Origin of the sequence: Blautia hansenii DSM 20583 (assembly GCF_002222595.2) — a bacterium.
Taxonomy (GTDB): domain Bacteria; phylum Bacillota; class Clostridia; order Lachnospirales; family Lachnospiraceae; genus Blautia; species Blautia hansenii.
On the sequence record NZ_CP022413.2, the window covers coordinates 3,020,686 to 3,065,949 of the forward strand.

38 protein-coding genes and 1 tRNA gene (1 of these 39 only partly in view) are annotated in these 45,264 nt (G+C 36.6%); 4 read left to right on the plus strand and 35 right to left on the minus strand.

Annotation, left to right across the window (positions count from 1 at the left end; genetic code table 11):
• Window positions 1-740: the 5' portion of an ABC transporter substrate-binding protein gene (locus CGC63_RS15035; RefSeq protein WP_003021909.1), read on the minus strand. It extends 583 nt beyond the left edge of the window; 740 of the gene's 1,323 nt are visible here — the first part of the coding sequence; it begins with the start codon at window positions 738-740; its stop codon lies beyond the left edge, outside the window.
• A 281-nt stretch (window positions 741-1,021) separates the two neighbouring features.
• Here CGC63_RS15035 and CGC63_RS15040 point away from each other — a divergent pair, with 281 nt between their 5' ends.
• On the plus strand, window positions 1,022-2,047 hold the full coding sequence (locus tag CGC63_RS15040) for a LacI family DNA-binding transcriptional regulator (protein ID WP_003021907.1): 1,026 nt from the start codon (window positions 1,022-1,024) through the stop codon (window positions 2,045-2,047).
• A 90-nt stretch (window positions 2,048-2,137) separates the two neighbouring features.
• Here the strand turns inward: CGC63_RS15040 and CGC63_RS15045 are convergent, their stop codons facing one another.
• The 10 genes from CGC63_RS15045 to CGC63_RS15090 form a co-directional block, all read right to left on the minus strand.
• Complete coding sequence (locus CGC63_RS15045; RefSeq protein WP_003021905.1) at window positions 2,138-2,800, minus strand: pilin N-terminal domain-containing protein; 663 nt, start codon at window positions 2,798-2,800, stop codon at window positions 2,138-2,140.
• On the minus strand, window positions 2,790-3,632 hold the full coding sequence (locus tag CGC63_RS15050; protein ID WP_003021903.1) for a class C sortase: 843 nt from the start codon (window positions 3,630-3,632) through the stop codon (window positions 2,790-2,792). The genes CGC63_RS15045 and CGC63_RS15050 overlap by 11 nt, the downstream gene beginning before the upstream one ends.
• A complete protein-coding gene (locus tag CGC63_RS15055; RefSeq protein WP_003021901.1) occupies window positions 3,632-5,077 on the minus strand; it encodes a SpaH/EbpB family LPXTG-anchored major pilin in 1,446 nt (481 codons plus the stop codon). The genes CGC63_RS15050 and CGC63_RS15055 overlap by 1 nt, the downstream gene beginning before the upstream one ends.
• A gap of 29 nt (window positions 5,078-5,106) precedes the next feature.
• The gene (locus tag CGC63_RS15060) at window positions 5,107-13,080 is read right to left on the minus strand and encodes a Cna B-type domain-containing protein (protein ID WP_154965478.1); all 7,974 of its coding nucleotides are present in this window, start codon (window positions 13,078-13,080) and stop codon (window positions 5,107-5,109) included.
• A gap of 19 nt (window positions 13,081-13,099) precedes the next feature.
• Entirely contained in the window at window positions 13,100-14,566 is a 1,467-nt protein-coding gene (locus tag CGC63_RS15065) for an Rrf2 family transcriptional regulator (RefSeq protein ID WP_003021898.1), read from the minus strand.
• 286 nt (window positions 14,567-14,852) lie between these two features.
• Window positions 14,853-15,149: a VOC family protein gene (locus CGC63_RS15070; protein ID WP_003021896.1), complete on the minus strand. Its 297-nt coding sequence runs from the start codon at window positions 15,147-15,149 to the stop codon at window positions 14,853-14,855.
• Complete coding sequence (locus tag CGC63_RS15075) at window positions 15,146-15,538, minus strand: hypothetical protein (protein WP_003021893.1); 393 nt, start codon at window positions 15,536-15,538, stop codon at window positions 15,146-15,148. The genes CGC63_RS15070 and CGC63_RS15075 overlap by 4 nt, the downstream gene beginning before the upstream one ends.
• Window positions 15,539-15,638: 100 nt before the next feature.
• A complete protein-coding gene (locus tag CGC63_RS15080) occupies window positions 15,639-16,463 on the minus strand; it encodes a transposase (protein ID WP_207634956.1) in 825 nt (274 codons plus the stop codon).
• Entirely contained in the window at window positions 16,423-17,274 is an 852-nt protein-coding gene (locus tag CGC63_RS15085) for an ISL3 family transposase (RefSeq protein WP_003021889.1), read from the minus strand. Before CGC63_RS15085 ends, CGC63_RS15080 begins: the two co-directional genes overlap by 41 nt.
• 46 nt (window positions 17,275-17,320) lie before the next feature.
• Complete coding sequence (locus CGC63_RS15090) at window positions 17,321-17,509, minus strand: hypothetical protein (RefSeq protein WP_003021888.1); 189 nt, start codon at window positions 17,507-17,509, stop codon at window positions 17,321-17,323.
• A gap of 409 nt (window positions 17,510-17,918) precedes the next feature.
• On the opposite strand from CGC63_RS15090, the gene CGC63_RS15095 reads away from it, so the two are divergent.
• Both CGC63_RS15095 and CGC63_RS15100 read left to right on the plus strand, forming a co-directional pair.
• Window positions 17,919-18,188, plus strand: a complete 270-nt coding sequence (locus CGC63_RS15095; RefSeq protein ID WP_003021886.1) for a plasmid mobilization protein — start codon at window positions 17,919-17,921, stop codon at window positions 18,186-18,188.
• A 7-nt stretch (window positions 18,189-18,195) separates the two neighbouring features.
• Window positions 18,196-18,705 (plus strand): hypothetical protein, encoded by a 510-nt coding sequence (locus CGC63_RS15100; RefSeq protein WP_009247009.1) that lies wholly within the window; start codon window positions 18,196-18,198, stop codon window positions 18,703-18,705.
• Between the two features lie 60 nt (window positions 18,706-18,765).
• On the opposite strand, the gene CGC63_RS15105 is transcribed toward CGC63_RS15100, so the two are convergent.
• The 12 genes from CGC63_RS15105 to CGC63_RS15160 form a co-directional block, all read right to left on the minus strand.
• On the minus strand, window positions 18,766-22,095 hold the full coding sequence (locus tag CGC63_RS15105; protein WP_009247010.1) for a carboxypeptidase regulatory-like domain-containing protein: 3,330 nt from the start codon (window positions 22,093-22,095) through the stop codon (window positions 18,766-18,768).
• 943 nt (window positions 22,096-23,038) lie between these two features.
• The gene (locus CGC63_RS15115; protein WP_003021878.1) at window positions 23,039-24,013 is read right to left on the minus strand and encodes a hypothetical protein; all 975 of its coding nucleotides are present in this window, start codon (window positions 24,011-24,013) and stop codon (window positions 23,039-23,041) included.
• Between the two features lie 15 nt (window positions 24,014-24,028).
• Complete coding sequence (locus CGC63_RS15120) at window positions 24,029-24,466, minus strand: DUF4869 domain-containing protein (RefSeq protein WP_040351183.1); 438 nt, start codon at window positions 24,464-24,466, stop codon at window positions 24,029-24,031.
• Between the two features lie 56 nt (window positions 24,467-24,522).
• On the minus strand, window positions 24,523-25,917 hold the full coding sequence (locus CGC63_RS15125; RefSeq protein ID WP_040351182.1) for an AAA family ATPase: 1,395 nt from the start codon (window positions 25,915-25,917) through the stop codon (window positions 24,523-24,525).
• 142 nt (window positions 25,918-26,059) lie between these two features.
• Entirely contained in the window at window positions 26,060-26,203 is a 144-nt protein-coding gene (locus CGC63_RS15500; RefSeq protein ID WP_003021872.1) for a hypothetical protein, read from the minus strand.
• Window positions 26,204-26,209: 6 nt separating this feature from the next.
• The gene (locus tag CGC63_RS15130) at window positions 26,210-26,506 is read right to left on the minus strand and encodes a hypothetical protein (protein ID WP_003021870.1); all 297 of its coding nucleotides are present in this window, start codon (window positions 26,504-26,506) and stop codon (window positions 26,210-26,212) included.
• A gap of 143 nt (window positions 26,507-26,649) precedes the next feature.
• Window positions 26,650-26,721 (minus strand) — tRNA-Arg (locus CGC63_RS15135).
• Between the two features lie 83 nt (window positions 26,722-26,804).
• Complete coding sequence (locus tag CGC63_RS15140; protein WP_003021867.1) at window positions 26,805-27,686, minus strand: DUF3881 family protein; 882 nt, start codon at window positions 27,684-27,686, stop codon at window positions 26,805-26,807.
• Window positions 27,687-27,700: 14 nt separating this feature from the next.
• A complete protein-coding gene (gene serS, locus CGC63_RS15145; RefSeq protein ID WP_003021865.1) occupies window positions 27,701-28,987 on the minus strand; it encodes a serine--tRNA ligase in 1,287 nt (428 codons plus the stop codon).
• Between the two features lie 26 nt (window positions 28,988-29,013).
• Window positions 29,014-29,538 (minus strand): DUF4446 family protein, encoded by a 525-nt coding sequence (locus CGC63_RS15150; RefSeq protein WP_003021863.1) that lies wholly within the window; start codon window positions 29,536-29,538, stop codon window positions 29,014-29,016.
• An 18-nt stretch (window positions 29,539-29,556) separates the two neighbouring features.
• Window positions 29,557-30,471, minus strand: a complete 915-nt coding sequence (locus CGC63_RS15155) for a ParB/RepB/Spo0J family partition protein (RefSeq protein WP_003021861.1) — start codon at window positions 30,469-30,471, stop codon at window positions 29,557-29,559.
• Entirely contained in the window at window positions 30,468-31,238 is a 771-nt protein-coding gene (locus tag CGC63_RS15160; protein WP_003021859.1) for a ParA family protein, read from the minus strand. The genes CGC63_RS15155 and CGC63_RS15160 overlap by 4 nt, the downstream gene beginning before the upstream one ends.
• A gap of 259 nt (window positions 31,239-31,497) precedes the next feature.
• On the opposite strand from CGC63_RS15160, the gene CGC63_RS15165 reads away from it, so the two are divergent.
• Window positions 31,498-32,451 carry an alpha/beta fold hydrolase gene (locus CGC63_RS15165; RefSeq protein WP_003021856.1) on the plus strand — a complete coding sequence of 318 codons (954 nt, stop codon included), beginning with the start codon at window positions 31,498-31,500 and terminating at the stop codon, window positions 32,449-32,451.
• A 115-nt stretch (window positions 32,452-32,566) separates the two neighbouring features.
• On the opposite strand, the gene CGC63_RS15170 is transcribed toward CGC63_RS15165, so the two are convergent.
• The 12 genes from CGC63_RS15170 to rpmH form a co-directional block, all read right to left on the minus strand.
• Window positions 32,567-34,009, minus strand: coding sequence for a DUF4340 domain-containing protein (locus tag CGC63_RS15170; RefSeq protein WP_003021854.1), 1,443 nt, complete (start codon window positions 34,007-34,009; stop codon window positions 32,567-32,569).
• 1 nt (window position 34,010) lies between these two features.
• Window positions 34,011-35,471, minus strand: a complete 1,461-nt coding sequence (locus CGC63_RS15175) for a GldG family protein (RefSeq protein WP_003021851.1) — start codon at window positions 35,469-35,471, stop codon at window positions 34,011-34,013.
• A 9-nt stretch (window positions 35,472-35,480) separates the two neighbouring features.
• Window positions 35,481-36,344, minus strand: coding sequence for an ABC transporter permease subunit (locus CGC63_RS15180; protein WP_003021849.1), 864 nt, complete (start codon window positions 36,342-36,344; stop codon window positions 35,481-35,483).
• Between the two features lie 2 nt (window positions 36,345-36,346).
• The gene (locus tag CGC63_RS15185; RefSeq protein WP_003021846.1) at window positions 36,347-37,318 is read right to left on the minus strand and encodes an ABC transporter ATP-binding protein; all 972 of its coding nucleotides are present in this window, start codon (window positions 37,316-37,318) and stop codon (window positions 36,347-36,349) included.
• A gap of 166 nt (window positions 37,319-37,484) precedes the next feature.
• Window positions 37,485-38,207 (minus strand): 16S rRNA (guanine(527)-N(7))-methyltransferase RsmG, encoded by a 723-nt coding sequence (gene rsmG, locus CGC63_RS15190; RefSeq protein ID WP_003021843.1) that lies wholly within the window; start codon window positions 38,205-38,207, stop codon window positions 37,485-37,487.
• 14 nt (window positions 38,208-38,221) lie between these two features.
• Window positions 38,222-40,105 (minus strand): tRNA uridine-5-carboxymethylaminomethyl(34) synthesis enzyme MnmG, encoded by a 1,884-nt coding sequence (gene mnmG, locus CGC63_RS15195; RefSeq protein ID WP_003021840.1) that lies wholly within the window; start codon window positions 40,103-40,105, stop codon window positions 38,222-38,224.
• 65 nt (window positions 40,106-40,170) lie between these two features.
• Window positions 40,171-41,544 carry a tRNA uridine-5-carboxymethylaminomethyl(34) synthesis GTPase MnmE gene (gene mnmE / locus CGC63_RS15200; protein WP_003021837.1) on the minus strand — a complete coding sequence of 458 codons (1,374 nt, stop codon included), beginning with the start codon at window positions 41,542-41,544 and terminating at the stop codon, window positions 40,171-40,173.
• Between the two features lie 112 nt (window positions 41,545-41,656).
• Complete coding sequence (gene jag, locus CGC63_RS15205) at window positions 41,657-42,457, minus strand: RNA-binding cell elongation regulator Jag/EloR (RefSeq protein WP_003021834.1); 801 nt, start codon at window positions 42,455-42,457, stop codon at window positions 41,657-41,659.
• A gap of 19 nt (window positions 42,458-42,476) precedes the next feature.
• On the minus strand, window positions 42,477-43,745 hold the full coding sequence (locus CGC63_RS15210; protein WP_326929166.1) for a YidC/Oxa1 family membrane protein insertase: 1,269 nt from the start codon (window positions 43,743-43,745) through the stop codon (window positions 42,477-42,479).
• Between the two features lie 45 nt (window positions 43,746-43,790).
• Entirely contained in the window at window positions 43,791-44,000 is a 210-nt protein-coding gene (yidD, locus tag CGC63_RS15215; protein WP_039925190.1) for a membrane protein insertion efficiency factor YidD, read from the minus strand.
• Window positions 43,972-44,343, minus strand: coding sequence for a ribonuclease P protein component (rnpA, locus tag CGC63_RS15220; protein WP_003021826.1), 372 nt, complete (start codon window positions 44,341-44,343; stop codon window positions 43,972-43,974). Before rnpA ends, yidD begins: the two co-directional genes overlap by 29 nt.
• Before the next feature lie 48 nt (window positions 44,344-44,391).
• On the minus strand, window positions 44,392-44,526 hold the full coding sequence (gene rpmH / locus CGC63_RS15225; RefSeq protein WP_003021823.1) for a 50S ribosomal protein L34: 135 nt from the start codon (window positions 44,524-44,526) through the stop codon (window positions 44,392-44,394).
• Between the last annotated feature and the right edge of the window lie 738 nt (window positions 44,527-45,264).

The window sequence follows — 45,264 nt, forward strand, 5'->3', positions numbered from 1 at the left end:
TCTTCTGAATTAAAATATCCTTCTACTGTAAGCCCATCTTCGCTGACAAGATTTCCACCATTTGCCCAAATAAACGGTGCATAATAGTAAATACTTGTCTCCCCTACAGGAAACGTCATATCAAGTGGGTATCCTTTTTTCTCTTTCATAATTGGTTTTAATTTTTCCAAAATATCCATAAATTCCGTTGTCGTCCACGGATGATCTGCATCCGGAACCTCAATTCCAGCCTCTTTCAAAATATCTTTATTATAATAAAGACCTACGCTGGATTCCATCACTCCCAAAGCATAGAGTTTCTCATCATAAGTTCCTTGATCAATGATAGATTCCAAATATTTCCCACGTTCCTCTTCTGTCAACGGCGCCAATGGCTGAATGATATTATTCTTTGCATAAGCTGCTACATTAGGCCCATCCAGCGTCAGCACATCTGGTAAATCTCCGGAAAGCACGGAAGAATTAATCTTATCTGAATAACCTCCTCCACTGTCATTTCTTGGGATAAATTCAATATCTGCAAAATACTTTCCATTGTATTTCTCATTAAAGCTTTCTACAGACTCTCTGTATACCTTCCCCTCCGGTGTGTCCTCAATACTATGTACCCAGATTGACAGATACTCTTCTCCTTCTTCATATCCTTTCACATCTCCTGGATGAACTTCTTTTTTCTGACATCCTGTCAGACCTCCGACTGCAAGCAGTCCAGCCAGAAGCAGATACTTTATTCGCCTCATAGTCTCCTCCTTTTCGCTTCTGTTACCTTCTATATTCCACTTTTATAACCGGTAAAGTAACCGGTTACTTTATAGTTTCATACTAGCAAACTTCCATACATTCGTCAAGAAATATTCTCTTTCTTATTTCATTTTCAGAATAATTCACAATTCTACTCTTTCATTTTTATTACATTATTACAAAACCGGTTACTTAACCGTTTCTTTTACCGGTTATCCTTGTTTCAATTTTTCTTTTTTGCTATACTATTTATAAGATTCTCAAAGGAGGGAATTTTTAAATGAATAAAAAAAATATAACTTTTAGCGATATTGCCGAATACACACATTTTTCAAAAACCACAATATCCCGCTATTTTAACAATCCTGATTCTTTGACATTAGAAAATCAACAGATTATTGCAGATGCTTTGGAAGCTCTTGACTATAAAGAAAATAAAGTGGCACGCATTCTCGCCAACGGAAAAACAGAATTTATAGGCATCATTATACCTAACTTATATATGCATTATTATTCTGCCATTCTTGATCAAATCCTTTCCACTTATGAAAAATATGGCTACAAATTTCTTGTATTTACCGTAAAAGATAATGAAGAAACAGAAAGAAAATACATTCAAGAACTGCTTGCCTATAAAATTGAAGGCATGATTATCCTAAGTCACAATCTTACCTCAAAAGAACTGGCTTCCTACAACATTCCAATCGTAGCGATTGAGCGTGAAGACAAACATATTTGCAGTGTGAACACAGACAACTATATGGGAGGCGTGCAAGCAACAAGCCTTCTGGCAAAATCCGGCGCAGAGATACTAATCCATATTAATGCCGATCTTTCTCCTGAAGTTCCTTCTTATGAACGAATTCATGGATTTTTAAACACTTGTGCAGAACAAAATCTTCCCTATGAATTAATTCTTACTGATACCGGTCATAGCTATGAAGAAAGTATCGATGTTTTTTATCGTCTTCTGGACGAAATTGATCAGAAATATAAAGACAAAGTTAAAGGACTTTTCCTTCCAAATGATACCTTTGCCAATATTATTCTAAATCGTCTCTTCCAGCGATACGGAAAATTGCCAGATGATTATAAAATCGTAGGATTTGATGATTCTCCGATTTCCAGAGAGTCTGTCATTCCTACAAGTACTGTCGGTCAACAGATTGATAAAATCGCAGATACTGCTCTACAAATTTTATCAGAACGAATTAAAGAAAATCATAAACGTAAGCCACGTACATTTCTCGAACCTGTACATAAAGTTATCACACCAATTCTTTTAAAACGGGAAACAACAAAATAACTTCTTATTTTTATTTTTTATGCTTTTTCATATAATACAAAAAGAGCTTATTCAAGATGTGTATTTTTTCACATCTGAATAAGCTTTTTTTTATTTATGTTCGGAAAAATTTTTATACCTAAAACAAGATACTGAAATAACGAAAATACACACCAGTATTATCAGAATATACTTTTCCATCTGTAATTCATCACTCGTTTGAACCTTCCCCGGTGGTTTTTCATTAATAATCGGCAACTTTTCATTCTCAAATTTAGGGTTAATCAACACATGCAGATTTTTTTCGTTTCCGTCATAGGATGGAATATGCACAAGCATCGGACTGCTCCGATAGACATTCCGATCCACAACAGCGTCCTTTGACTGCCATATTACATATAGCCCCTCTTCCAAATCTTCAAATGTTGCTATCCCTTTTGGACTTGTTACAATTTTTGTTCCTTCAATATTTTTTCTTTTTATAAATGTCTGATATGAACGAGCCAAAGTCTGAAGCTCCTGTGCATCGTTCCAGTTCGGCATAACCTGATATTCAGAATACGCTTCAAGGAAGGTTTCCACTCCTTCTGTAATCTTCGTAAGCTGATAAAGCTCAAAGGATACATCCTTAAGAAGATATTTCTCTGAATTTCCCTTCTCAATATATGCATTGAGTTGAATGCTTCCTTTCAAATTGTCAGCAGCCATTACCGGATGAATACTTAATATAATCAGCAGGAAGCTCATACATAAAATCCATATTTTATTTTTCATGCTTTCTCATCAACCTCCTAATGATTATTTTTAAAATCCATATAAAAAACAATACAAAAATTCCAACAATTACTGCTTTTGTATAAGTAGATAACACTACTTTATCTTGAACTCTTTCTTCCAGCTCAACTGCTTCTGAATAAGGTATTCGCTTACCTCTCACCAGCAAACGATGGGTATTCACTGCGTAGGGAGTACAGGTTACTAATGTAACATAATCCATTCCCTCTACAATTTTTAAATCTTCTGTCTGGTGTGGTTCTACCGTCAGAATTTGGTCTACCTGATAAGCCATAACCTCATTGACGACTTTTATATAGAAAATATTTCCAACAACCAACTTGTCCAATTCTGTAAATAATTTTGCCGATGGCAGACCACGATGTCCTGTAATAACAGCATGCGTATCAGATCCCCCTACGGGGAAGGACGTATTCGCTACATGTCCCGCCCCAACCTGAAGGACCGCTTCAGAAACACCGTGATACACCGGCATATGAACTCCTAATTTAGGGATTTCCAAATATGCCATCATTCCATTGCCATCAAGGTTTAGGATTCGTTCATACTCTTTATTTTTCTCTTGATCCGCTTCCGAAAAAGGATCAAACACTTCTGCCGCCCCGGACATTCTTGCATTATAAGCATTTGCTTCTGCAATCAGTCGTTGTTCTTCCTCTTCTGTAATTCCCTGTACAGTCTTATCATAATTTGTAATTGCAATAGTGCTATTTCTTTGATTGACCATATCGCTGACAGCAGGATATAAAATAATCCCAAAACCAATCAAGTATCCAATAAATCGTATGGCTTTCCTGAAAATTTCTTTCATTATTTTGTTCTTTTAGTTTTTCTAGATGTAAGGATTAAAAATCCTACAACACATACACCGGCAGCTACGAAAATAATTGTACCCATACCACCTGTTGATGGAAGCTGAATACCGGAGTTGTTTTCAACTGTTACCTCATTACCTTTCACAGTAATAGTTTCGCCTTCGTTATTACTCTCTGCTTTGATTGTAATTGTAGTATCTCCCCCTTTATTGTAACCGTCTGGGGCTTTTGTCTCTTTTAATGTATACTTGCCGTCTTTTAAACCTTTGATAACAATTTTACCATTTTCAGGTGATACTACTTTTGTTATTGTATTCTGATCAGTTGTATCTGCAACGCGATATACATTATTTCCATCAACAGCATTTTCTTGCACTAATTTAATTGCACTTCCCTGAGCAGGTGAGCCTTCATAAAGTTCAAATTCTGCACCGGCAAGAGAAGTCTGATTATCTTTTCCATCAACCTTTGTGATTGTTAATGTATGAGTGTATACTTTTACTTTATCTGGTTGTGATGAACCCATTTGATTAGGATCATTACCATATTCTACATGAGCTTCATTTGTTGCATTTTTCACTGTCACAGCATCTTTATTTACTTCTGCCTGATATTCAAATACAATATTGGAACCAGCTTGTCCATTATATTTCTCGAAACCATTAATTTCAACTACTAAATCAGTTGTTTCTGCTTTAGTACCTGGTTCGACTTTAACTGTATAGTCGCTATCTTTCGTTAAAGCTGCCTCACCAATTTTCACACTTTTAAAGTCATTGACATTCATTGTCAATCCTTTAGATAATGTATCCTTTAATCTAAATACGTAGTTTTTCTTACCTGTCATATCGGGAACCTGTGAAGTAACCTTAAATGTTACTTTCGTTCCAACCTGAGCAGATGCCCAATCCTTATCTTCTACTTTTTTCTCTGTAGTCGGGTCTTTTCCTTTTAAATTAACCGTTTTTTCTTCTCCTCCGCTTACAGTTACAAGGTTTGGAGAAAAAGCAGTTCCACTTGGAACAATGATATAATATCCATCTTCTAAGTTAGAAAATGTAGCCTTTCCGGATGTTATTGCAGCGGTATAATCTTCCGGTGTACTATTAGTAGCTATGTAATTTTTTAATTCCTCTGTAATTGTTGCCTGACTAGCCTTTACATACTCATATGCAGCATCATCAGTTGTATAACCTTTGCCATTAAAGAATTCTTTAAAGTTAGTCGTCATTGTATAACCATATTTTTCTCCACTTTTTGTTACATCAAATACTCTATATGCCTCGAATGTAACGCCGCTCACATCATAAGCACCTGTGTTTACATGAACGGTATTGGTTCCCTGCGCTGCAAATGCTACGGTATTCAACCCTAAAATCATAGCGAACATCATAAACATTGCAATCATTTTCTTCATTTTGTTTTTCATTTTGTTCTTCATTTTTTCTCTCTCCTTTGTTTATTTTGTGATTACTGACTTTTTACTTTCCCATTTTTCCGTTTTGTCAAGTACAAGAATAAGAAAAGAAGACATCCGCATGCCAGAAAAATGCCTACTCCCATTCCTCCCGTATCCGGCAAAATTGAAAAATGTGAATTTGTAATAGTAAATGTATAATTATCGCCTGAAGCAGTAATCTTTGTAGTGTATTCTGGAATTTCCGTTTCTGTCACATAATATGTATAATAACAGATTGTACCCTTGTCATTCATTTTATACGCAGGCAGATTTGGTATCTTTTTCTGCCAGGTATCATCTGTAAGTGAACCTGTAATAGGAAAACTAGCATACCCAGGTACTATTTCACTGTACTCTTGTCCATTCTCCATCCACTTTCTATGTAATGTTACCGTAATTTGCTCTGGTCGAAGCTTATCCTGATCATTTGAATCTGCCCATACCTTATTAATAACAATCTGTACCATTTCGTTACAAGGATCTTGTGTATCCGAAGGTTCCGGTGTCATAGACGAGCCTGTATTTTCCGTTGTGTCTACATCTTCCATAAGAACAGCTTTGGCAGGTGAGATATATGCATTCAACTCAACTTGTTGTGTACCACCAGTCATATCTGCATCTTGTAATGTTCCTAATTTTTCCACTGTCATAATATGTTCCATGGTATATGTGTTCCATAGATTATCACTTGTAAACCCAATATTCAATTTTTTATTTCCAGATGTAATTTCTGTTAATGATATATTTGGGTCACGATAAATTCGGAATAAATTCTTATTTCCTTCTACACTTTGTATTGTATTAAAGTCATATTGAGAATCTAACTTGCTCTCTCCGGTAAACGGACCAACTTTTCCTCCAGTTCCTCGAACAACGTCACAATAATAGGTATTATTGTCTAATAAAAGCCCTTCTATATTACGGCCGATAAAGCCTCCGCTGTATCCATCTTCACTTGTTCCGTCTGTGTCATTTCCAGCATGACCACCATAAACATCATACCCCTGTTCCACACCGGAAACAGAACTGTCTTGGATTTTCGTACGGTTTGCTTTAATTAAGGTAAGTCGAATATTCTGTTCATTCTTTTCGCCCTTTATAATTCCCTCTTCATTACAAGGTAATTTCACAGTAGAGTCCCCAATGGTTATAATGGCAACATCTGTTTCTTGCTGATTTTCTGATGACTTTTTAGAAAGCTCTACGGAAATTTTAAGTCCTAACAAGTTTACGTGTGCCACTTTTCCATCACATAACGCTTGCACTTTTATAATACCAAGATTGATATTCAATAAACCAGAAGATGGTAAGTTCTCCGGTGCTAAGTACAATGCTTTTACCAGTGGATTAAGTACAAGTGTTAAAATTTCATTTAAAAGTGTAGACTCCAGTTGAATATCTCCTAAGTACGCAAAGTTTGTTTTTCCTGCAAAACCTCCGGCAATTCCATTGCTTTTTACCAACTTCAGTCTTTTATACTGTTCTTGTGCATTTCCTGCATGACAATCTACAATCCTTGCAAGGTCGCCATATCCTACAAAGCCTCCGGCAATTTCATCTTTTCCGCCACTTGTAGCAACTGTAAATCCCTGATTAAATCCATTTACGCTGCATCGGTGAATATTCGAACCAAACACATTTAGTACTCCAAGAGAACCTCCCAGCAGCTGGGAGAAGGCATTTCCTAACGCATCTACTTTTTCAATAGAGAGCACGCCACTCTTTCCCGAATACCCGATAAAACCTCCGGCATGGTTAATTGCATTTACATTGGAAAGGTTTGTAACATGACTATCTTTTACAGAGCCATCTAGCAATGCTCCGCCAAAGCCTCCAGCATTACCACTATACGTTAAGGTAACACCTTGTCCTGTTTCCACTTCTGTATGTGCGGCAACACTTAACCCTGCATCTGTACTCCCCTCTACTTTACTATCATAAACATAAGTACGGAAGGAGTCCAAAACATCGATTTTTCCTAAATTAATCAGGTTTAAAATGGTGTTTGTCGGTCCGTTTCCAGATACTTCTGCAACTGCCGCTACATCAGCAAGACCAAAGAATCCACCGGCATATTCTCCTCCGATTACAGAGCGAATTCCATTTGCTTTTGCACCTGCTGAGGACACATCTTTTTTACCGATTACAGCTCCCGATAAGCTTCCGGCAAATCCTCCTACTGCTTTTGCATAGGACGTATTTACAGCTTTTTGTGAATTCTGATGTGCGCCATTTACAATAACTCCCCATGGATCCCATGCTGTTACCTCTGCACATTGAATTGTCGATACCGTTGCATTCAAAATCTTTGCAAGGTCGGCTGGCGCTTCTAACAACTTTCCTAAAATTTGATTTAGAAGCCCTTGATTTGTAGCGGTATCAATGGTTGTAAGACTTCCCGGGTCTACCTTTCCGGCATATCCTCCGACATAAGATGTTCCATCTACCCGTCGGAGTTTTGTAATGCTACATTTTTCAGTATCACTTCCCCAAATCTGTCCTCCGACCATTTTTCCCACATATCCTCCGGCAATACCCACCGGATTTTTTTCATCTACGCCATCTGCTTTAATTCTGGCTCCGGATTGATATCCCTCTGTATGTGAATTTTTAATCACAGGAACAAATGTCTGCAATATCGGAATGCTTCCGGCTACATCAAATTTTCCTAGTGTAATATTTCCTGTACTTGCCACAGTTCCTGTAAGCATTTCTCCTACAAAGCCACCTGCACTGCGAAAGGCATCTGCTTCTTTTAAATCCATGGCAAAGGCATCGGTAATTGTACCGCCTTCCATTCTGCCCACATATCCTCCGGCAGAACTTCCTTGGATCATTTTTTCTGCGATTGTGTTTCTACCTGCACACACATCATATCCATAGGCATATTGTTGAATATACTGATCTAAGGTCACTTGATCGGTAACAGGTCCCAAACTTTGAAGCTTATCTCCGTAAGCTCCATATTTACCTACAAATTCAACCCACTTATTCCATGTATCTGTATCCAGATTACGCAATGGACCATATACGGCTGTTTTTTCTTCCGTTGGATAAACAGCCTGTACTGCTGCAAGTGGATTGTCCAGTTTTATAATCCCCATTAATAAGTGTAAACTTCCTGTATCTGCAACATTTGCACATTGCATCAGACCTGTATAACCACCGGCATACTCTACGCCATACACAGAACGTAATCGGTGGACTGCACATCGTCTTGTCTCTCCGGTATAATCTTTCCCTTTCCACTTATCAGTATTTTCTCCCCAGATTTGTCCGCCATAATTATGACCAATGTAACCACCGGCTAATCCTCTGATAATACCATCCTTACTCTTTGAATCTGCTCGAACAGCTCCGCCACAAGGCACACAGGTTGTTTCACTGTTTTTAATGGATGGTACAAAGGTACGCAGCGCTCCCAATAAATTCTCTACACGAATTAAACCATTGAGAATTTCTGCCTTATCCAGAACATTTGCCACACTTCCTGGCTGAATTGTTCCGGCATATCCACCGGCGCTTTCTCTTCCAACTACATAAGCGAATAAATTGGCATTGCTTTCCTGTATATGCCCGCCGGATATTTCACCGGCAAAGCCTCCGGCTTTGCCCACAAGCCTTGTATCATCTGTGGCTAATACACTAAATCCTCCGGGACTGCCATTTACATCTGAATGTTCAATAGTAGATACAACAACAGATAGCACATCTAAAACGTTTGCAAGGGAGATTTGACTGCCAAGGATTTTCAATCCGCTTCCTACAGAAGCAGCGTTTCCAATATCCATTTTCCCAATATATCCACCTGCATATCTTGGAGCTGTTACAGCATAAGTACTTTTTTTCTCATCCCAATACGTTGGTGCATTCTCTGCTTCAAGATTTTCCGGTGCTTCTACTTGAGTATATTTCAAATAAGAAACATCGCTTGTACTAATCTGTGCTCCACTTCCATATCCGATAAAGCCACCGGCACTACCGGAATTCATATCAACATCTTTTATTTTTGTAGCTTCCACTACAAATCCTTCTTCTGATTTTACACCTGCATAGGAGACATAAGGTACATACCCTTGTACTAAATCAAGAAGATCCTTCACACTGATACTTACACTTGTCAACCCTCCGAGAATGGATAGACCTCCTTCTGAACCAGCTAGCGCGCCTGAAGTGACAATACCTCCGAAACCCCCGGCATAGCGCCCTCCCTTTACATAGTCCAGATTATAAACTGCATAATAGTTTCCTTCTCCCCGCTCTTGATTATCCACTGTACCGCTTTGCATATCAGCTACAAAACCACCAGCCACATCTGCTTCAACACCTGACAGATCTGCTCCGCCCATATATTGAACAGTACAATTTTTATAAGATGGAATTAAATATCCCACCGCAGTAAGAAGTTGTCCTGCCTCTATAAGTTCTAATACATTTGTGTCATCTGATACCTCTGCAAGACCTCCTGTACGAGATGTACCGATAAATCCTCCGGCATAGCCATCCTCTGCATTTGCTTTCACCAGTTTTAAATTTATTGTATGACTATTCTTAATTTTCGTACTATTACTTTTCCCAATAAATCCACCGGCAATAAATTCTTTCACTTGACCCGGGGCATTCTTACCTGTTGCTTCTACTATAAGACCGGTTTGTGTTCCATTCACATTTACATTTACATCGTTAATTTGTACTTCCACACCCTGTCCTAAAGAAAGAAGACCTTTAAGTTCTAACACTTTTATACCCAGCAGCTTCAATTCTAAGCCGCCTGTTCCTGCCAAATCTCCGGGACCTGCACAGCCCACAAAACCGCCCGCACGATTTTCTGCTGTTACAGATGCCACGTTGTTTATTCTACTGTTTTGAACAAGTCCTCCTACCGCTTCTCCAATACCGCCACCGGCATAGTTTCCACCTGCTGAAACGGTAAATCCTGATGCTATACCTGTCACATCTATTCCATCTATCGTAAATCCCAGATAACCTCCAAGTCCAACCGCCGCATTTAAAAGACCACCTACACTGGCAGTTCCTAAAAATCCAGCCATTCCACCTGAAAAATTCTTACCTGCCGAAACACTTTTAAGTCCTGTGATAACTCCCCTCTGCTCTGTTGGATATTGAGGATTCTCACTATGCTTCCAAAAAGCAAGCTTATTTAGATATTCCGGACTTGATTTTCCAAGATAAACACCATCTCCATTTCCAATCATTCCTCCGGCATAGTTTTCACCTGCTGAAACAGCTAATTCCGTCGCTTGAATTTGACATCCAAGTATGGCAGATGGATGAATACCAACAAGAGATAATAACATACTGGCTTTTTCAGGATCACTAGATAACAAGCCTACCAAAAGCTTATTCACAACTTCCAGCAAACCATTAGCTTTATCTCCTGTTCCCAGTTCCGATGTCCAGCCTACCGTTGCTCTTCCGGTAAATCCACCGGCATTACTCTTTGTTGCAGTAACTGTAATTGGATTATTTGAAGCAATGGTGTCATTAATTGCATAGCTATTTGCCTGTGCTCCTATAAATCCACCGACATAATCCTCTCCATTAACATCGTAATCACAATTTTTAATATGAGAGTTAATAATAAGCGATTGTGGCTGTAATACTCGGATTAATTCTATACCAATGGTAGACAATGTTCCTTTGATTTCTGCATCTCTGGAAAGTCCTGCAAATCCACCCCCATAGCTTTTTGCTAAAATCTGATAGCTGCTATCCTCTACATCGGAGTCCAGAATTCTGGTACCTACCTGACTTCCAATAAATCCTCCATGGAAATCCGTTGTTCCGCTTCCAACATTCCCTGTCAAGCCATGAACTGTACAGGAAGAGATAACAGGATTATAATATCCGGTAGGAATTAAACTTCCCACAGCTAATCCATTTTCTAAGAGGATTGTAATCAAATCTCCTGCGCCAAGACCTGGAATAACATTTAATAAGGATGCTAAAAGCTTCTCAATTTCCCCTAAAAGCTTTGATAGTCCGTCATATTCTGTAACACCTTCTGCATAACCAACAAATCCCCCACTATAATTGGTAATAGAATTCACACTTACCGTTCCTGTCACTTCACAATTGGAAACTTCTACATCCCCAACAATTCTGCCTGCAAATGCACCTGTGGCAAATGTAGTCGGATCTGTGGAGCGTGCATCTAATAGTCCGGTCAACGCATCTTGTAAACTGATTTTTACTGTTCCAAAGGTTAAGAGTCCCAACACGCCTTCTACTAAACCCTCAAGTAATCCTCCAACAACCCAGCCTAAGCTCTCTACTAATGCACTGACAATTGTCTCATTATCCGTTGTTTTATTCGCTTGATTGTCTACGGTAACATTTTCCAAGGTAATATCAGAAACTTTTACTGTTCCAGAACTCACACCTAAATTCTCAGCATTTACTTCATTTGTAATCGTTCCAAAAAATCCGATTCCTGTATACTTATTGGTTTCTATAGGAGTCTTCTGTTCAATGTTAATATTGGATATTTTTGCCTTGGCATAAGTAGAATTGCCTTTATGCCCTTCAAGGTTAAGATCTCCCACAATAGAACCTGCCATCATAAGCGGTGTCCAGTTATCATCCATGTCATTGGAATAAGTTCCGGTTTTTGATAAATCAATATTACGGAAAATAATATAATCCGCATCATCTGAATACTTGTACTGATTATATTTCTTACTGATTGTATCCAAATCTACAAATTCGCCTTTATTCACTCCGATAGACGGTGTGGTAGTATCTTCATTTAGAAGCCCGACAATTTCCTTCTCTCCTCCGAAAAGTGCATCTGCCAAACCTCCTAATAAGTCACCTACTATATCTAATACCCCGTCTAAAAGCCCCTTTGGATTTTCTAAGTCTGCATCCATCAATGTTCTATCTATTGCTTCTTTTTTATTCATCTTGGTAATATATTGAAAATCTGTTTTCTCAAAATCACTCTTCGTATAGGGTATGCCCGCCTCATAAAAATTATTAAGATTGAAATCTGCATCGCCCGGATAATATGGAATGATTTTAGTATCTCCTAAAGGAATTCCTATTACCCTTTTCGGCTCCGCTTTTAAAAACAGCATCGGTGTTACTTGTTTATTGGAGCCAATGGCTCTTAATTGTAATTCATTTCCAATCAAGATATAAGTCTTCTGTGTTGATGGATCCGTATAAAGTACTTGTCCGATATGATTACGTCCAGCAAGTTGTTCATCTGATGTATTTTCTGTTTTTTCTACAAGTGTCGAAGCTAAAAGTTCCGGTGTATCTGTTGTAAAACTGGAAGCAATCACATAGTTATGGTTATCTCCATAGGTAAGTTTGCTTCCGTCTTTTGCAAATACAACCTTTCCCATTCCCACTCTCTCAGCCGTAGCGTCATCAGTCATCACAACTTCATCTGCCGAAGTTTCCGAATTTTTTAATTCCAGCTGATAACGATTATACAAATAAATCGTATCGGAATCTTGGTCGTATACCGTTGTATCTGTTCTTGCAGTCTCAGAAACAATCGTTCCGGTAAATGCAGAAGGAAAAATCCATGGTTTTGTCTGATCAACCGGAATATCATTCATAAGACAATAATGTTGATTTAGTCCATAAGTAATCTCTTGCCCATCTACTGTTACGATTTCTCCTGTTCCCAAATTTCCATCTTTATCTCCGGTATATACCTTTTCCTGTGTTCCAATCTTTAACAACTGCTCATAATTGTAGATACAGACCTTTCCATCTTTATAGAAAGGCATCATATCTTGGAGATTTTCGGGCATCGCCGAGTCTTTCGTTTCTTCAATCGTTTCCTCTGTAATTGATGTTTTTTCTGATACTACAGAATTCGGTTTCTCTGATATCTCTCCTTTGTTTGCATAAACTCCAACCGATTGTACAGGTAATTGAAATATCATACATATACATAAAATACCTGCAATTAATCTACGCAAATTCCGTTTCTCTTTCTTTTTCATTTTCCTCATCCGTTCTCATTTAATCTACTTCATCCGGTTCCCAATCGGACTGCATAGCAGCCGCTAAAAAACTATGTAACAATGTTTCTGAAAAACTCCCGCATTTACCGGATAAAATCATTTGAATTGCTTTTTCCTTTCCAGTACTAACATGCATATTTTTGCTATTTATCAATTCCTCATATACATCTACAAGTCCCACAACCTGTGCACATAGCGGTATTTCTTCACCTTTCAGTCCGTAGGGATAACCTGAACCATCATATCTCTCATGATGATATAAGCAAATATCGCGACTATATTGCTGAATGTGTTCTAATTTTTTATCTTTTGGAAAACGAGCAACAATCTCTGCACCTAATTCCGGATGTGTTTTTAGCAACTTTTCTTCTTCCGCTGTTAATTCATCCAATCTTAAAAACATTTCCTTAGGAAGACGAATTTTTCCAACATTGTGTATAGGTGCTAAATGAGCTACATTTTTTATCTCCACTTCTGTAATTTCAAGCTCTGGATATAATTCTGCCAATTTTTGGTAAATTTTTTCTGTATAATGAATGGTCTCCAAACGACTGTTGCTATATTCCAAATTGCGCTCATTTAAAATTCTGCTGAGTAATTCAATAGCAAACCAATAATTCTCTTCAATACTTTTTGATTTACTTTCCAGTTCCTCTTCAACAGAAGACATGTGCCGTGCTGCTAAGATAGAATTCTGCAATACAAAGATTGCTACATTATCATCAATATTAAAATATTGATGAAGTTCCATCCAGACATAATCCTTTTCCGTATCTCTTACTCTCTGACGAAATCTTGTTTGCTTTTCCCAATATCCATTGATTAAATCTTCCTCAATCCGTCCAATATCTGTCAGTTCTGTAATTCTCTCTTTATCATCTTCTTGCACATACTCTTCAATATACTTCTTTATGAATTCTCTAAAATCTCCTTCTTTTGGAATATAATCTCGAACAAATGCATCATAAGCATAAACACGCTTATATTTTCCTGTTTCTGCGTCAATTTCTAAAGTAACATAAGTATTCCCAAAAGGATGTTTTGCAGCCTTACCAATCAATTCCGCAATAGTAACTTCTTCTAGTTTTCTCTCCAAATCCATCTGAAATTGTTCAAAAACCGCCCGCACCTTGCAAGTTTCTCTATTGTGACAATAATTAGGAACACAACATTCTCCTTCCTGTTTTTCTTCTAGACACTTGTTAATTTTCATTGTAGATTCCATAGTGTCAAGAATATCCCACAAAGTAATCGTTTCCGGTTTCTTCAAAAGGAAATATCCACCTTGTACACCTTCCACAGATCCAACTATATTTGCAATTTTTAGTTTTTTTATAATTTTAGGTATATAATTATTTGGAATATTTGCCGAAGTTGCGATTGTCGCAGTCGAACATGGTTCTTCTTTATATGCCAAAAAACACACTAAGCGTATAGAATAATCAGTCGTACTTGTTAATTGCATTATTTAATCTTTTCCCTTTCTTATTAACTATGACTTTAAAGGTTATATTTATGTTTAAAAAAATAATTTCTAACTGATACCATCATACCCCCCCGAATATTTTTGTCAATAGTATTTCCTATTTTCCCTCATATTTTATGCTGATTTTGACCATTCCAAAACTTGTACTTCGATGGTTATATTTCTTTTTCTATCATTTGTAAGAAACCTAAATCAAAAAAGAAGCTGCATTTTATGACTACAAAATCATAAAACACAACCTCTTTTAATATAAATATATTTTCTACTATACCTCTGCTTTTCTCTTTGGCAATAAGCGATTATCCTCAGCCAATCTCAAAAATGGTGCGTATGCAACTTCCCATGGATATCCATCCGGATCAAGAAAATATCCTGAATATCCGTCCATTCCTCCCCAGTCTTTCCACTGCGGTTTCTGCCATACAGTACCACCAGCCTCTTCTGCCATGGCAAATAATTCGTTTACTTCTTCTTCTGTCGCACCATTAATTGCCAGTGTAAATCCACAATAAATCGGGCAGTCAATTCCACACTCTCTTAAATACTGTACACAATCCTTCAATGTTGGATATTTTTCATATTGTCAATTCTCTGAAATATTTCATTTAGTTGCGAATTTTGAAGGTTTTCGGTGCAAAACGGAAAACCAGAATACTCGCTACAATACCATATAGAACAAAGAACACCATCGTCAGGATACCAAAAATCAGAATCGGCATACGTTGCTGTCATTACGATACGATAAGTCCCGCTTTTTATCTCTGTTCCGGCATTATATGGTTGAAGCAGATAATAAATAGTCAGATAATGCACCGAAAAGAACATACTCATACAAAGTATGGATACAATTAATATCACATAATTAACCGGATGATTAGTTCCTCCGCTTGTATAAAGTGTCAGCGCCAGACCGCTGCCAATAACAACAGCCGGAACCGCATTTATTTTCATGATTTCCCTCAGCCGGATCTGAAACAATTTCAACACAAAATGTGGCTGCTTAAAGAAAGAATATGTGAGCAGACTGTGGGTTCATCCGCAATTATCCGTATCATTCAACCTTGACATACATTAGTTTTGCTGCTAAAAGTGCTTTGCTACATCTCCCATACATAGTACGTTTTACCATTTTCAATTTACTATTTGTTCCCTCAACAAAACCATTTGAAAGTTCACTGGCAACAGAATTTTCCACAGCTTCTATATCCTTTTCTAATCCATTTGCAAACCGGAATATCTCTTTTAAATCAGAGTTTTTGTACCGTTCGATAAACAAATACAATAGAGGCATACTTTTCTTTTCGTATATTTCACGGAATTCTCGAACACAATGCATCAACTCTCTGAGTTTGGGATATTTCTGTAAAATATATGCCTTATGGTTTTCGCTAAGTTCCACCCCCATCCAAAGATAACGGAATATGCTGTTTCGTGAAAGGTGGTCATATTTTTGTAATGCCTTTTTGTTTTGGATTGCTTCAGGTGAAGAACTTTTATAAATTGCAACATCAATTTGGAATCGTTCTATGATTTTATTCATATAGTCATATGCTGCAGATTGACCGCCTTTATATCCTTTTTCAATAACATTGCGATATACATCTTTTCGACTGATGCCAGAAGTTAAAGCTTTGACAATATAATCATAAAACTGATCCATTCTGCTACGAAAATCTTTTTTACAAAGTGCTTCATATTCTCCATTGAGATATTTTGTTACGGTATTTCTGCTGCAATGTAATACTTTAGAAATTTGGCGTTTACTGTATCCAGCAGAATTATATTCCTTTATCGCAGTGTACAGTTGTACCCTTTTTTGATTATATTCGTTAAGGTTATCCACATTGTATGGCATTTTTTTTACTATCGTTTTCAACTGATGGTTCTGCAATACTGTTAGAATCCGATGGAATTCTGATATCAACGGGCAATACAGAACTTATAGTATTTCTTATGGCCTCTAATAAATTTTGATGAAGATGAAATCTGTCAGCAATCTGCATAGCATCGGGCAATATTTCCTTTATGGCTGTTGAATAAGCACTTGCCCGGTCTCGTGTCACCGCTTTTACATGTTTATTGTTACTTAACCATTCTTTTAGTGTTTTACCATCACGTCCATCTAAAATTGCCACTGGTTTATGTGTTGCCTCATCTACAATAATTGTCCCATAAGTATGCCGTTTCTTAAATGCAAAATCATCCACTCCAATAATGCTTCCACATGGAACTTCCGGTTGTGCTACATATCGTTTCGTTAACAATCGGATAATGCTGTCACCACTGGTTTTCAGATTCATAGAACGGCAGATACGGGCACTACCTTCACAGCTTGTTTCCAATGCCAAAGTACATATAAAATCTTCACAACGCTCTGTCATACGGCTGTAATAATTCAAAAAACCATCTACATTCTCAACAAAGGTTGTAACATCACAGGAAGAATTGTCGCACTGATACTCGTAAGCATTTACGATTAAATACGTGGTTCTACCTAAGATCGGAAGATCTTGAAGTTTTCTTTTATAAGTACCATGTTTATGTTCTGAAGCCACTCCACACTTGGGACATGTACAATTTTTTGATTGCACAGAAACATGGATATAAATTTCTTTTTCGTTTTGAGTTACTTCTGTGATGCCTATTTCTTCCGGGTAAAATTTTTGTAATTCAAGAGTATCTTTCATCTGTTTCAATTCCTTCCATAAGGACAAAATTCCTAAGACAATTTTATCATTTTAGCACTTTTGTTTCAATTCCATTTACGGATAATTGCGGAAGAACCCTGAATTTCTGGAAAGCATGCACTATTGCATTGGAATACTCACGAGGCTCAGGGTACTCTGGATTATTGACAAGAAATCTTTCAATTGCACGAATAACATCTTCTCTGGTAATAACAACCCAATTAAATTTTGCCAAAACAATCCCTCCTCACCTTATTATTGAATACGTAATCACTCCATTCAATTATACCAAGGAATTCATTTTTCTTCCACTTCTTAGTTTTTCGATTTCTATGTTCCTATATTGTATAAGGATTTCTCTCTTTCCGTATATATAAGGGGATATTATTTCTAAAGCAAGATACGCCTATGGATTCCCAAAACTCCATTTCATGGATTTTAGATCATCCTTTTCGGCATACTTGATAGGGATTCCGTTCCCCATACCCTCGGAAAATCATCAGTCTTGCAATAATACTTGCATCTAGATGATCGGCAACTGAGGTTGCAGCACTTTTGCTCTGCCGGATACATCCGCAAAATACAAAGTGACGAAAATCTTTATTTCTTTTTTTACCCACCCCAAAGAAGGAGAATAAATTTATATGGCAAGACCCAAAAAGGAAGAGAAATTAAAACATAAAAACTACATAACATTAAAGCTTACGGATATTGAGTTGGCATGTTTAGAACAATCAGCCGAAGCCTTAAACATATCAAGAGTAGAATATCTTCGAAATCTTATTTTGGAAAAGCCAATGATTTACAAATATGAAGTTGTTGCGGATAATGAACAGCTTAAGAAATTGAAGGGCAACAGCAAAAAAGTGCTGTTGCCGAGAATCATTATATCATATATAATAAAAAAGAGGTGATACATAAATGAAAAAAATAATACCTAAAAATACAATAAATTACACAAATATAACACCTGATAAATTATCTTCACGAACAATGACAGTTCAAGAGAATGCTATTATTTCTAGTTTTATAAAAAAGTACAACAGACACAATAAAAAAGGTATTCTCATAACAACCTGTATGGGGTTATCTTTTGCCTTTCTTTGCATATATAATGGCATTTTTGATTTTACCGCATTCGCTGGTTGTTCTATATGTTTTATAATTGCCTTTTCGATTAGCAGAAAACTACTCCCATCTACTAAATCCTGCAGGTACATTCAAATTGGTCAATTACATGGTGTGTGGTCCTTAAGAAACAATAGTTCTCGTAATAAACTTTATTACTTTGATGTAGTTTTTCCAGACTCACTAACACGTATAAAAAATGTAAATTGCACACAGACAGAATATTCCAATGCAAAAGAAAACGATTATATATTAACCTTTTCTTTTGATGGTCGAACATCATATGGTTGCTTGTTAAGATAAAAAGGATGTTCCTTTTATGTTTTAGTCATAGAAAGGACATCCTTATTTTTTATCTATTTACTATTTATTCATGTCAAACTGAACTTCTGTTGACATGCGAGCTCTCTGAGATGCTCCATAAGTAATTCCGTCTTTAAATTCATTTACAGGTGTAATCGTATTTTCTGTTGGATTATAGTCAAATACATGCCAGTATGTTCCCTGTTTTCCTGTTGGAACAGGATAGCCGGCATAAAACTGACCATCTACATATACTTCTACAATAGCACCTGATGCTGACATTGCTGTGCTACTACTATATCCTCTGTTACTGTAATCATGAACATAGAAACTATATGTTCCATTTTCAGTTTTCTTATAGATAGTAGTAGTTTCAGGACCATATGAGCTAGTATCATCCAAATCTAAGTCTGCATATTTTGTCGAATTATATGAATACTGCTTATTTGAATAATAAATATGGAAATATCCGTTTCCATCAGCAGCAGGTCCTACTAAGTGTGAATCCAAATCTGATGGACTGCTTCCCCATGTAAGTACTATTCTAAGATCTCCTTCTGGAAGTCCATCTCCAGTCGGAACTAATGCACCATTCTGCTGCATTACACTTACAGGTAATACAATGATGTTCAATGTATTAGATACATATCCTGCTTTTTCCATGTGGGCTGTATAGTTACCAACCGGAAGATCTACCTGATATTTTCCATTAGAATCCGTTTTTGTTGTTAATACAACATCTCCATCCTGTTTATTCCATCCTTTTCTGAATGACATCTGAACATCTGAAATTACGCTTCCTGTAACAGCATTTTTAATTGTACCTTCTGCCACACCATAAATACCAAGGTTTTCTTCATCAATAAGTAAGAATGTTTGTATATATTGCTCTTCATTGGCCACAACTTTCACGTCACACTCAAATGAAATGTATCCATCAGCTGTAATGATTACAACATATTCCCCTTCTTTTACTTTGATTTCATAATTTCCGTTTGCATCAGTTTTATCACTTGCAACCTCATTATAATTACCCTTATCGTACACAGTAACCGTTGCATTCTTAATTGCAGCACTTCGATCATCGGCCTTGGCTACCATTCCTTTGATAGTACCTTTACTTGTAGCTGTACACTCATCCACTTTTAACAAGTTTTCAAAATGCCAGTTCTTTTTCAATGGACTATTATCCTTGCTCCAGAATTCCCATGTATATCCTATATCGAGCCAATCTCCAACAACACCTTCCTGAAGGGCTGAAATTTCACCATACATGTAAATATTAGCATCTAAACAGAATAAATTTAAGTTAGGCACGGATGCAGTTCCAGTAAATCCAGCACCAACAGATGCATTAAAATCAATCAAATCCCATCTGTTACAGATTTCAAGAAGTCCAGCTACTCTTGGTCCAATTTTAGCTGAAGCTTCCAATTCTGGAAGTTCCAGTTTTGAATTCAGATCATCAATCATTCTAAGACGATTGTTTAATACCTGAATACCGGTTGTACCATCCAGTTTATAAACCATGTGCACTCTACCTTCTACACTATAATAAATTGCCACCTGAACATAAACAGTTGCTCCTGGTACACCTGTTACTGGCACTTTTCCTAACTCAAAAATACCGCCTTTTGGCTCCCATGGACGTCCAAAATTACCGTCATTCTGATAAAACTTGAATCCGCCGTCAATTTCAATTTCTGCTGGAAGTTTCAGATAGACATTATTAACATCAAATCCAGACCAACCAAGATCTACATCTGCTTTATACAGAACTTTTGGTAAATCAATTTTAAATGTACCAAATAATTCTCCATCACCTAAACTCTTTTTAAGGTCAAACTTGATTTCCCCAGGACCACCTAATGAACCTGATGCATCTGCAATATTACCACGTGCAGCTCTTGAATATGTATTTACGAGAGTTACTCCTTCTGCTGGAATAAAACCGCTCATATCCATTGTTCCATATCCTTGCACATCAATAGAATCTACTGTTTCTTCTATTTCAGGAACTTCTGTTTCAACAATATATTTCCCATCCTCACTTGTCACTGAGATAAGTTTATACGGTGTCTGATCTGGCAGAACCAAAATTGTTCCCTCTGATAACTTTTCTGCCATATTCTGATCATCTAAGAAGATTCTATTTCCATCAACGCTATATGTACAGTCTTCTGGTAATTCGATGACACCTTCTTTATATTCAATGTCACTTTCATAAGACTCATCAATTTTTTCGCTGTCAACAATTCCTTTAATTCCATCAATTGCTGCATCCGCCTCTGATTGTGAAAGTTCTCTTGTTGGATAAAACTTATTATTATCCAATCTAAAAATATCCATAGCAACTGCTGTTTCTACTTCCTGTTTATAGGTAATCTCATTCACATCATCACATACAACATCCTGAATTGGAACAAAACCTAACGCAAGCACAGATGTAGTAGCCGCAAATTCCCTTGTTGCTGATTCGTCAGGATTAAATTCTGTTTCACCGTTTTCTGGAATGAATCCATTTGCATATGCAAGCAAAATAGCGTTCAGATTTTCATGTTCCTGAATATCTGTATATGGAAGTTCATCCTCATCATATTCTACCACATGTTCAGAATATCCCATTGCATCAACCAATGTCTGAATCCATTCTGCACGTGTTACAATATCTCCCGAAACCTGAACTGCCTCTACTTCATCATATTCTGCTTTAGCATTGATTACATAGGTTTTCCCATTCAATGTAATTTCTTCTGATACTTCTACAACCTTTTTTGTACTTTCAGCAGCTTTTACTGGAATTGCTCCTGTACATAAAGGAAGCACCATTGAAATACAGAGCAATAAAGACAACATCGCTTTTAATCTTCTTTTCTTTATCACAATTACTGCAGCCAGAATTAATGCACCACTGCCTAATATCACATATAAGCCAATTGGTGCATGGTCACCTGTATCAACATTGTTTCCCTTATGTGAATCATCTTTCGTTCCCGTATCATTGCTTGAATTATCATTCGGAGTATCACTTGGTTTTGTATTATCATTGATGTTCTCATCATCCTCTGATGATACTACTAATGAATACTCTAATTCTTCCCTCGTCCCTGGGGCAGATGTTTCCACTTCTAATGAATTAGACTGATTATCGGAAATTTCCATTCCAGCTGGTATACTTCCACTAATCTTTAAATTTTCTACTTGTCCAGAACCCGTATTTTGAACTGCAATTTTTACATTAACTGAGTTCTCATCTGTGTTCTGTTCTACTTGCATTTCTAAAGATAAATGATCATCAACTTTTTCTTTTGCACATACTTCCTGTGCTGACATGCCGAATACCAATGTCATCATAATCAAGAATGCAAGTATTCTTAATTTTTTAAACACTTCTCTTCCTCCCTTTTAGATATTGATATTTAAACATAGGTACACTGTTGAAGCGCAAACTCTACACACCTTTTTTGTTGCACCAACTGCAAATTAATTTATGCCGAGAAAATTCATTGTTTTAGGTAATTTAATGATTTATATAATGGATTTAAGGAAATAATCGTTAGATTTTTTCCTTAAAATACAAGAATCATTAAATTTGGTTCATGAAACAATGAAGGAATTGGAATAATTTAATTTGCGGTCGTTAGGCGTGCAGAAAGTGCCGTTTAACAGTACACACCTATTATAGCACCAATTGTTGATTTTCTGTTGCCCAAATTCAAAAAATTCGTTATAATACTTAGTGTTTTGCATAGTTACATTATAACATGTAACGGAGAGAAAGATGGTTGTCGTTAGCCATCTTTTTTTCTTTTTATAAAAAAAGCTAGGGCGAGGTGCGACTCATACGAGCCGTCCCTCGCCCTATTCAGAGCTGTCTTTTTCCCGACAGCCCCTTTCTGCTAACAAAAGGCGGACGCACGTGAGTCAATCAAAACCACTGCATTTCCGCCTTTGTCTAGCGTCTCGGGGAGGATTTGGACCTCTGACCCCTCGCTTAGGAGAGCGAATAGGTAGTGTCAATTCCGGACAAGAACTATCATTATAAGCCCTTTAAAGTCAAGGCTTTTTTCTACTTCCGAGTCAAATCAAGTCAATCTCTGTACCCCGCATATATACCTTAGATAATACCTGTTTATTAGCAGAATATTTGCATCAGCTAATACTTGGGGAATACCTTCGTGTCACCACCATTATGAAAAATATGGCTACCATCATTCAAGCATTCGAGAATGATAAACAATATGAAATTGAATTAATTTCTATACATAGAATACCCTACGTTAGACTGCTTGTCTACGGTGTTTTGACTACTAAATTACAACTGTAGTCTTTTCTATTTTTTCCATGTCAGACTAATTTTTTCTATTTTCTCAAGGATTGTCTCCTTAATCACATCCTGTAGATATGCCGGATTTAATCTCTTTTTCATATATGCAAGATATGTATCTTTCGTTTCATCAATCAAAACTGCTGTAAAGAATCTTTCCCAACTGAAAAAAGCTTCACTTTCTACATAATCATATGGAGCATCCAATATTTCAAGTACATGATTATTTTTCAGAATTCCGGCAGATAAAATCAGCCACTCAAAAGACTCCGGTAAATACAATACCACATTTTCGTATCCTTCTATTAACCTCAATACCCGGTCAATTTCTGATCCAAAAGCAGCACCATCCGCAATGACAAGTATTTTTTCATTCTTATGGTCTCTCAAATAATGGAATACATTGGATTTCCCATTCATAGTTTCACATCGTAAATGATTTTCCCGACACACACAATCAAAAAACTGGTATCCCGAATTACTATCTTCAGTAATTACCAATTCCGGCTTTATGTCTTTCTCACGGGTAAGAGTACCATATATCCGATAAAATTCATGGTAGCTCTGCTTCAATGTTCCATACTTTCCAGATGTCCGGATTCCATAAATCTCTTCCACACTGTATGGTAAAGTCGGCAATGATTCTCTCGTAACAATCACATAATAATTGTCTGTTTTCTGAATTTCTCTGGCAAACTCCTCAGTCTTGATAAAATCATTTCCCTCATCAATAAATACGATACTGTCCGTAATCTCCGCCAGTTGTCCTTTCCACAAAGCACCTTCCAGCACATAACATTTCTTATCGCATGTCAAATCTACCGGACTTCCTGTTGGATTGTTCACATACTCCTGAATCATATCTACAAGAGTAGTTTTTCCCGTAGCGCTGTCCCCGCGAATGATCGTCAAATTTCTCCGAAGTTCAAAATCATATTTTAAACGTTTTGTTGATACAATAACTCTATGTTTCCCTCTCATCGTACCACTCCTCCATTAGACAAATTCTCCCGCAATCGGTACCAGTTCTTTCATAGAGTGAACAATTTCGTTGGTATTCAAAATACGGATCGTAAAAGGTTCCTTACCAAAATCCATCAAATGCCGCAGATTTACCGTCCTGTCTTCCGATTCTGCAATTTTAAGCAGCCATTTCGCACAGTTATCTCCACAAGTTGATGCATTGAAAATTTTATCTTTATTAAATTTAAAAAGGATTAAAGTTTTCACTCCGCCAGATAACCCGGTTGGCGGAATCTTTCCTAAAACCGGACTGTCTATTACTCCACTATCCAAAACTATTGACTTGTCTACATCCTGAATCATTTCTTTCACAAACGGATCTACAATCCAACTGTCTTCATAATCATATTTAAAATAAGCCGATGTATTATATACCGCTTCCTTCATATCACCATAATAAATATTCAGCATAAAATTCCCTTCCTTTTCATCTATCACATTCTACAATGACCGCAATTACTTTTTTCTCATTCACCGCGAGCACCCCGCCCTGCTTTTCTAAATGCTCTGGCAATTTTCAAACTATCGGTTTCTTCATAAATCTCTTCTGATTGTCCACCCAATGTAATGCTTCTAATATACATATTACGAAGATTGTTACTTTCTCTTACATTCTTCATATGGATATAACGATTATTTGGATTCGTAGTAGAGAACATAATGCTTTCCTTATCAATCATTTCAAGTGCACGAAGATTATGTGATGTAAAAATCAATTGTCCTTTTGCGCTCTTTTTGAAAATATCAAACAATTCTCCCAACATGTATTCAAAAATTCCGGAATCAAGTTCGTCAATCACAAGGCAAACCGAAGGATTTCCAAATGCTTGTATGAGTGCATTCAGAATGGAAATGATTTTAATAATTCCCTCTGATTCCATTCTGATCGGAATCTCTTTCATACCCTCTTTCTTTGACATTAATTCCAGTTTCCATCCTTCTTCTCCATCATCCAATGATTGTTTCCCGTAATTTTTAATCGTTACCTGCAATCCTGGAATGATTGTGTATAACACAATATTAATCTGTTCAACAATTGTCTCTAACAGATTTTTCCTTTCCTCGTCCACCAAGATCGGTTCTGTCAAAGATACCGTAAAATCCCCTTTTGCTCCCATGTTATCATTTTCAATCCGAAATGCCATCGGCAAGACAAAATTACCGGAAATCACTCCTGAATGGGTATTCCGAATCACAAATAAATCTTTCAAAGCAAATTCAGACAAAGAAGAAATAATAACTGAAAATTGTTGAAATCCATTTTTGTATTCTCTGCAGAATATATCCCGACTACTCTCACCAAAAATATAAGAGCAGTTGCTTTTTTCTGCCATTTTACGCGCTACAATCAAATCTGTTTTTATGTCTTTATTCTCTTCCAAGATTTCATCCAGTCTTTTCTGTGGTTTAAAAATAGTATTCGTCTGATCTCTTTGGTAATCCATAAATACCGTCTTATTTGTTCTGATTCCATTTTCATTCTTTGCACCACTCAATGTTTCTCGACTGATAACGACCACTTTTTCTTCTCTGCTCAGACTTAGTCTGTATCCTATTTCAAACACAATTCCATTCATAAAAAGATTGAAATCTGCAAAAATCTCTGCAGTATCCGAGTCCATGTTCATGTAATCTTCTAACGACTGATCAAGATCATCTCCTATCATTACTTTTTGTAAAAAATACAATGCATCAACAATCGCTGTTTTTCCTGAACCATTTTGGCCGTAAATCCCCAGTATTTCTACTTTATCTGCTGATAAAATTTTGTTTACAGTATTCGGCATATATATAGTGCCCCTTTTTACATTTTTAATATTTGTCAATTGTAATGATGACAAACGAACAATCGGTCTTTTCATCTTTATTCTTCTCCTTACAACCATCATTCCACACTATATGCTATGACTATAACGATACCACAAAGCATTGATTTCCTCAATATTTTTCTCTGTTTACGAATTTTTTATTCGTTTCTTTAAATTCTATTTCTGTATTTGTAACTCACCTAAAATTCTGCACATCGAATTTTTCCACTAAAATCACACTATTTTTCATTACTTCATTGCCTTCGCCAACGAAGCCAACAATGCTTTCATTTCCGGATTTACCAATACTTTTACTTCCTTGTGAATCCCCATCATTCAATAATATTTACTTCGCTTTTCTTTGCCCAATTTCTTGATTCTCTGTGCCTGTGACAAAGAAGGCACAGCCTGCACATAATCCACCGCTTCCAATAACTGTCTTTACTCTTCTTTTTTGTTTTGTGGTCAATTTGACCTTTTTTCTTCCTGATTTTTTCAGAACATCATACTTCATTTTGTAAGCAAAAGCCTTTTTACTAAAACTGATTTTTTCTCTGTGCAAATTGGAATCTATCATACTCAAAATTGATTCATCTTCGGTCATTAACGGATAATTACCGGTACTTTTTGATACTTCTGCCATCGTTTTCTATTAGCTACAGCTAATATATTTCTCTATTGTGTTAGCTGAAAATCATCTTCAAAGAAATAATCCGTTGTATTTTTCTAATCAAAAAAGCGTCCCATTATTTGTAATTTCACAAATTATCGAACGCTTTCTTTTAACGTTTCCTGCGGGAATCGAACCCACAACTAGTGCTTAGGAGGCACTTGTTATATCCATTTAACTAAGGAAACAAATCACATATTCATTTAATCCGAACCTAATCATACTATAAAAAGGCTTATCCGTCAAGCCGGATAAGCCTCTAAATCAGCTATCAATATTGAAAATCCACATATCCCTGCAGCCACACAACACCTTTAAAGCGCCTGCCCACCTGAGGTTCTCCCATTAAGTCCTGTTCATTAATGCAGATATCAAATTCCATATCATTACATCCGATACGCATCTTATAAACAGCTTCCTTGGTCATGGTATTGAAAGTCTTTTCCCTCTCCAAAATCTCACCCATAACACTGTACAAATCACATTCCATTCCATAAGGCATAAAATATGTATCCACAATACTGTAAATATCTTCATCCATCACTCGTTTGGAAATCATTGCATACATATCCATGTCCTCTATTGTCAGGCTCTCCATGGCTTCTTCATCGCCATTCTTTGCAGCAGCAATCAAACGCCCTCTGTTCATTGTACGATTGCGGCGATTTTCCTCCTGCCCTTCCTGCTTCAAAGTGGGGAACAGAATTTTTCCGTTCTTTGCCAGTCCGGATAAAATTACATCTCTGACATCTGTAACATAGTTTCCCCTGTTTCTCTGCGTCAGATATTCTCCCGCATTTTGCAGATAAAAGATAATAGTAACTCCGATACGCATATCGTCACATGCCCCGGCAAAAGACACATGACCTGCGTGTTTCTCAATAATTACCTCTTCCTGCAAGGTAATTCCTGTGCCGAAGAAATACGGAAAATAATACTCCATCTGGAATTCATTATTTTCGTCGTATTCTCCGCACACAACAATCCCAAAATCATCTCCGTATTTCTTTACCAGCTCCGTAAAGAAATGTCCGGCTCTGCCCGCTGCTACAATTTTTTCATCATATTCATTTATAACATTATTCAGAATACTATCCAGCTCCTTTTTGCCGAATATATCTGAAAAACCAACTGCTTTTAAATAACTGTGCAAGGAGTACCTCCTTCTTATTTATTTGGTGTAATTGCGCTCATACCACCCATATATGATCTTAATGCTTCCGGAATACTTACAGAACCATCTGCCTGTAAATTATTTTCCAGAAATGCGATTAACATTCTCGGCGGTGCAACAACTGTATTGTTCAATGTATGAGCCAGATATTTTTCACCTTTGCCATTTACACGAATTTTTAATCTTCTTGCCTGCGCATCTCCTAAATTAGAACAACTTCCTACTTCAAAATATTTTTTCTGTCTTGGAGACCATGCTTCCACGTCTACGGATTTCACTTTCAAATCAGCCAAATCCCCGGAACAGCACTCTAAAGTTCTTACCGGAATATCTAAAGAACGGAATAAATCTACGGTATTCTGCCATAATTTGTCAAACCACATTGGACTTTCTTCCGGTTTACAAACAACAATCATTTCCTGTTTTTCAAACTGGTGAATTCTGTAAACACCTCTTTCTTCCAGTCCATGAGCGCCCTTTTCCTTACGGAAGCATGGAGAATAACTTGTCAATGTTTTTGGCAATTCTTCTTCAGGAATGATAGTATCAATAAATTTACCAATCATAGAATGCTCACTTGTTCCGATAAGATATAAGTCTTCTCCTTCAATCTTATACATCATAGCATCCATTTCTGCAAAACTCATAACTCCGGTAACAACATCGCTTCTAATCATGAAAGGAGGAATACAATAAGTAAATCCACGGTTAATCATAAAATCTCTTGCATAAGAAATAACTGCGGAATGAAGTCTTGCGATATCTCCCATCAGGTAGTAAAAACCGTTTCCAGCTACCTTTCTTGCACTGTCTAAGTCAATACCGTTAAAGCTTTCCATAATATCTGCATGATACGGAATTTCATAATCAGGCACTACCGGTTCGCCGTATTTCTGTACTTCTACATTTTCACTGTCATCTTTTCCGATAGGAACAGACGGATCAATGATGTTTGGGATTGTCATCATAATTGTCTTAATTTTTTCTTCTACTTCTTTTTCTTCTGCTGACAATCTCTCCACAGTTTCTGCATTCGCTGTAACCTGTTTCTTTGCTTCTTCCGCTTCTTCTCTCTTGCCTTCTTTCATTAAGCCGCCAATCATTTTAGAAATTTTATTTCTTTCTGCTCTTAAAGCTTCTACTTCCTGTTTGATTTCACGGTTTCTCTTATCCAGCTCAATTACTTCATCTACCATAGGAAGCTTATTGTCCTGAAATTTATTTCTGATATTCTGTTTTACTACCTCTGGGTTTTCTCTTAAAAATCTAATGTCTAACATATCTTCTCTCCTTTTAGTTTACATAACTATATATCAAATTCATTTTCTTCCGCTCCGAAATTAATTGCGGTTTTCAGAGCTTCCATTTCTTCTTCGCTAAGTCTTATATAGGACTCTCCATTTACGATTTCTTTAATATAAAGGAAACAATTTTCTCTGCTGTGAATGGCATTTAACAAAAATCCTGTATTATTTGTGTCCAGCATTGCCAAAACAAAGCTTAATTTGCCGCCCATATCCTGAAAAGCATCATATTTTACTATTCCATACTTATTTAAGGACATGTTTTGCATTTTTTCCAGTTTTTCAACGTTTTCAGCATTTAACTGCAATTCCACAGCCAGTTTTTCGATTAAATCAAACTTTCTCTTAAAAAGCTTCTCTAACGACTGTCCATCTTTTCCTTTCATGAAAATCGCATATTTTTTACTAAGCCGATTAAGTCCTAAAGATAAATTAAATACGCATATTAATAGTATAACCACAACTACCAAAAGCATTAGTAATATAATTCCGGAATAAGACTGAATACTACTTACAAATTTCTCCATAGTGTTCTGCACAGCTCCTTATCTGACACTTTCTAAAAGTTCCACAATTCGTTCCAATTCGTCCTGAGAATAATATTCAATCTCAATTTTCCCCTTATTATTATTTTTACGGCGAATTGCAACTTTTGAGCCAATAATTCCTTTAATTTTTTCCTCTAGCTGCTCATAAACCAAATCCTGAGCGGTGTCTCTTACCTTTTCTTCCTTCTTTGGTATTGGATTTAAAAATTCTTTTACCAGCTTTTCTGTTTCTCTTACATTCAGCTTTTCATCAAAAACTTTTACTGCCGCTGCATATTGACTTTCTTTATCTTCAATCGCCAAAAGGGCTCTTGCATGACCGGTAGAAATCATTTCCTCAATAAGCATTTGCTGTACTCTTTCGTCCAGCTTCAAAAGTCTCATAGAGTTCGTCACAGCAGTTCTGCTCTTAGAAACTCTTTCTGCAATTACATCCTGCTTTAAATGAAACTCATCAATTAATCTTCTATAAGCTGCCGCTTCTTCTATGGGATTTAAATTTTCCCTCTGAATATTTTCAATTAAAGAAATCTCTACGGTTTCCTGTTCTGTAAGCTCTTTCACAATCACAGGAACTTCCTTAATCCCGGCTAACTTCGATGCTCTCCATCGTCTCTCACCGGCAATAATCTCGTAATAGTCGCCCTTTTGTTTTACCAGCAATGGCTGTAAAACACCAAACTGTTTAATAGACTCTGCCAGTTCCAGTAAAGCATCTTCATCAAATTGTTTTCTGGGCTGTTTTCTGTTCGGCTCTACTTGTGTCAGTTTCACTTTAAGCACAGAATTCTCTTTTTTTTCCTTGGGAGCAACTGTTTTCTTTGTTGCGGTTGCTGTTGTTCTCGGCTTCGATGCCGTCTCACTAATCATTGCATCAAGCCCTCTCCCTAATCCGCCTTTTCTTACCGTCATTCTTCTTCCTCCCTAGATAATACTTCCTCTGCTAAAAGACGATAGCTTTCTGCACCCACAGATTTTGTATCATATAGATTGATTGGAATGCCATAACTAGGCGCTTCTGCCAAACGCACATTTCTAGGAATAATCGTTTTGTAAATTGACTGATGTAAATTTTCTTTTACATTTTCCACCACTTGTAAGGAAAGATTTGTTCGTGCATCATACATAGTAAATACAACGCCTTCTATAATCAATTCCGGATTTAATCTTTCCTGTACCAGCTCAATTGTATGAATTAACTGTGTTAATCCTTCCAATGCATAATACTCACACTGAATTGGAACTAATACAGAATTTGCAGTTGTCATTGCATTAATCGTAAGTATATTTAAAGAAGGTGGACAATCCATAATAATAAAATCATATTCATCTTTTACAGTATCAATATGATTTTTCAATAAATACTCTCTTCCTTCTACACTTACCAACTCAATTTCGGCTCCTGCCAAATTCATGTTTGATGGAATTAAAGATAAATTTTCAATCACATTCTCAATAATACAATCCTTTAGTTCGCACTCTCCTACAAGAAGCTCGTATAAAGTAGCTTCTGCATTATCTTTATCCACACCCACACCACTTGTTGTGTTTCCCTGCGGATCAATATCAATCAATAATACTTTTTGATTTAATTCTGCAAGACATGCAGAAAGATTGATAGCAGTAGTAGATTTTCCTACTCCGCCCTTTTGATTTGCGATTGCAATAATTCTTCCCACTTGAATTTCCCCTTATTGTGTTGAAATGTCTTATATCTAATAGTTCAAGACTCATTATAACACCTTTCTATTTTTAATGCTATATAAATGTTTCACGTGAAACATTTTTTTATGTTTTTTTTAGATACACGAATGTTTCACGTGAAACATTTTCCGATCCAAGACTTTTTCTTGTATAATCTTCCCCAATGTTTTATAATGTATATAATATTAAAAACAAAACTTCTATATTTACACACTTTTTCAGGAGGCTGATTTTATGAAAAAAAACAAGCATAAAATTCTCACAGCAGGTATTCTCTTTACCGCTGCTGCCGGAGTTATTCACATAGTAAACCACACTATATTTACCACAGCTACATTAAAAGATTTATTAAAATCTTCTGCTAATAATTACTACGACTGGAGATTTGGAAAGATATATTATAAAAAGAAAGGTCATGGCTCACCTCTTTTACTGGTCCATGATTTAACCGTTTACAGTTCTGCTTATGAATGGAACAAAGTCATTGATAAGTTGGCAGAAAATCATACGGTATATGCTTTAGACCTTTTAGGATGTGGACGTTCTGAAAAGCCTAAAATCACATATACAAACTATTTATATGTACAGCTTATATCAGACTTTATCAAGAATGTCATTCATGAAAAAACAGATGTTGTTGCCAGCGGATTTTCAAGTTCTTTTACTTTACTTGCATGCCACAATGAGAATGAGCTTTTTGGAAAACTAGTATTAGTTAATCCACCTTCCTTATCTGCTCTTTCTAAAGCACCAAGCAAAAGAAATAAATTGTATAAGTTTATATTAGAACTTCCTATTTTCGGAACTTTAATATATAATATGAAAACCTGCCAGAGTAACATTCAATTATTGCTTACAGAACAATACTTATTCAATCCTTTTTTAGCTTCTGCCGAAATGATAGACACGCATTATGAAGCATCTCATAAAGGATTTGGAAATGCTCGCTTTTTATTATCCAGTATCGTAGGAAACTATACAAACAACAGCGTTACACACGCCTTAAAGGATATTGATAACAGTATCGTTGTCATCAACGGAGATGCAGAACCACAAAAAAATGAGACAAAAGAAAGCTACTTAACATGCAATCCTGCGATTGAATATTTCAATATTTCCAAAACAAAACACCTTCCGCAATTAGAAAATCCGGAAAACCTTTTGGAAATCCTTCATATTTGTATCTAAATCTTTTATATAGCAAAACTAAGAAGATGCTGTCGCATTAAACATTATCCAAAATATTTAATGCGACAGTCTCTTCTTTTGTTTCACATAACCTCAATGTTTCACGTGAAACATTTTATTTTTTCCAATTTTCTATCATTCTGTCAAATGCTTCTATCATCTCTCTCACTTTCATCTTATTAACAAGCATTTGACTCCCATCTGTTTTTGTTACTAAATAGAAATTTTCATCATAAGAATAGTAAGCAACTTTATCCTGTATACCGCCTTCTTTTTCAAAAGTAATGGTAATCTCTGCATTTTCTCCATTCTGTCCTTCTGTCATACTCTGCCATTCTAATCCACTTACCTTTGAATAAAAGTCTGATATTTCTTCATATTGAATTTCTTCATCATTCAAATAGTATTTTGTTTCTGTTGTAGTTTCTTCTGAGTCTCCTTTTTTCACTTTTGTTTCTTCTCTTGTAAGAACATAAGTTTCGCCGGTTCTTTCTATGGTTACTTTATCCAAGTCAGCTAAGGAATAATCCGTTACTAAAGAACTTACTAATTCATCAGAAGCTAAATTCATCATTTCATCTACGGTAGATGCTGCCATAGTGTAAATATAGTTGCTGTCTGCGGTTTTCACATAATAATTTCCGTTTTCATCGGCATTTCCTACAAGTAGTACAAATTCTTTTTGAGCCATCACCGGTTCTTCTTCTTCCTCTTCTTCGGTATCTGTTTCCTCTGAAGTTTCCTCACTTTCCTGTTCTTCTTCGTAGAAAACAGTTATCTTTTTCGGATTATCCAATCCATAGGCAGCTAAATCGCTTACATCATAGCTGACAAAATCTACCCAATTCAGGCCGGAGAAATGGTTCATATAATCGTTTACCTTAGCAGTATCTACGGATACCTGACTGCCATCTTCCTTATATAAGTTCCACAAGCCTCCTGCTTCTTCCTCTTGTAAGGTTTTTACTCCATTTTCACTGCTGATTTCAACCTTTTGAATATTGCCTACGGCAATTTGCGGTAATTCTTCCATTTCTGCCAAATCATTTTTTTCAAACTGTAAATCGGTTTTCACAGAAGAATTGACCAAGTAAATTTTCTCATTATTTCCTATACTCATATAAGCACCGGAAACTGCTTCATTATCATCTCCGAAGTTTAAAACCGTTTGTGTATTGTCTTTATCTGTAACGGTAACTTTTAATTTCGGCTCTGATAATCCGTAATCCTCCGGATTTTCTATATCTTTTAATTCTCTCTGAGCATTTACAGCAGTTATTCCCGACACAAGATTTGAAACAACTGCCTGATTTAAAGGAAAATTTTCATCCTCTGTATATTTCCATGTTTCTTCTTCTTTTACAAAAGTATATAGAACACCGTTATTTTCAATAGAAACCTGCGCAATATCTTCCGCATTTATCTCGAAAGCCGTAATTTCTTTTTCTTCGGTCTGTTCTTCTTCCTCTTTCGGTCCTGCAACCTTCAAACCTATATACACGCCCAGCAAAACAAGAAGTATGACAATTCCCGCAATCAATCCTTTTTTGTTTTTCATGCTACTGTTTTCTCCTTTTCAGCCAAATTCCAAAACCAACGAGCAGAATACCGACAGGTACAACAGCTGTTACAAAAATGCTCCAAAAGCTTACATCACTGGCAGGTATCATTAAAGTTGTCATATCATAAGCCTTACTTGGAATAGAAATACTGTTGTCTTCCTCCGTTCCGCACAGCCACGAAAGTGATGAGGAAAGCAGTTCATAGTTTGCTCCGGAAACGGTTGCGTTCATCTGATCATTAAAAATTGCACTGGATGCAAAATATACAATTTGTGTCTTCTTATCATCTCCTAAGTCTTCTGTAATGGATACTGCCAATGGAAATGGTCCTTCCAAATCTCCATCCTCTTTTTCTGTTGTCTCCATATTTTCTAAGTCAGTTTTTTGATAAGCACTGTCAGAAGTTGTTAAAATGCTGTCTATTTTTATCGTATCTCTTACGTTTTCCAAGCTCTTAATCCCTGGGGATAATGCGGTCAACACATATTTACTCTTTGAAGATAAATTTGAATTAATTTCATGACTTTCAATATTCGGTAATAAATAATACTGATTTTGTGCTATATAATGATCCTGATCGCCTTCTAATATAATGCCATTTTCAGGCTGAACACCGTAATTTTCCAGTACAGAATTGAAATTCGGCATTTCTATCTCTGTATAATCGGATAAAATAATTGCCTTTCCACCATTTTCCAGATAACTGATAATTTTTTTTGCTTCATCTTCTGCAATATCGGTTTTCGGAGAGAAAATAAACAAACACTCTGTATCTTCCGGCACTGCTTCTTCTGTAAGCAGATTTAAATCGCGAATTTCAATATTCGATTTCTGGATTGTTTCCTTCATGGACTCACTCATAGAAAGTTCGTCATGTCCTGTCAACGTATACAATACAGGCATATCTTCAGAAACTACATAATTAATCGCACTGGTCAACTGCCCTTCACCGTCAAATCCTGTTACCTGCTGAGAATAAGTCTGATAATTTACAGTTGTTTCATACATATCCTGATAATCTACAACTTTATTTTTTTCTCCACATTCTACAATAATACTGTTATTGCTCAATTGCTCTGAAGTATATTGAGAAGCAAATTTAGGATAAACTGCCGGATCTTTCTTTTCTACTTTAATATGTTTACTACCTTCTTCATACTTTTCCAGTAGCTTTTCAATATCATTGCTTTCCGTACCATCTTGAGCAATGTAGTACAGATTGACATCCTTCTTCAAATTCTTCAGGATTTTTTCTGTCTGTTCACCAATGGTATACAGTTTTTGACTGCTCAAATCAAACTCTCTGTATTTTGATGGAATTTCCTGTATTACCAAATTTAAAATTACCACAATGGCAATCATCAGCGCTGTCATAGCAATGCTGTAAGAGCCATGTTTCAACATTTTTTTATTTCCTTTATTTCTGTGAGCATTTACCATTTTTTTTAATTTTTTCATGTCATCCTCCTAACTCCAACGGCGTTTCTGTATACACTGAACAGTCAGAAATACAAAGATGCAAACAACAGAAACCATATAAATAATTCCTGTTACATCAAAAATTCCACCTACAAAATTATCAAAATGATTTGCAATTGCAAACAAATTTAGAAACTTCTGAATAAGTCCGGTAAATACTGTAGGTTTTATAAAATACACTGCAGCTATACCGATTACCAAAACACCTCCTACGCAGGAAGAAAAAATAATATTTTTTGTCAGCTGATAAACAACAATTCCCACTACCACTGCAATTATCAAAAATGCTACCATAGAACTTATGGCTGTATCTGAGAAAAAGCTTTCAATTCCATCCATCATATAACTGCAGAATAAAATTCCAAAAGTCAATACAGCTGCAATGACCTGACTTTCTGTAACAGAAGAAAGAAACAAGCCCACAGCAATTTGAGCACATCCCAAAAAGAAAAATCCAATCACAGCCACATAAGCCATAGGATATGATATAACTCCATATCTTCCCATAATTAATGGATAAAAGGCGCTTATAACAACAGGTATGGCATAAATAGTCACCATACTTAAATATTTACCTAAAATAACCTTCCACACAGAAACAGGAGCTGTTAAAAGAAGCTGATCTGTTCGATTTTTCTTTTCCTCCGCCAATATTCTCATCGTTAAAATCGGTGTAATAACCAAAAATAAAAAAGTAACAGAGCTTAATGTTGCCCCAAAATCAGGACTTGCATATTGCAAATTGTAGGCAGTAAAATAAATGCCCAATATCAACAAAACAAATGCAATAAATACATATCCTACCATTGAAGTTAAATAACTCCTCAATTCTTTCTTATAGACTGCCAGCATATTTATTGTTCTCCTTCCATTTCCTTATCTCGCATTTTTCCCTCGTCATTTGTCAGCTTCAGGAACACTTCTTCCAAAGACATATTTGTAGGCTGCATACGAAGAATTGGACATTTCACTTCAGAAAGCGCAAAAAAGATATTTTCTCTCATATCCATATCTCCTGAAATCTTTATAGTAAAATCATGCGCACCTTCTGTCATGGAACTATGATATGCAATATTTTCAATATTCTCTACCATACCAAGAGCATCTCGAATAACAGCTTCTTCTCCTTTTACAGTAAGCTCCAGAGAATTCATCCCCGTCATCACCTTACTTAAATTTTCCGGTGTATCACTGGCAACTAATTTCCCCTTATCAATAATCAAAACATGATCACAAACTGCACTAACCTCAGAAAGAATATGGGAACTTAAAATAACTGTATGCTTCTGTCCAAGGCTTTTTATCAAATCTCGAATTTCAATAATCTGCTTTGGGTCTAATCCTACGGTTGGCTCATCTAAAATAATAACCTCTGGATATCCTAAAAGAGCCTGTGCCAGACCAACACGCTGTTTATATCCTTTCGAAAGATTTTTAATCAATCTTCGTTTCATATCTTCCAGCTTAGTAGTTGACATAACTTCTTTGATATTCTTTTCTCTTTTTTCTTTCGGAATAGCCTTCAACTCAGCAGCAAATTTTAAATATTCCAATACCGTCATATCCTGATACAAAGGTGGTATTTCCGGCAGATATCCGATTTTTTTCTTTGCTACTTCCGGCTCATCCAAAATATTGTGACCGTCAATGAGAATTTCCCCTTCCGTAGAAGCAATATATCCGGTAATCATGTTCATTGTAGTCGATTTTCCTGCTCCGTTTGGTCCGAGAAAGCCGTAAATTTTTCCTTTTTCCACTGTAAAATTCAAGTGGTCTACCGCTGTATGGTCACCATATTTTTTTACTAGATTTTTTACTTCAATCAAAATATTCCCTCCTTTTTTGACAATATATTCTTCTTCTAAAACTTCTTTGTCTTTTCCATTCTATGGAAAAAATGTGATAAAAATTAGGTAAGACTGTGTTTTTTTTGTGAAATAAAAAAAGATCGCTGACCTTATTCTACGATAAAATCAACGACCTTTTCATTTTCTATAAAATTGGTTCTTTTGTTGGAGTTCCTGCTTTTCTCGGATATTTCTTCGGTGTGCTTTTTACCTTCTTAATCATCACCAATGTTCTGTCCATATCCGTCTGATACAGTTTAAAATCCACTTCCTTTTCCAACCTTCCGCCCAGAACAGAAATAGCTTTCTTAGCCTCTGAAACCTCCTCTGCCGCCTTCCCTGACTTGTAGGATACAAAGTATCCTCCTGCCTTTACATAAGGCATACAATACTCGCTTAAAGACGCCAGACGGGACACTGCTCTTGATACGCTTAAATCATATTTCTCTCTGTGTTCAGCCTTTCTGGCTGCATCTTCTGCCCTTCCATGAACGGTTTGAATGCCGCTAAGTCCCAATTTTTCTATGACTTCATTTAAGAAATTCAGCCTTTTATTCAGAGAGTCCAGAAGCGTAATCTGAAGATGAGGAAAGGCAATTTTAAGAGGAATTCCCGGAAATCCTGCTCCTGTTCCCACATCAATACAGGTAGAAATCTTAGTCATATCCAACCCTTTTGCAATAGAAAGACTATCCACAAAATGCTTTAAAAGAACCTCTTCAAAATCCGTAATTCCGGTCAAATTCATTACCTTATTCCACTCAATCAAAAGCTCATAATACTGCACAAACTGCTTTTTTTGTTCTTCATTTAACTGTATTCCATACTCCTTACAGCCTTCTTCCAGAATAGTTAAATCGTAATTCATGCCCTTCTTCTCCTCTATTTTCCTCTGCGATAAGACTCCATATAAACCAGTAAAACAGAAATATCAGCCGGAGAAACCCCTGCAATTCTGGATGCCTGACCTATGGAAATCGGACGATATGCGTTTAATTTTTGCTTTGCTTCAATGCGAAGTCCGCTGATTGCATCGTAATCAATATCCTTTGGAAGCTTCTTATTTTCCAGCTTTTTAAAGCCTTCTACCTGCTTTAGCTGGCGTCTGATATACCCGTCATACTTGATGTTAATGTTGATTTGTTCCCTTACATCATAAGGTAATTCCGGTCTTTTTTTATCTAAAGGAGCTACAATATCATACGATAATTCCGGTCTTCTGATTAAATCTCCCAGAGAAATTCCATTCTTCAAAGGAGTGCTTCCATACTGCTGTAAAAGCTCCTGTACCTCTTTTACAGCCCCTACATGTATATGCTCCATACGCTGTGTTTCTTCTTCAATTTTCTCTTTTTTCCACTGAATATAATCATATTGCTCCTGTGTTACAAGCCCAACCTGATATCCTTTTTCCCTCAGACGAAGGTCTGCATTGTCCTGTCTTAACAGCAGACGATATTCTGCACGGCTTGTCATCATACGGTAAGGTTCACGGTTTTCTTTCGTTACCAAATCATCAATTAGCACACCGATATAAGACTCTGAACGGTCTAAAACCAGCTGCTCACGGCCTAAGACTTCCATGGCTGCATTGATACCGGCTACCAGTCCCTGGGCTGCCGCCTCCTCGTATCCTGAGCTTCCGTTAAACTGTCCGCCGGAGAACAATCCCTTAATATTTTTAAATTCTAAAGTCGGATATAACTGTCTTGCATCAATACAGTCATACTCGATTGCATAGGCATTTCGCACGATTTTTGCATTCTCCAGCCCCGGTACAGAATGGTACATTTCATACTGCACATCCTCCGGTAAGGAGCTTGACATTCCTCCTATATACATCTCATTTGTAGACAATCCTTCCGGTTCAATAAATACCTGATGGCGATTTTTATCTGCAAACTTTACTACCTTATCTTCAATAGAAGGACAGTAACGAGGACCTGTTCCCTCAATCATTCCGGAGTATAAAGGAGAGCGGTCTAAGTTATTTCTGATAATCTCATGTGTCTTTTCATTTGTATAGGTCAGCCAGCAAGATATCTGGTCAATCTGTACGTCTTCCGGATTGGTAGAGAAAGAAAACGGCACAACTCTTTCGTCTCCGAACTGCTCTTCCATCTTTGAAAAATCAATGCTTCTCTTATCAATACGAGCCGGTGTTCCTGTCTTAAAGCGATACATTTCAATCCCCAGCTCTTTTAAAGAATTTGTCAGGTAATTCGCTGCCTGTAATCCGTTTGGTCCTGTTTCATTGCTGATATCGCCATAGATACATCTGGCTTTTAAATAAGTTCCCGTACACAAAACAACCGCTTTTGTGCGGTATTCTGCTCCTGAATAGGTTTTTACACCTTTTACTACACCGTCTTCTGCCATAATTTTCGTAACTTCGGCCTGACGAATAGTGAGATGCTCTGTATTTTCCAGTGTTTTTCGCATTTCTCTTGTGTATTCCTGCTTATCAGCCTGCGCACGCAGAGAATGTACTGCCGGTCCTTTTGACACGTTCAGCATCTTAGACTGAATAAAGGTCTTATCAATATTTTTGCCCATTTCTCCGCCCAAGGCGTCAATTTCTTTTACCAAATGACCTTTAGAGCTTCCGCCAATATTCGGGTTACAGGGCATCAGAGCAATGCTGTCTACACTTACGGTAAACATAATGGTTTCCAAGCCAAGTCTGGCACAGGCAAGCGCTGCCTCACATCCTGCATGTCCTGCTCCTACAATCGCCACATCATAATTTTCTGTTAGTACACTCATTTTGGATTTCCTTTCTACATTTCTTTCTGTTTTTTAAGAAGTTATCCACATTTTTTTGCTTTTTTCTATTTTCCTGTGCAAAACTTGGAGAAAATTTCATTTACTAAATCCTCTCCCACAGACTCACCGATAATGCTTCCCAAAGCCTCATAAGCATTCATTAAATCAATGGAGAAGAAGTCTTCCGGCATCTGCATTTCAATGCTGTTTTCCACCAGCTCCAGACTTCTTTTTGCATCCTCAATGGCTGCCTTATGACGCATATTTGTAATATAAATTTCATCATTAAAAGATAAATTTCCTTCAAAAAACATCTCTTTAATCTTTGCCTCTAAAAACTCAATTCCTTCCTCTTCCTTTGCAGAAACAGCAACTACCGGATGGTTGGTTTTCTCCTTTAAATCCTCTTCCGTAACCTGTTGCTGCAAGTCCATTTTATTTAAAATAACAATGGCTTTTTTGTCTTTTAAAAGCTCGATAATCTCTTTATCATTCTCATCTAAAGGCACAGAGGAGTCTACTACATAAAGGATTAAATCCGCATCTTTTGCATTTTCCACAGCCTTCTTTACACCAATTTTTTCTACTACATCATCCGTATCACGAATGCCTGCCGTATCAATCATTCTAAGAGAAATTCCATGAAGCACAATGGTTTCTTCCAGTATGTCTCTGGTAGTTCCGGCAATGTCCGTTACAATGGCTCTTTCCTCTCCCACAAGCAGATTTAAAAGAGAAGATTTTCCCGCATTCGGCTTTCCTACAATAACCGTTTTAATGCCTTCCTTCATGAGTTTTCCTTCTCTTACTGTATCTAAAAGCCCGTTTAATTTCTCTTTTAACAGACTGATTTCTCCTTTTAAAGTATCTCCGTATCCATCAATACTGATATGCTCCGGATCATCTAAAGCTGACTCAATATAGGCAATCTGATAGATAATTCCCTGTCTGATTTCCTTAATAACTCTTTGTATATTTCCCCTTAACTGGCTTATAGAGCTCTTTAATGCGTATTCATTTTTTGCATTGATTACGTCAATAACCGCCTCTGCCTGAGACAAATCAATCCTTCCGTTTAAAAATGCACGCTTTGTAAATTCTCCTGGCTCTGCCGGTCTTGCTCCGTATTTCACCACAGTTTCCAGCACTCTTTTCATAGCAAGAACACCGCCATGGCAGTCAATTTCTACTGTATTTTCTCCTGTATAGCTTCTGGGTGCGTCCATAACCATAACCAGAACTTCATCTATTATTTCATCCTCATCACAGATAAATCCATACTGAATGGTGTGTGAGGGAACATTCTCAATTCGCTTTTTTCCGCCTTTGGAGCGATATATTTTACCTGCAATTTCCCTGCTCTTTGGGCCGCTGATACGGATAATTCCAATTCCCGATGCAGTCATAGCTGTCGCAACAGCTGCAATGGTATCTGCCATAATTTTCTCCCTTCTTTTGATATAAGATAACTAATTATTTTTAATAAAAAAATTCTAGGAAAAAGCGCAGGGATTTCCCCTATTATTCACGCTTTCACCTAGAATAATCTGTTTACTGTCTGTTTTTCAGTTTTACTACCACATGACGATATGGTTCGTTTCCTTCGCTGTAAGTTTCTACATAGCGATTTCCCTGTAATGCAGAATGAATAATTCTTCTTTCATAAGGGTTCATTGGCTCAAGAGAAACAGTTTTTCTTGTTTTTCTTACTTTGTAAGCAATACTTCTTGCAAGATTTTCCAAAGTTTCTTTTCTTCTGTTACGGTAATCCTCTGTATCAAGTTTTACACGAACATACCCCTGTGTTCCTTTATTTACTACCAGACTGGTAAGGTACTGTAAGGAGTCTAAAGTCTGTCCTCTCTTACCGATAAGAATACCCATGTCATGTCCGATAAATTCAATATCAAGATTTCCCTCAGAAGCTTTATATTCCATTTTAATTTCCACTTCCATATTCATGGCTTTGAAAACTCCGCTCAAGAATTTTTCTGCTTCTGCTTTCATATTTGCAATTTCTTCTTCGCTTCTTACCACAACTTTCTTTTCTTCACGTGGCGCTTCTGTTTCTTTTTCAATCTCTTTTACAATTTCAGGTTCAGCTGGTTTTACCGGCTTTACCTCTTCCTTAACTTTTTCAACCGGTTTTTTCTTTGGTTCCTTTGGTAAGGATTTTTCAACTTCTTTTTTTGCCGCTTTAATAATTGCCGGCTTTGCACCGAAACCTAAAAATCCTGCTTTTCCCTCAGAAACAATCTGAATTTCAAGGTTTTCACTGGATACTTCAAATTCAAGACTTGCCTTTGTAATGGCTTCGTCTACTGTTTTGGCAGAAAACTCTCTGAATTCCATCTTTTTTCCCCCTTACCTTCTATTTCTTTTTCCCTTTGTTATTTGCATCAAACTGTGCTACCATATTAGCCTTTGACGCCAGACTTCCCGGCTTTGTTTTTGGAACTTCGGCTGTATATGCTGCTGTATTTTTTACAGAATTGCTCTTATCTGCAATGGTTTTTCTCTTTGGCTCTTCAATGTTACGCACATTCATCTTTGCCTGTTGGCTGATATTCTGAGAAGTAACACCTAATTTTGCCTTTTTCTTATCCATTTTTGCTTTATTCTTCTGAATAAATTCATCTATATTCATATTATTCAGATGTCTGTTAATAACAACCTGCTGCACACTTCTGATAACCGCACCGATAATCCAATAAATACCAATACCTACAGGGAATGTGAAACAGATAAATGCTGTCATCAATGGCATAAAAGTATTCATTGTTTTCATAGTTGTTTCCATCTGAGATGGTGTACCATTACTTGTGTTAGATGCTGTCTGAACAAGCTTCATATTCAGCACCTGTGTTCCCCATGCCAATACAGGAATTAAAACTGCTGCAAAAATCAACAGATAATGCTGTGTAGACCATCCGGACTGAATTAACGCCCATGGGTTATCTGCAATGTTAAGTCCAAGGAAATTCTGCATTGGATGCAGCTGATCTGCTGTCTGATTTAAAACATCGGCAAATCCCTGAAATTTATCAACATCTGCCAGTTTGTCCCACTGTGCAGGAGAAAGACTGTATAAGAAGTCAACCACATGGTCGCTGCTTAATTTTCCTGACATTGGAATATAGCTATTTTTAATCGCATTATCCTTAACAAACTGAAAAATAATATCAGAATAACCGCTTACATCTGTAATGTGAGAAACTGCTGATGCAAATACATCCTTAATTCCTCCGATATATCCGGGAATTTTAATAATAACCTGATATAATGCGAAGAAAATCGGCATCTGAATTAACATCTGTAAACAACTTCCCGTTGGAGAAACACCGTATTTTTCATATACGCCCATGGTTTCTTCCTGCATTTTTAACTGTGAATTCTGATCCTTTTTCCCTCTGTATTTCTTCTGAATATTCTGTAATTCAGGAGCCATAACCGCATTCATTTTTGCGAATTTCTGCTGTTTAATCTGCAATGGAGTCATAAACGCATAAATGACAAGAGTAAAGATAATAATACATAAACCTAAGTTATGCACTCCAATGCTGTAAATGCCGTTCATCAGCCAGCCAAGCACTTCTGCTACCCAGTTAACAATCGGCATGGTACTCTTCGTTAGTAACACACCCAAAACAATAATCCTCCTTCTTGACCTTTATCTCCTAATCCATCACGGCACAGGATCATAGCCCCCCTTAGAAAAAGGGTTGCATCTTAATATTCGCCATGCAGCCAAAAGACTTCCTTTTACCGCACCGTATTTTTCAATCGCTTCCAATCCATACTGAGAACATGTGGGTATATACGGGCAACATGTTCTTTTTAAAGGAGATAAATACTTCTGATAACCTTTAATCAATATTATTAGTATTTTTTTCATTCTCTTTACTTCTCACAACCTTGTGCAGCCTTCCTAAATGAAGAAGGGCGCTCTCTAAAGAATGGTAATTCTGATTTTTTCCATTCACTCTTACCACTACAACAATATCATATCCACAACAAAACTTTTCTTCGTTCAAACGGTAGCTTTCTCTTATTAAACGTGTCAAATGATGCCTTACTACACTGTTGCCGACTTTTTTACTTACGGATATACCAATTCTGTTACGACTCAACTGGTTTTCCTTTAAATACATAACCAGATAACGATTTGCATACGATGTTCCCGTTTTGTAAACCAGTTGAAAATCGTTGTTTTTCTTTAATGATTCTGAATACTTCATACTCTATCCTTTACCGCAAAGAGAAGAAAAGACCACATGTCTGCGGTCTTAAGCTGATAATTTTTTTCTTCCTTTTGCTCTTCTAGCAGCTAAAACTTTTCTTCCGCCAGCACTGCTCATTCTAGCTCTAAATCCATGAACTTTGGAACGCTGTCTTTTTTTAGGCTGAAATGTCATTTTCATATTCAAGGCACCTCCCTTATATTAATGGACATCTTTCCGATACAATTTAATTAGATGTCACTTCTAGTTATGCGTGATAGAAAACATCATTTCAATTATATTCAGAAACCCTTGTTTCGTCAAGCACTTATTTGTGTTTTCTGCGGTTTTTTCCACGGTTTTGACCATCCACACGGCTTCCACAATCTGTCCACATCAAAATATCTCTATTTCCCGCTAACTAAATTTATCCATTTTCCTATACACACAGTTATTCACATTTTTTTCCTCCCAATCCCTTTATCCACAAAATGTGGATAACATGTGGATAACTTATACCAGATATTCACATTCTTTCCCCTTATATTTTTAAAAATCCTTATTTTTCAAGGTTTTTCGACATGTGGATTATGTATTTTACGTTATACACATTTTTCACATTCCTATTTTTCCACATGGTTTTCCATAAATCTTGTCCTCACTTTCCACATACTCCTATCCACATGCACACATATCCATTTTTTCCTCTTTTTTTCACATTTTTTGAATTATTCTTTCTATATATAATGTAAACAAAAAAGTTTTCCACATACCAACATTACCTTAAACACCGGATTTTTAATTTTTCATTGATAAAACTTCTTTTTTATTATATTATATAGATAATAATACTTTTTTTTGCCTATGGTTGAATGAGGTAATCAGTCAATCATATATTTTTGTGTTTTAAAACCGGCATAGAATACTGATTTAGGAGAA

Bases quoted from the DNA above. Each gene is read 5' to 3' on its own strand.
- CGC63_RS15040 (WP_003021907.1), top strand. From the start codon at position 1,022: ATGAATAAAAAAAATATAACTTTTAGCGATATTGCCGAATACACACAT.
- CGC63_RS15045 (WP_003021905.1), bottom strand. From the start codon at position 2,800: ATGAAAAATAAAATATGGATTTTATGTATGAGCTTCCTGCTGATTATA.
- CGC63_RS15050 (WP_003021903.1), bottom strand. From the start codon at position 3,632: ATGAAAGAAATTTTCAGGAAAGCCATACGATTTATTGGATACTTGATT.
- CGC63_RS15055 (WP_003021901.1), bottom strand. From the start codon at position 5,077: ATGAAGAACAAAATGAAAAACAAAATGAAGAAAATGATTGCAATGTTT.
- CGC63_RS15060 (WP_154965478.1), bottom strand. From the start codon at position 13,080: ATGAAAAAGAAAGAGAAACGGAATTTGCGTAGATTAATTGCAGGTATT.
- CGC63_RS15065 (WP_003021898.1), bottom strand. From the start codon at position 14,566: ATGCAATTAACAAGTACGACTGATTATTCTATACGCTTAGTGTGTTTT.
- CGC63_RS15075 (WP_003021893.1), bottom strand. From the start codon at position 15,538: ATGAAAATAAATGCGGTTCCGGCTGTTGTTATTGGCAGCGGTCTGGCG.
- CGC63_RS15085 (WP_003021889.1), bottom strand. From the start codon at position 17,274: ATGAAAGATACTCTTGAATTACAAAAATTTTACCCGGAAGAAATAGGC.
- CGC63_RS15095 (WP_003021886.1), top strand. From the start codon at position 17,919: ATGGCAAGACCCAAAAAGGAAGAGAAATTAAAACATAAAAACTACATA.
- CGC63_RS15100 (WP_009247009.1), top strand. From the start codon at position 18,196: ATGAAAAAAATAATACCTAAAAATACAATAAATTACACAAATATAACA.
- CGC63_RS15115 (WP_003021878.1), bottom strand. From the start codon at position 24,013: ATGAGAGGGAAACATAGAGTTATTGTATCAACAAAACGTTTAAAATAT.
- CGC63_RS15120 (WP_040351183.1), bottom strand. From the start codon at position 24,466: ATGCTGAATATTTATTATGGTGATATGAAGGAAGCGGTATATAATACA.
- CGC63_RS15125 (WP_040351182.1), bottom strand. From the start codon at position 25,917: ATGAAAAGACCGATTGTTCGTTTGTCATCATTACAATTGACAAATATT.
- CGC63_RS15130 (WP_003021870.1), bottom strand. From the start codon at position 26,506: ATGGCAGAAGTATCAAAAAGTACCGGTAATTATCCGTTAATGACCGAA.
- serS (WP_003021865.1), bottom strand. From the start codon at position 28,987: ATGTTAGACATTAGATTTTTAAGAGAAAACCCAGAGGTAGTAAAACAG.
- CGC63_RS15150 (WP_003021863.1), bottom strand. From the start codon at position 29,538: ATGGAGAAATTTGTAAGTAGTATTCAGTCTTATTCCGGAATTATATTA.
- CGC63_RS15155 (WP_003021861.1), bottom strand. From the start codon at position 30,471: ATGACGGTAAGAAAAGGCGGATTAGGGAGAGGGCTTGATGCAATGATT.
- CGC63_RS15165 (WP_003021856.1), top strand. From the start codon at position 31,498: ATGAAAAAAAACAAGCATAAAATTCTCACAGCAGGTATTCTCTTTACC.
- CGC63_RS15170 (WP_003021854.1), bottom strand. From the start codon at position 34,009: ATGAAAAACAAAAAAGGATTGATTGCGGGAATTGTCATACTTCTTGTT.
- CGC63_RS15175 (WP_003021851.1), bottom strand. From the start codon at position 35,471: ATGAAAAAATTAAAAAAAATGGTAAATGCTCACAGAAATAAAGGAAAT.
- CGC63_RS15180 (WP_003021849.1), bottom strand. From the start codon at position 36,344: ATGCTGGCAGTCTATAAGAAAGAATTGAGGAGTTATTTAACTTCAATG.
- rsmG (WP_003021843.1), bottom strand. From the start codon at position 38,207: ATGAATTACGATTTAACTATTCTGGAAGAAGGCTGTAAGGAGTATGGA.
- mnmG (WP_003021840.1), bottom strand. From the start codon at position 40,105: ATGAGTGTACTAACAGAAAATTATGATGTGGCGATTGTAGGAGCAGGA.
- mnmE (WP_003021837.1), bottom strand. From the start codon at position 41,544: ATGGCAGATACCATTGCAGCTGTTGCGACAGCTATGACTGCATCGGGA.
- jag (WP_003021834.1), bottom strand. From the start codon at position 42,457: ATGGAATTCAGAGAGTTTTCTGCCAAAACAGTAGACGAAGCCATTACA.
- yidD (WP_039925190.1), bottom strand. From the start codon at position 44,000: ATGAAAAAAATACTAATAATATTGATTAAAGGTTATCAGAAGTATTTA.
- rnpA (WP_003021826.1), bottom strand. From the start codon at position 44,343: ATGAAGTATTCAGAATCATTAAAGAAAAACAACGATTTTCAACTGGTT.
- rpmH (WP_003021823.1), bottom strand. From the start codon at position 44,526: ATGAAAATGACATTTCAGCCTAAAAAAAGACAGCGTTCCAAAGTTCAT.